Origin of the sequence: Lysinibacillus cavernae (assembly GCF_009724685.1) — a bacterium.
GTDB lineage: Bacteria > Bacillota > Bacilli > Bacillales_A > Planococcaceae > Lysinibacillus > Lysinibacillus cavernae.
In genome coordinates this window covers 173,015-230,685 of record NZ_WMEF01000005.1, presented here as the reverse complement: position 1 = coordinate 230,685, position 57,671 = coordinate 173,015, and the positions used below count along the sequence as shown (strand labels likewise).

The 57,671-nt window shown below is 37.2% G+C and carries 58 protein-coding genes (1 of these 58 cut by a window edge); 44 read left to right on the top strand and 14 right to left on the bottom strand.

The window, feature by feature from the left end:
• The first annotated feature begins 210 nt into the window (after nucleotides 1-210).
• Both GJU32_RS13120 and GJU32_RS13115 read left to right on the top strand, forming a co-directional pair.
• A complete protein-coding gene (locus GJU32_RS13120; RefSeq protein WP_155592402.1) occupies nucleotides 211-705 on the top strand; it encodes an RNA polymerase sigma factor in 495 nt (164 codons plus the stop codon).
• Entirely contained in the window at nucleotides 692-1,357 is a 666-nt protein-coding gene (locus GJU32_RS13115; RefSeq protein WP_155592401.1) for a zf-HC2 domain-containing protein, read from the top strand. Before GJU32_RS13120 ends, GJU32_RS13115 begins: the two co-directional genes overlap by 14 nt.
• Before the next feature lie 170 nt (nucleotides 1,358-1,527).
• Here the strand turns inward: GJU32_RS13115 and GJU32_RS13110 are convergent, their stop codons facing one another.
• The gene (locus tag GJU32_RS13110) at nucleotides 1,528-2,676 is read right to left on the bottom strand and encodes a copper amine oxidase N-terminal domain-containing protein (protein ID WP_155592400.1); all 1,149 of its coding nucleotides are present in this window, start codon (nucleotides 2,674-2,676) and stop codon (nucleotides 1,528-1,530) included.
• A 413-nt stretch (nucleotides 2,677-3,089) separates the two neighbouring features.
• On the opposite strand from GJU32_RS13110, the gene GJU32_RS13105 reads away from it, so the two are divergent.
• Entirely contained in the window at nucleotides 3,090-3,629 is a 540-nt protein-coding gene (locus GJU32_RS13105) for a flavodoxin family protein (RefSeq protein WP_155592399.1), read from the top strand.
• A 282-nt stretch (nucleotides 3,630-3,911) separates the two neighbouring features.
• On the opposite strand, the gene GJU32_RS13100 is transcribed toward GJU32_RS13105, so the two are convergent.
• Entirely contained in the window at nucleotides 3,912-4,106 is a 195-nt protein-coding gene (locus tag GJU32_RS13100; protein ID WP_155592398.1) for a hypothetical protein, read from the bottom strand.
• Between the two features lie 116 nt (nucleotides 4,107-4,222).
• Between GJU32_RS13100 and GJU32_RS13095 the strand changes: the two genes are divergently transcribed.
• Nucleotides 4,223-5,110 carry a LysR family transcriptional regulator gene (locus GJU32_RS13095; RefSeq protein WP_155592397.1) on the top strand — a complete coding sequence of 296 codons (888 nt, stop codon included), beginning with the start codon at nucleotides 4,223-4,225 and terminating at the stop codon, nucleotides 5,108-5,110.
• A 34-nt stretch (nucleotides 5,111-5,144) separates the two neighbouring features.
• Here GJU32_RS13095 and GJU32_RS13090 read toward each other — a convergent pair whose 3' ends face one another.
• Both GJU32_RS13090 and GJU32_RS13085 read right to left on the bottom strand, forming a co-directional pair.
• A complete protein-coding gene (locus GJU32_RS13090; protein WP_155592396.1) occupies nucleotides 5,145-6,173 on the bottom strand; it encodes an S-layer homology domain-containing protein in 1,029 nt (342 codons plus the stop codon).
• Between the two features lie 144 nt (nucleotides 6,174-6,317).
• Nucleotides 6,318-7,055, bottom strand: a complete 738-nt coding sequence (locus GJU32_RS13085) for an SDR family NAD(P)-dependent oxidoreductase (protein WP_155592395.1) — start codon at nucleotides 7,053-7,055, stop codon at nucleotides 6,318-6,320.
• Nucleotides 7,056-7,215: 160 nt separating this feature from the next.
• On the opposite strand from GJU32_RS13085, the gene GJU32_RS13080 reads away from it, so the two are divergent.
• The 9 genes from GJU32_RS13080 (at nucleotide 7,216) to GJU32_RS13040 (ending at nucleotide 16,097) form a co-directional block, all read left to right on the top strand.
• Entirely contained in the window at nucleotides 7,216-7,824 is a 609-nt protein-coding gene (locus tag GJU32_RS13080; protein ID WP_155592394.1) for a TetR/AcrR family transcriptional regulator, read from the top strand.
• Nucleotides 7,825-8,352: 528 nt separating this feature from the next.
• Nucleotides 8,353-9,267: a metal ABC transporter solute-binding protein, Zn/Mn family gene (locus GJU32_RS13075; protein WP_155592393.1), complete on the top strand. Its 915-nt coding sequence runs from the start codon at nucleotides 8,353-8,355 to the stop codon at nucleotides 9,265-9,267.
• Between the two features lie 10 nt (nucleotides 9,268-9,277).
• Complete coding sequence (locus GJU32_RS13070) at nucleotides 9,278-10,006, top strand: metal ABC transporter ATP-binding protein (RefSeq protein ID WP_155592392.1); 729 nt, start codon at nucleotides 9,278-9,280, stop codon at nucleotides 10,004-10,006.
• A gap of 11 nt (nucleotides 10,007-10,017) precedes the next feature.
• Nucleotides 10,018-10,890, top strand: coding sequence for a metal ABC transporter permease (locus GJU32_RS13065; protein ID WP_155592391.1), 873 nt, complete (start codon nucleotides 10,018-10,020; stop codon nucleotides 10,888-10,890).
• Nucleotides 10,887-11,756, top strand: a complete 870-nt coding sequence (locus GJU32_RS13060) for a metal ABC transporter permease (protein WP_155592390.1) — start codon at nucleotides 10,887-10,889, stop codon at nucleotides 11,754-11,756. Before GJU32_RS13065 ends, GJU32_RS13060 begins: the two co-directional genes overlap by 4 nt.
• Before the next feature lie 212 nt (nucleotides 11,757-11,968).
• On the top strand, nucleotides 11,969-13,156 hold the full coding sequence (locus tag GJU32_RS13055) for an MFS transporter (protein WP_155592389.1): 1,188 nt from the start codon (nucleotides 11,969-11,971) through the stop codon (nucleotides 13,154-13,156).
• 229 nt (nucleotides 13,157-13,385) lie between these two features.
• Complete coding sequence (locus tag GJU32_RS13050; protein WP_155592388.1) at nucleotides 13,386-14,654, top strand: MFS transporter; 1,269 nt, start codon at nucleotides 13,386-13,388, stop codon at nucleotides 14,652-14,654.
• A 17-nt stretch (nucleotides 14,655-14,671) separates the two neighbouring features.
• Complete coding sequence (locus GJU32_RS13045) at nucleotides 14,672-15,169, top strand: kinase (RefSeq protein WP_155592387.1); 498 nt, start codon at nucleotides 14,672-14,674, stop codon at nucleotides 15,167-15,169.
• Nucleotides 15,170-15,308: 139 nt separating this feature from the next.
• Nucleotides 15,309-16,097 (top strand): lipid II flippase Amj family protein, encoded by a 789-nt coding sequence (locus GJU32_RS13040; RefSeq protein WP_155592421.1) that lies wholly within the window; start codon nucleotides 15,309-15,311, stop codon nucleotides 16,095-16,097.
• A gap of 116 nt (nucleotides 16,098-16,213) precedes the next feature.
• Here the strand turns inward: GJU32_RS13040 and GJU32_RS13035 are convergent, their stop codons facing one another.
• Nucleotides 16,214-17,098, bottom strand: coding sequence for a gluzincin family metallopeptidase (locus GJU32_RS13035; protein WP_155592386.1), 885 nt, complete (start codon nucleotides 17,096-17,098; stop codon nucleotides 16,214-16,216).
• Nucleotides 17,099-17,306: 208 nt separating this feature from the next.
• On the opposite strand from GJU32_RS13035, the gene GJU32_RS13030 reads away from it, so the two are divergent.
• From GJU32_RS13030 to GJU32_RS13015, 4 genes are all read left to right on the top strand, one after another.
• Entirely contained in the window at nucleotides 17,307-17,981 is a 675-nt protein-coding gene (locus tag GJU32_RS13030; protein WP_155592385.1) for a response regulator transcription factor, read from the top strand.
• On the top strand, nucleotides 17,978-19,339 hold the full coding sequence (locus GJU32_RS13025; RefSeq protein ID WP_155592384.1) for a sensor histidine kinase: 1,362 nt from the start codon (nucleotides 17,978-17,980) through the stop codon (nucleotides 19,337-19,339). Before GJU32_RS13030 ends, GJU32_RS13025 begins: the two co-directional genes overlap by 4 nt.
• Before the next feature lie 167 nt (nucleotides 19,340-19,506).
• A complete protein-coding gene (locus GJU32_RS13020) occupies nucleotides 19,507-20,442 on the top strand; it encodes an alpha/beta hydrolase (protein ID WP_155592383.1) in 936 nt (311 codons plus the stop codon).
• Nucleotides 20,443-20,627: 185 nt separating this feature from the next.
• On the top strand, nucleotides 20,628-21,494 hold the full coding sequence (locus GJU32_RS13015) for a DMT family transporter (protein WP_155592382.1): 867 nt from the start codon (nucleotides 20,628-20,630) through the stop codon (nucleotides 21,492-21,494).
• 25 nt (nucleotides 21,495-21,519) lie between these two features.
• On the opposite strand, the gene GJU32_RS13010 is transcribed toward GJU32_RS13015, so the two are convergent.
• A complete protein-coding gene (locus GJU32_RS13010) occupies nucleotides 21,520-22,206 on the bottom strand; it encodes an ArsR/SmtB family transcription factor (protein ID WP_155592381.1) in 687 nt (228 codons plus the stop codon).
• A gap of 87 nt (nucleotides 22,207-22,293) precedes the next feature.
• Here GJU32_RS13010 and GJU32_RS13005 point away from each other — a divergent pair, with 87 nt between their 5' ends.
• From GJU32_RS13005 to GJU32_RS12955, 11 genes are all read left to right on the top strand, one after another.
• On the top strand, nucleotides 22,294-22,602 hold the full coding sequence (locus GJU32_RS13005; protein WP_155592380.1) for an antibiotic biosynthesis monooxygenase family protein: 309 nt from the start codon (nucleotides 22,294-22,296) through the stop codon (nucleotides 22,600-22,602).
• Between the two features lie 216 nt (nucleotides 22,603-22,818).
• Nucleotides 22,819-23,109 (top strand): hypothetical protein, encoded by a 291-nt coding sequence (locus GJU32_RS13000; protein WP_155592379.1) that lies wholly within the window; start codon nucleotides 22,819-22,821, stop codon nucleotides 23,107-23,109.
• Between the two features lie 438 nt (nucleotides 23,110-23,547).
• Entirely contained in the window at nucleotides 23,548-24,939 is a 1,392-nt protein-coding gene (locus GJU32_RS12995; protein WP_155592378.1) for a sigma-54 interaction domain-containing protein, read from the top strand.
• Between the two features lie 343 nt (nucleotides 24,940-25,282).
• Nucleotides 25,283-26,053: an SDR family NAD(P)-dependent oxidoreductase gene (locus GJU32_RS12990; protein WP_155592377.1), complete on the top strand. Its 771-nt coding sequence runs from the start codon at nucleotides 25,283-25,285 to the stop codon at nucleotides 26,051-26,053.
• A gap of 23 nt (nucleotides 26,054-26,076) precedes the next feature.
• The gene (gcvPA, locus tag GJU32_RS12985) at nucleotides 26,077-27,465 is read left to right on the top strand and encodes an aminomethyl-transferring glycine dehydrogenase subunit GcvPA (RefSeq protein ID WP_155592376.1); all 1,389 of its coding nucleotides are present in this window, start codon (nucleotides 26,077-26,079) and stop codon (nucleotides 27,463-27,465) included.
• A gap of 22 nt (nucleotides 27,466-27,487) precedes the next feature.
• A complete protein-coding gene (gene gcvPB / locus GJU32_RS12980) occupies nucleotides 27,488-29,074 on the top strand; it encodes an aminomethyl-transferring glycine dehydrogenase subunit GcvPB (protein ID WP_155592375.1) in 1,587 nt (528 codons plus the stop codon).
• An 11-nt stretch (nucleotides 29,075-29,085) separates the two neighbouring features.
• The gene (locus GJU32_RS12975) at nucleotides 29,086-29,832 is read left to right on the top strand and encodes an SDR family NAD(P)-dependent oxidoreductase (RefSeq protein ID WP_155592374.1); all 747 of its coding nucleotides are present in this window, start codon (nucleotides 29,086-29,088) and stop codon (nucleotides 29,830-29,832) included.
• 21 nt (nucleotides 29,833-29,853) lie between these two features.
• Complete coding sequence (locus tag GJU32_RS12970; RefSeq protein ID WP_155592373.1) at nucleotides 29,854-30,681, top strand: ABC transporter substrate-binding protein; 828 nt, start codon at nucleotides 29,854-29,856, stop codon at nucleotides 30,679-30,681.
• A gap of 194 nt (nucleotides 30,682-30,875) precedes the next feature.
• The gene (locus GJU32_RS12965; RefSeq protein ID WP_155592372.1) at nucleotides 30,876-31,571 is read left to right on the top strand and encodes an amino acid ABC transporter permease; all 696 of its coding nucleotides are present in this window, start codon (nucleotides 30,876-30,878) and stop codon (nucleotides 31,569-31,571) included.
• Nucleotides 31,546-32,268: an amino acid ABC transporter ATP-binding protein gene (locus GJU32_RS12960; protein WP_155592371.1), complete on the top strand. Its 723-nt coding sequence runs from the start codon at nucleotides 31,546-31,548 to the stop codon at nucleotides 32,266-32,268. Before GJU32_RS12965 ends, GJU32_RS12960 begins: the two co-directional genes overlap by 26 nt.
• 31 nt (nucleotides 32,269-32,299) lie before the next feature.
• Entirely contained in the window at nucleotides 32,300-33,952 is a 1,653-nt protein-coding gene (locus GJU32_RS12955; protein WP_155592370.1) for a M20/M25/M40 family metallo-hydrolase, read from the top strand.
• 321 nt (nucleotides 33,953-34,273) lie between these two features.
• Here the strand turns inward: GJU32_RS12955 and GJU32_RS12950 are convergent, their stop codons facing one another.
• From GJU32_RS12950 to fdhF, 3 genes are read right to left on the bottom strand one after another with little or no spacing between them, the layout of a single operon-like run.
• On the bottom strand, nucleotides 34,274-35,320 hold the full coding sequence (locus GJU32_RS12950) for an Mrp/NBP35 family ATP-binding protein (RefSeq protein WP_155592369.1): 1,047 nt from the start codon (nucleotides 35,318-35,320) through the stop codon (nucleotides 34,274-34,276).
• A gap of 14 nt (nucleotides 35,321-35,334) precedes the next feature.
• Nucleotides 35,335-35,814 (bottom strand): helical membrane plugin domain-containing protein, encoded by a 480-nt coding sequence (locus GJU32_RS12945; RefSeq protein WP_155592368.1) that lies wholly within the window; start codon nucleotides 35,812-35,814, stop codon nucleotides 35,335-35,337.
• Between the two features lie 4 nt (nucleotides 35,815-35,818).
• Complete coding sequence (gene fdhF / locus GJU32_RS12940; RefSeq protein ID WP_155592367.1) at nucleotides 35,819-38,755, bottom strand: formate dehydrogenase subunit alpha; 2,937 nt, start codon at nucleotides 38,753-38,755, stop codon at nucleotides 35,819-35,821.
• Nucleotides 38,756-39,332: 577 nt separating this feature from the next.
• On the opposite strand from fdhF, the gene GJU32_RS12935 reads away from it, so the two are divergent.
• From GJU32_RS12935 to moaA, 3 genes are read left to right on the top strand one after another with little or no spacing between them, the layout of a single operon-like run.
• Nucleotides 39,333-39,680 (top strand): Na-translocating system protein MpsC family protein, encoded by a 348-nt coding sequence (locus GJU32_RS12935; protein ID WP_155592366.1) that lies wholly within the window; start codon nucleotides 39,333-39,335, stop codon nucleotides 39,678-39,680.
• Nucleotides 39,681-39,692: 12 nt separating this feature from the next.
• Nucleotides 39,693-40,508, top strand: coding sequence for a formate dehydrogenase accessory sulfurtransferase FdhD (gene fdhD, locus GJU32_RS12930; protein WP_155592365.1), 816 nt, complete (start codon nucleotides 39,693-39,695; stop codon nucleotides 40,506-40,508).
• Nucleotides 40,509-41,525, top strand: coding sequence for a GTP 3',8-cyclase MoaA (gene moaA, locus GJU32_RS12925; RefSeq protein ID WP_155592364.1), 1,017 nt, complete (start codon nucleotides 40,509-40,511; stop codon nucleotides 41,523-41,525).
• A 48-nt stretch (nucleotides 41,526-41,573) separates the two neighbouring features.
• Here moaA and moaC read toward each other — a convergent pair whose 3' ends face one another.
• The 3 genes from moaC to GJU32_RS12910 are packed head-to-tail and all read right to left on the bottom strand — an operon-like array spanning nucleotide 41,574 to nucleotide 43,130.
• Nucleotides 41,574-42,056, bottom strand: coding sequence for a cyclic pyranopterin monophosphate synthase MoaC (moaC, locus tag GJU32_RS12920; protein ID WP_155592363.1), 483 nt, complete (start codon nucleotides 42,054-42,056; stop codon nucleotides 41,574-41,576).
• Complete coding sequence (locus tag GJU32_RS12915; protein WP_155592362.1) at nucleotides 42,049-42,639, bottom strand: molybdenum cofactor guanylyltransferase; 591 nt, start codon at nucleotides 42,637-42,639, stop codon at nucleotides 42,049-42,051. The genes moaC and GJU32_RS12915 overlap by 8 nt, the downstream gene beginning before the upstream one ends.
• Nucleotides 42,636-43,130 carry a MogA/MoaB family molybdenum cofactor biosynthesis protein gene (locus GJU32_RS12910; RefSeq protein WP_155592361.1) on the bottom strand — a complete coding sequence of 165 codons (495 nt, stop codon included), beginning with the start codon at nucleotides 43,128-43,130 and terminating at the stop codon, nucleotides 42,636-42,638. The genes GJU32_RS12915 and GJU32_RS12910 overlap by 4 nt, the downstream gene beginning before the upstream one ends.
• Nucleotides 43,131-43,237: 107 nt before the next feature.
• Here GJU32_RS12910 and GJU32_RS12905 point away from each other — a divergent pair, with 107 nt between their 5' ends.
• From GJU32_RS12905 to moaD, 5 genes are read left to right on the top strand one after another with little or no spacing between them, the layout of a single operon-like run.
• Nucleotides 43,238-44,254, top strand: a complete 1,017-nt coding sequence (locus tag GJU32_RS12905; RefSeq protein ID WP_155592360.1) for a thiazole biosynthesis adenylyltransferase ThiF — start codon at nucleotides 43,238-43,240, stop codon at nucleotides 44,252-44,254.
• Nucleotides 44,255-44,267: 13 nt separating this feature from the next.
• Nucleotides 44,268-45,557: a molybdopterin molybdotransferase MoeA gene (locus GJU32_RS12900; RefSeq protein WP_155592359.1), complete on the top strand. Its 1,290-nt coding sequence runs from the start codon at nucleotides 44,268-44,270 to the stop codon at nucleotides 45,555-45,557.
• Complete coding sequence (gene mobB, locus GJU32_RS12895) at nucleotides 45,521-46,045, top strand: molybdopterin-guanine dinucleotide biosynthesis protein B (protein WP_155592358.1); 525 nt, start codon at nucleotides 45,521-45,523, stop codon at nucleotides 46,043-46,045. Before GJU32_RS12900 ends, mobB begins: the two co-directional genes overlap by 37 nt.
• A complete protein-coding gene (locus GJU32_RS12890) occupies nucleotides 46,042-46,521 on the top strand; it encodes a molybdenum cofactor biosynthesis protein MoaE (RefSeq protein WP_155592357.1) in 480 nt (159 codons plus the stop codon). The genes mobB and GJU32_RS12890 overlap by 4 nt, the downstream gene beginning before the upstream one ends.
• Nucleotides 46,514-46,747, top strand: a complete 234-nt coding sequence (gene moaD, locus GJU32_RS12885; RefSeq protein ID WP_155592420.1) for a molybdopterin converting factor subunit 1 — start codon at nucleotides 46,514-46,516, stop codon at nucleotides 46,745-46,747. The genes GJU32_RS12890 and moaD overlap by 8 nt, the downstream gene beginning before the upstream one ends.
• Nucleotides 46,748-46,781: 34 nt before the next feature.
• Here the strand turns inward: moaD and modB are convergent, their stop codons facing one another.
• Nucleotides 46,782-47,438 (bottom strand): molybdate ABC transporter permease subunit, encoded by a 657-nt coding sequence (modB, locus tag GJU32_RS12880; RefSeq protein ID WP_155592356.1) that lies wholly within the window; start codon nucleotides 47,436-47,438, stop codon nucleotides 46,782-46,784.
• Nucleotides 47,439-47,441: 3 nt separating this feature from the next.
• Nucleotides 47,442-48,227, bottom strand: coding sequence for a molybdate ABC transporter substrate-binding protein (gene modA, locus GJU32_RS12875; RefSeq protein ID WP_155592355.1), 786 nt, complete (start codon nucleotides 48,225-48,227; stop codon nucleotides 47,442-47,444).
• A 161-nt stretch (nucleotides 48,228-48,388) separates the two neighbouring features.
• On the opposite strand from modA, the gene GJU32_RS12870 reads away from it, so the two are divergent.
• From GJU32_RS12870 to GJU32_RS12835, 8 genes are all read left to right on the top strand, one after another.
• Entirely contained in the window at nucleotides 48,389-49,315 is a 927-nt protein-coding gene (locus GJU32_RS12870; RefSeq protein ID WP_155592354.1) for a helix-turn-helix transcriptional regulator, read from the top strand.
• A 253-nt stretch (nucleotides 49,316-49,568) separates the two neighbouring features.
• Nucleotides 49,569-50,162 carry a trimeric intracellular cation channel family protein gene (locus tag GJU32_RS12865; RefSeq protein ID WP_155592353.1) on the top strand — a complete coding sequence of 198 codons (594 nt, stop codon included), beginning with the start codon at nucleotides 49,569-49,571 and terminating at the stop codon, nucleotides 50,160-50,162.
• Nucleotides 50,163-51,008: 846 nt separating this feature from the next.
• Nucleotides 51,009-52,499 (top strand): M81 family metallopeptidase, encoded by a 1,491-nt coding sequence (locus GJU32_RS12860; protein WP_155592352.1) that lies wholly within the window; start codon nucleotides 51,009-51,011, stop codon nucleotides 52,497-52,499.
• Between the two features lie 14 nt (nucleotides 52,500-52,513).
• Nucleotides 52,514-54,100, top strand: coding sequence for an ABC transporter substrate-binding protein (locus GJU32_RS12855; RefSeq protein ID WP_230875040.1), 1,587 nt, complete (start codon nucleotides 52,514-52,516; stop codon nucleotides 54,098-54,100).
• A 66-nt stretch (nucleotides 54,101-54,166) separates the two neighbouring features.
• The gene (locus GJU32_RS12850) at nucleotides 54,167-55,084 is read left to right on the top strand and encodes an ABC transporter permease (protein WP_155592351.1); all 918 of its coding nucleotides are present in this window, start codon (nucleotides 54,167-54,169) and stop codon (nucleotides 55,082-55,084) included.
• Between the two features lie 17 nt (nucleotides 55,085-55,101).
• Nucleotides 55,102-56,019, top strand: coding sequence for an ABC transporter permease (locus GJU32_RS12845; RefSeq protein WP_196426686.1), 918 nt, complete (start codon nucleotides 55,102-55,104; stop codon nucleotides 56,017-56,019).
• 19 nt (nucleotides 56,020-56,038) lie between these two features.
• On the top strand, nucleotides 56,039-57,043 hold the full coding sequence (locus GJU32_RS12840) for an ABC transporter ATP-binding protein (RefSeq protein WP_155592350.1): 1,005 nt from the start codon (nucleotides 56,039-56,041) through the stop codon (nucleotides 57,041-57,043).
• A protein-coding gene (locus GJU32_RS12835) for an ABC transporter ATP-binding protein (RefSeq protein WP_155592349.1) crosses the window boundary here: on the top strand, nucleotides 57,040-57,671 show its 5' portion. The gene runs 382 nt beyond the window's last position; only the first 632 of its 1,014 coding nucleotides appear in the window; its start codon is at nucleotides 57,040-57,042; its stop codon lies beyond the right edge, outside the window. The genes GJU32_RS12840 and GJU32_RS12835 overlap by 4 nt, the downstream gene beginning before the upstream one ends.

Genomic DNA, 57,671 nt, shown 5'->3' with positions numbered 1-57,671 from the left:
CTCTTTTTTTCTTTATTGTTAATAAATGATACAGGTATATTCCGTCGAATATGCTTATTTTTTGATGAGAATTATCTACATTATGGTGAACCTAAATTAGTTAGAGATTAATGCTTTAGAAAATATATTTGGCTCTGAGTGTAAATAAGTTCTAAATTTTTGTAACGTAATTAAATTCTGGGAGTTATATAAGTGAGGGAGGTGAAAAGAATGGACTTTGAGGAGATCTATCGCGATTACTTTCAAGAAGTTTATTTATTTATCAAATCTTTAAGCAATGATGAAAGTATAGCTGAAGAAATTACGCAAGAAGCTTTTTTTAAAGCGATAAAGGCCATTGAAAATTTCGATGGTTCTAAAGATATTCGAGCTTGGCTTTTTACAATTGCAAAAAATACATACTTCTCGCACTACAAGAAAAAGAAGAAGCAAATCGATTTAGAAGAAAAAGAAACAGTAATGACAGGAGTTCAAATTGTAAAGCACCTGATGAATGAGGAAGATGCCTTCACAGTTCATCAGTTTCTTCACTCGATGAATGAACCATATAAGGAAGTCTTTTCACTCCGTACCTTTGGTGAATTGCCTTTTGAGAAAATAGGGCGTCTCTTTGGGAAAAGCGCTGGATGGGCAAGGGTGACTTTTTATAGAGCGAGGAAACAAATTATCGATTATATGGAGGAGATGGAATATGAGAGAAACTAAATGTACAATTATACAGGATGTTTTACCTCTCTATATAGATGAGGTAGTTAGCCAAGATACAAAAGAAATGATAGAGGAGCATTTATTGCATTGTGAAAAATGTCAAAAAGAATTTGAAGCAATGAGACGTGAACTGTTTATTCCAGCAGAAAATAAGGCCTCTATTTTTAAAAAGATTAATAAAAAATGGCGTAATAAAAAATTGAAAATTTCTATCATTTCTGTTTTAGCAACGGCTTTTATTTTATATGGAGTGTTTGCTTCTGTTTTTTATTATGAAACGGTTATCCCGTATTCAAAGAATCTAATCAAAATTGAAAAGCAAAATGATAATAAACTGATTTCTCATTATTATGGTAAAGGTTATTCAGGGGTTCACGCAACATATCCTAGGGGTTTTGAAATTGATGGAGAAAAAAAGATTGTGAGTTTTATTTATTACACAAAAACAATTGCCGATTCGCCTTCAAGAAACCTTTCAAGAAACCTTATTAATAATGAAAATAATGAACGAGAATATATCTTTAACCTTCCTGAAAGTGGAAAAATAGATGCGGTGTACTATGTAGAATTCGATAGTGAAAAAATTACTGCTGGAAAAGATTCTTGGGAATCAATTTTAGAACGAGCGGAATTGATTTGGGAGAAATAAAACAAATTATGAGAATTTAGCATTGTTCGTTGTGAAAGAATGTACTAAAGCTAAACCAGCTAATAGATTGTCAAAAAATCATTGTTTTTTGGGAAAAGAACCTTCAATTTTTAAAAAAACAATGGCTAGTAGAAGTTCTAAACAATAAGAACTTCTACTAGCCAATTACTTTATGGCGTTACAAGCTCATGGTGCTTCCCCTTCAGCTCGATTCTATAATGTCCAAACGTTTTTTTTCTTTCATCAGAGCTTAAATCGCCAGAGCGTTGATAGCCAAATGTAGAGATCCCGTTAACATTAATTTGCCAATCATAGATATTACCTAATGTGTCAAAGCCATAATAAAACCCAGGCTTACCTAAATAATCGGAAAACCATTGTCCATTGTTAAACGTTGCATATTTTAAATTGCTTGTTTCATCAGCATTGAGAATACCTCGCTCATATCTTGTCAAGTAATAGACATTGTTTAGATATGTTTTTACCGCCTTTATCGGTGCTTTTTCAATCGCTACCCTTGTAATCGCTTCTCCATCCACATGGTATAAAATAAATTCCTGCGTTGTGTTATAGGCATAATTCAAATAAAAATAGCCCATATCTGTATTAAACCATATATCCCCTAATCGAACCGAGTTTTTATCTTCAATCAATTCATGATAAACAAAAGGCTCGAAATCATTGAAAGTATTGCTAAATAATAAGTGACCGTTTTCTTTAATGACTGCCATAAAACGGTCACTATAGACAATGGATTTTCCTTGGTATAGTAATTCAGAAACGCGGATAAGATTAAGGTTTTCGATTGCTGTGCCGTTAACGTCCCTAATTATAATCAAACTATATGGTTGAATCTCTGCATTTTTTAAATAGACTACTTTTTTATAAAATGCCTCGCCAATATACCTTAAAGGAATATACGTTGAATTGTTGTAAATGCTTGCGGCCACATCCATTTCGCTCGATTTTCCATTTATTGAAATATTATTATTTCCTATTTTCAGGAAAATGGTTTTGTTAGCGTATTTAATGGTAACGGACTGATTTTTTGTATTAAAATCTATCTTTGCACCAAATCCTTCAGAAATAAAACGAAGGGGTACTAATGTTCTTCCATCTTTAACAATCGGCTGAACGGCAGCTACCTTCTGCCCATTAATAAATGCCATGGAGCTTTCAGGAGAAAGAATCATGCTATTTTTCAAGTCATATTCTGTTACATCTTCATAATAGTCATGAAGATTTTCCGCGTGTGCCGTGTAACCAAAAGCTAGGAACAATGTAACAGTGAATAATGTAAGGATAACTTTCACGTTCATTACTACACCTCTCAATAATGAATTTTTATGTTAAAGATGCATACATGGAAATTTTGCCAATATATGTATTATTTACAGTGTACACTTTTCCGTCATGTGTTGCTACCCCTAATGGCCATTCTTCATCTTTGCTTTCAAAGTTGCTCTCTTTTAATAGTTATTTATGAAATAATAAATAATGCAATATTTTATTATACTGAGATATCAATATAACTTACTTGGTTGCTTACATTTTATCTTTGTATCATGCAAGAAGGTGTGCAATAGTTAATTCCAAATATTAGACCCTCTTTTAATCAATTTTTTCGATCTATTTTATCGAAATAATCATCTTTATCGATTTATAAAATCATAATAAGATTAAAGCATTCGGGAACAATAGTAGAAAATTTAAAGAAGAGGGGATAATTAAAATGTCTATAGCAGTTATTTATGGTGGAAATCGTCCGAATGGAAATGTAGAGACATTAACAAAATTAGCCACACAAGGCCTAATCGTTGAAGAAATTTATCTAAAGGATACTATAATTCAACCAATAATAGATATGCGCCATGCAGAGGAGGGTTTCTCTGAAGTCAACGATGATTATAACGCCATCATTGAACGCATACTTCCGCATGATATTCTTATTTTTGCTACCCCTATTTATTGGTATAGCATGACAGGGATGATGAAGAACTTTATTGATCGATGGTCACAAACTTTAAGAGATCCAAATTATCCAGATTTTAAGGCAATGATGTCTTCTAAAAAGTCGTATGTAATTGCAGTTGGTGGAGATCAGCCGTATATGAAAGGTTTACCAATGATCCAGCAATTCCAACATATCTTCGACTTTATGGGGATAACTTTTGAAGGATATATTCTAGGAGAAGGAAACAAACCAGGAGATATAGTGCAAGATTCAAAAGCGTTATCTGCGGCTGAATGTCTTAGAAGAGAATTACAATAGGTTTTGGTTTAGATGAAGTAAAAGGAGGGGAGGAATACATGAGGCAACCGTCAATGGAGAATAGGATGTTACGAGTCATAAATGTTTTTTGGGGTTTATCTTATAATTTTATGAAGGCAGGGCTCAGTTCACGCCAAAGCTCCGACCTTGAAGTTAGAAAGTGGTAAAAAAGTTTATATCACGGAGTTAAAAGATTCATTCAAATAGTTTTTTATCATGAGATAAAGTGCTGTTCAAAATTGGTTAGGATGGAATGAAAAATACATTATAAATTAGTTTGATTTAAGAAAATGGATTTGGACGATTTCCAAATCCGTTTCTTTTTATTTGGTAAAAGGTTCTTTTGTTGTCGCTCAGTTTGGCTGAATCGACCCACCTCATAAAGCCAGATATGCTATAGCCATAAATCGGTGTAGCGACAATGACAAGATCACGCTTTAATTCGCTTGAACTACCAATAAATGAGGTAATCGTCATTTGGCATCCGCCTCTTTCTTGCAGCTACTAACTAGTGTAAACTGGATTATACTATCGATAAAGATGAATGTTTTGATAAAATGTATCGGAAAAGACGAATTAAGGGGGGCGAGTAAATGGATATGAAGCAGCTCCAAACATTTTTAACCGCAGCTGAAACATTAAGTTTTACACAGACAGCACAGCGACTAGACTATGCGCAATCGAGTATAACAGCACAGATTAAAACACTTGAACAAGAGTTGGGGGTTATTCTTTTTGAGAGGTTGGGGAAACGTATCGTCCTGACAGAAGAGGGCAACCGTCTCCAACAGTATGCACAAAAAATGCTAGAGCTAGATCGTGCAATGAAAAAAGCCATGTCCAACGAACAGGAGCAAGTAGTATTAAAGGTGGGGGCACAGGAAAGTCAGTGTGTCTATCGATTGCCAAGCATTTTACAGCAATTTCAACAAGCGCACCCGCAAGTGAAAATTATTTTTAAGCCTGTGCATACAACTGAAATTGCTAGGGAATTATTACAAGCAGGCAAATTAGATGTGGCTTTTATTACAGACACGTATCAAGAAACATCTATGCTACAGCGTGAGCGATTGATTCAAGAACAACTTGTTTTTGTTAGTGCACCTAAAGATATAAGGCAACCACTATCGGCTCAACAACTATCAACTGAAACGATGTTGTTAACGGAAACAGGCTGCTCCTATCGTAATCATTTAGAAGCTCAGCTACAGCAAGGGGGTGTCTTGCCCTTACAAATGATTGAGTTTGCCAGTATCGAAGCCATTAAGCAATGTGTGATTGCAGGCTTAGGTATTACGTTTTTACCTAAAATGGTCGTAGAACAGGAATTGAAAAGTGGGCGTTTAGTGGAGATACCGTCCTCGTTATCCCTCGCGCCCATTTATACAGATATAGCTTGGCATAAAGATAAGCATATGCAGCCTTGCCTGCAAGATTTTATTGCTATGGCCAAGCATAGCTATCAAACTTTTGGCGATTAAAAAAGAGCCTGAACGAATCAGACTCTGCTAGAAGCTATTGTTTCTTTAATGTGCCAGAAAAATTAGTACCTTCATCTCGCTCTGCATGACAATCGATCTCTGTAACTTTTAGGGCATTATTAGATAAGCGCTCCAACTCTACGACACAGCGATTTCCGTTAGAGGATTTATTCATTAAGGCTGTAGTACTGCTCGTTAGCGTAGCGGTGCCATCCACACTGCCAGTAGCAGTTCCGTCATTCGCCGTTAAAGAAATAGAGAAGCTGTTACTTGTTGCGTTGGAAATGATGGCATCACGACGATTAAAATCAGTTGTGCCTTTACCCCATTTATAATAATACGTATAAACACCTTCCCAGGCACTCTTACTAGGGGACGTTTGTTGCAATGATTTGTCGAGCTGGTTTTGAGCATTTTTTGCTCGTGTTGTTAATGAAACATTGTTGGCATTGTCATGAATGGCTTGTGCATCCGCTGAAATTTCATAAAAATTACGTTCATCCATGCGATATAGCATTGTGACAACTTGAGCACGAGTCATATTGTTCGTCACACCATAAAACTTCTGTAAGTTACGATTTTCATACTGTGGATTTTGGCCTGAGGAAATATAATAATCGAGTAAAAACTGAATAGATTGATCTAATCCTTTTTTGCCACTAGCTAGATGGGCAATTGCTTGTGCCACGACACCACGTTTGACCGTGGCAGCTCGAATGCGGTTATCAAAATAGCCATTTAAAGGTACACCATAACTAGCGAGCTGGTCATAAAATTCATCCGACCAATTTGCGGAAGGTGTTTGTTTTTTTAACTCATCGATGGGCGATTCAAGCTCATAAAAATTAGCTAACAGTTTTGCTAATTGTTGTTCAGTAATAGTTGCATTCGGTTTAAATGTCCCATCAGTAAAACCATTAACAATATCATATTCTTCTGCCCATAAGATCGCTTCATATGCATAGTGATCCTTTGAAACATCTTTAAAACCAGCAGCTTGTACATTACCAGCACTGGCCACGATAAGAATGGAAACTAATAATGTGCATATTAATTTTTTCATTCGTCATCTTCATCCTTTCTTGCTCGTTATGTTAATAGTTTGCAGGAAATGGATAAAAACTGCAAATTTTTCTATAAATTAATAGATTGCTATAAAAAAATAATCGCTATCCTCTGATGAGGAAGCGATTATTTTTGTCATGAATTATTGTGCAGTGTAGCCACCATCTACTGTTAATGTGTTACCTGTCATAAATGTTGAATCGTCACAAGCCATGAATAAAACAGCTTTTGCCATTTCTTCTGGTTGACCTAAACGTTGCATAGGCGTCACTTGACGTAAAGGTTCCTTGCTTTCTTCTGGGATAATCGGTGTATCAATAAAGCCAGGGCATAGGGCATTAACACGAATACCGCGAGTTGCAAACTCAAGTGCTAATGAACGAGTTAAGTTAATCACGCCACCTTTTGCTGCATTGTAAGCTGCTGAACCTGGTGAGCCAACCCAGCCGTACATAGAAGCGGTATTGACAATCGTACCACCATTCGCTTTAAGCATTTCTTTAATAGCTGCCTGTGCCATTAAAAATACGCCATCTAAATCCACATTCACTGTTTGACGCCATTCAGTATAAGGGAGCTCCTCTGTTGGTGTTACACGACCAATTCCCGCATTATTAAAAAGAACATCGACTTTGCCAAATGTCTCTATCGTTGTTTGGTAAATAGCAGCTACCTCATTTTCATCTGTTACATTTGCTTTCATAAAGATTGCTTCTGCTCCAGTTGCTTGTAGTTGGGCAGCGAATGCTTGGCCTTTTTCTTCGTTTAAGTCAACAAGTACTACCTTTGCACCCTCAGCTACAAAAACTTGGGCCGTTGCGGCACCAATACCAGAAGCACCACCTGTAATAATCGCAACTTTATCTTGTAATTTCCCCATACATGACACTCCCTTAAAAATATTATTTCTTGCACCTTGTGTAATTCACGGTGTACTTTAATTGTAAATCGCTAGAAAACGGAAACAATCATTAAAGGAGTAGTAAGTGTCTAGCTAGTAGACATATTCACCTGAAATGTCTAAAAAGGAGGAAGAAATATTGCCGAAATGGACACAAAGACAAGAAAGAACGCGTCGTCATTTTTATGAAGCATTTGCAGAATTAATTAAAATACATGGGTTTCAAACGATTACTGTCAAAGATATTGTAGAACGAGCTGGCTATAATCGGAGTACCTTCTATGTGCATTTTCAAGATAAATTTGAGCTGGGGGAAAATCTGTTAGAGCTGATGTTGAATGGTCTTGAAGCAGCAGTGGGTGAGCCGTATCTTTATGGGGAGAAAGTTTATACGACGAAATTGAAAGCACCTTCCTTTAATATTATTCATTACATTTATAAGAATCGACTATATTTTGAGTTGTTAAATGAGGAAGATACGATTCCTGGATTGCATACACGCATGCCGCTAACAATTACAAAAATTTATCAAGAGCAATTTAAGTTTGAAACAATTAATCATCAGCCTGTGAATATGGACATGTTCAAGCATTATACTTCTTACGGTTTTTATGGATTAATGATGCAGTGGATTGCCAGTGACTATGAAAAATCAGAGGAAGCATTAATTGAGGATATAATTGAACTGACCAAAACACATATTTATGCATTTGAATTTATAGGAAAACCGAAGGGAATGGAAAAATAAAAGTCTATAATATTCAGTTTTTGTATTTTTATTAAAAAATCTCTAATAATCTATTAGGGATTTTTTGTTTGGGCGAAATTAAATTTCCTTGTATAAAAAAAATTTTTTTATGAAATTTTCATAAAGTAGTTGAATTATTTTCATATTAAGCATATATTTTTCCTAAGGGAAACAAAATATCTCTAAAGAAAGAAGAGTGCGTGAATGAAAGAGTTAGGTGATTTCAAGCTGACAATTCTTCCGATGGTTGTTTTATTAATCCTGGCAATTCTATGGAAACTCACAGAATCTGTAGGAGCTGGAATAATATTAATCCTTTTCTGGATGAGCTGGCGCCAGCTTATTCGGAAAATCATATAAATAAAGCGGTTGTATGAGAAAGAGCTATCGCATGTACGATGGAAGCTATTGAATGGCGGACATAAAAGAAATAAGAATGAACTATATGCTTGTCCGCCAATTGTTTTCTTAGTGCATAGTGCCAGCAATTTTTCAGCCAATAGAAAAAAAGAAAGATGAGGTAAAAAAATGAAACAATGGTTTGGTGTATTGGTATTATCGCTCTCGCTTCTATTATTTGGTTGTACAAGTGATACAGAGGGTGAAAAAGAAGGGATTGTTGTCGCAACAACAGGACAAATTGCAGATGCCATTAAAGAAATTAGTGGCGATCATTTACAAGTATCAGCATTAATGGGACCAGGTGTAGATCCTCACTTATACAAAGCGACTCAAAGTGACTTATCAAAATTGGATAAAGCCGAAGTCATTTTTTACAATGGCTTACATTTAGAAGGGCAAATGCTCGATATTTTTGAACAAATGTCAAAGGATAAAACTGTTTTGGCAGTGGGAGAGACATTAGATGAAAAGCAGCTCCTTGCAAGTGACAATGATGCCATGGTGCATGATCCGCATATTTGGTTTGATATTGAGCTGTGGAAAGGCGTTGTTAAGTCAATAAGTACACAACTTCAAAAAGAATACCCTGAATTTAAAGAGGATTTTCAAAATAATGAAGCAGCTTATTTAAAAAAACTAGATGATTTACAAAGCTATGCAAAAAAACGTGTCAATGAAATACCACAAACACAACGGATTTTGGTAACCGCTCATGATGCGTTCAACTACTTTGGTAGAAGCCAAGGGTTTGAAGTACGTGGCTTACAAGGGCTTAGTACGGATTCAGAGTACGGTGTTAAAGATGTACAGGAGATGGTTGATTTTTTAGTAGAAAATAAGATTAAAGCTCTCTTTATAGAATCCAGTGTGTCTGATAAAGCCATGAAGGCTGTGATTGAAGGGGCTAAAGAAAAAGGGCACGACATTATCATCGGTGGGGAATTATTTTCGGATGCAATGGGTGCTGAAGGTACGACGGAAGGTACTTATATTGGTATGTATCAACATAACATCGACACAATCGTCGATGCATTAAAGTAGGTGAATGAATATGTATGCATTAACAGTGGAAAATCTTTCAGTAGCGTATGATAAGAAAACAGTATTAGAAAATGCCTGTTTGACGGTGCCTCAAGGCCATCTAGCTGCCATTATTGGTCCGAACGGTGCGGGAAAATCAACCTTTTTAAAGGCTATCTTAAATCAGTTACCAAATAAAGTAGGGAAAGTTGAAATTTTAGGGAAAGTATTTGAGCCAAAAAGTTTAGTCGTTGGCTATGTCCCTCAGCGTAATGCCGTTGATTGGGATTTCCCTACAAACGCACTTGATGTGGTGTTAATGGGACGTTATGGTCATACGGGTTTATTTAAAAGACCATCGAAGCAAGATAAAATTGTCGCTCGACAAGCGTTAGCAAGTGTAGGAATGCAGGACTTTGCAGAGCGTTCCATCGGGCAGCTTTCAGGAGGACAGCAGCAGCGTGTATTCCTGGCTAGAGCACTTGCACAAAATGCAGATATTTACTTCCTAGATGAACCATTTGCAGGGGTAGATGCTGCAACAGAAAAAACAATTATTGATATTTTAAAAGATTTAAAAGCACAAGGAAAAAGTATTTTTGTCGTGCATCACGATCTTCAAACCGTCAAAGAATACTTTGATTATACGATTTTATTAAACAAAACGATTTTAGCATCAGGCGCAACAGAAGATGTTTTTACACCAGAACAATTACAGAAGACGTATGGTGGTAAACTTTTCATGATGCAGCATGTGTAAGGAGGGTCTATATGTTAAGTGGTAACTTATTGTGGGTACTCAGTGGAACCATGTTACTTGGCATTGCAGCTGGCATAACAGGCACTTTCTCCTTCCTACAAAAACAAAGTTTAGTTGGTGATGCTGCGGCACATGCAGCATTACCAGGCATCGCGCTCGCGTTCTTAATAACAGGGCAAAAGGAATTACCGTTTTTAATGCTCGGAGCGGGTATTACATCTGCATTATCTGTGTATTGTATACAATGGATTGTGTCGTTTTCAAAAATGAAGGCAGATGCAGCCATTGGATTAGTGCTCACCGTATTTTTTGGTGTTGGCGTTGTATTTTTGACAGTTGTTAATCGTAGCCCACTTGGCAACCAAAGCGGTCTTAATAATTTTATTTTTGGCAAAGCAGCGACGATGACCAAAGCAGATTTAATGTGGCTGTTTATAAGTGCAACGATCATTATTTTAGTCAGTCTTTTTCTCTATAAGGAATGGAAGCTACTGATCTTTGATCCTGTCTATGCAAAGGGCATTGGCTTACCCATTGAGGCTTTAAAGGCCACGTTAACGATTTTAATTGTGATGACGATTGTGACAGGCATCCAAGCTGTAGGTGTGATTTTAATGTCAGCTTTATTAATTATCCCAGCAGCTAGTGCCAAGCTATGGACGAAAAAATTGAGTACGATGCTTATTTTGAGTGCCGCGATTGGAGGTATCGCTGGCATAACAGGTACCTTTATTAGTGCGATTCGAACAGGGTTATCGACTGGTCCAATTATCGTCTTGGTTGCAGCAGCTATATTCTTTATTTCTTATTTTATTAGTCCAGCTGGTCAAATTAGTAAATATCGTAGAAAAATCCAATTTCGAAAGCAAGGTGATGTAGGATGATCGAATTTTGGGTTGTATTCACTGGACTACTAGTTGGTGTGACATGTGGGATTGCAGGCGTCTTTCTCATCTTGCGTAGAATGTCCATGATAGCAGATGCCATCAGTCATACTGTGCTCTTTGGCATCGTTATGGCTTATATCATTACCCAATCATTAAATGGCTTTTGGATGCTGGTAGGTGCAGCGTTTGCAGGGATTTTAACAGCGTATCTCGTGCAACTACTACACTCTTCTGGCATTCAGGAGGACGCAGCGATAGGGGTTGTCTTTACGTCCTTGTTTGCAGCTGGTGTCCTGCTTATTACATTATTTGCTGGAAATGTCCATTTAGATGTAGAACATGTCTTAATGGGGGAAATTGCTTTTGTGCCGTGGGATAAATGGACATTGCTTGGGTTAGCGATGCCTAAGGCTGTGTGGATGTTACTGCTTGTGCTAGTGATCAATATTACGTTCCTACTTCTATTCTTTAAAGAAATGAAGCTCGCAACATTTGATCCTGTCTACGCAGCGTCAATCGGTATTCCCGTTGTATTTCTTCATTATGGATTTATGACCTCTATTTCGTTCACAACCGTTGCTGCCTTTGATAGTGTAGGGGCTATACTAGTTGTTGCCATGTTGATTGGGCCAGCTGCCACTTCTTATTTAATCAGTAAGACGATTAAGCAAATGTTTGTGTATAGCATGCTCTTCGGTGCCGCAGCCTCTGTCATCGGCTATTATTTAGCAAAGCTATGGGATACATCGATTGCAGGTATGATGGCCACAACTGTTGGCTTTTTATTTATCATTACGTTAATCAGTCAAAAAATAATCGAACGCAGAAGAAAAGCGCTTGTTCATAAATTAGAAATGCCATAACGAAAAACATCGTTTGATGAGTTAATCAAACGGTGTTTTTTCAATTTCAACCTTTTGGATGAGTATTCCTCTTAGGAAAAATAGTATACTCGTTAAGATAAGCTAGAAAGGGAAAGAATGGCACGTAATATAACAATTTTTTCTATATTTCTATGTACGAATATTTAAAATTTTGTTACGATGAATTTTATTGAAACAACAAGGAGAACAGCATGTGGCGAAATCGAAACGTATGGATTATTTTATTAGGTGAATTTGTTGTCGGTCTTGGCTTATGGGCTGGTATTATTGGGAATCTAGCCTTTATGCAAGAGGTAGTACCTTCTGACTTTCACAAATCATTAATTATTTCTTGTGGTATTTTAGCAGGATTGGTCGTCGGTCCGATGGCAGGAAGAATCATTGACCAAACCAAGAAAAAAACGGTTGTACAGATGGCGAGTATTGGACGAATCGTCAGTGTTTTATTTATGTTTATCGCACTTTATACAAATTCAGTCATTTGGATGATTCTATTTTTAATTACTTTGCAAATAGCGGCAGCGTTTTATATGCCTGCTTTACAATCTATTATCCCAATGATAGCGAGGGATCAAGACTTAATTACATTGAATGCTTGGCAAATGAATGCCAGAACGATTTCAAGGATCATTGGGACAGCCGCAGCAGGATTTATGTTAAGTTTCTTTGAATTAAAATGGTTATATATCATTTCATTTATCGTTTATGTAGCGATGTATATCATTACAAGCTTACTACAATTAAATGAAACAGCTGATGCAACACTGACAAACAAAGAAAAAGGGAATTTTAAAGAAGTATTACCTATGGTGAAAGAGCATCCAATCGTACTCATGACACTTGTATTAATGTTAATTCCAACATTATTTTTAGGCTCTTTCAATTTAGTTATCATGAAAATTTCGGAAATGCATCAATCTACGACAATCTCAGGGTTGTTATATACAGTGGAAGGTATCGGCTTTATGCTAGGTGCTGCGTGTTTAAAAATAATTGCTGAACGCGTACAAATGGGCACACTTCTCTTCACATTGGCCTTTATTATCGGCTCTATGGAGTTAGTGCTATTACTAGCAGATATTCCATTTTTCGCTTTAGTGGCCTTTGGGGTTTTTGGCTTTTCAGTCGGTTGTTTTTTCCCGACAACGATGGTCATTTTCCAGAAACAAGTACCGAAACAGTTCCATGGACGCTTTTTCTCATTCCGCAATATGATTGATTCAGTCGTCTTTCAAATCGTGCTATTGTCCACTGGGATGATGCTAGATTTAATTGGTTTAAGTGGAATGGGTCTAGTTTTTGGGATTATTAGCTTAAGTTTAACTTGTACTTTTTTATTCTACTCTAAGAAAAAGAAAGTGGTCATGCACGCACATTAATTAGAGAGATATTCTGCCTTCTTGAATATATACCCATGATGGTATAATGGCGATGGCAGATAAAAGGAACTGTCTAGGAAATGGAGACAGTTCCTTCTTCATTTTACACATTAAATTAAGCTTGATAAGCATAGAGTACCTTGAATGGGCTTTATATGATGATGTCGACTTCAAAATTTTAATATAGACAATAGATTGTGTGGAAATCAAGTGAAAGAAGGTAGGAAAAATGAATGAAAAAACACAAGTTTCGATAGAGTCATATATAGATTCGCCAGAAAAGCTAAAGACCTTATATAGGCGAGTGTTAATGGTTGTCAGTCTATCCCAAATTTTTGGTGGAGCAGGGCTTGCAGCAGGTATTACAGTAGGTGCTCTGTTGGCCCAACAAATGCTAGGAACGGATGCCTATGCAGGCGTACCATCTGCATTATTTACGCTAGGATCAGCAGGAGCTGCTTTCATTGTAGGGAAGCTTTCACAACGCTATGGTCGTCGTATAGGTTTATCAACAGGCTTTATAGTGGGTGGACTCGGTGCAATGGGTGTCGTCCTGGCCGCTTTATTGAATAGTGTGATCGTATTGTTTGTTTCACTATTAATCTATGGTGCTGGCACTGCGACTAATTTACAAGCACGCTATGCTGGCACTGATTTAGCCAATAACAAACAACGAGCAACAGCTATCAGTACAACTATGCTCATGACAACTTTCGGCGCGGTATTAGGTCCGAATTTAGTAGAGTTGATGGGGAAAGTGGCACAATCCATTGGTATTCCAGCTCTTGCAGGTCCTTTTATACTATCTGCTGTCGCTTTTATTGTAGCAGGGCTTGTTCTTTTTATCATGTTGCGTCCTGATCCATTAGAGATTGCCAAGGCTATTGCAGCGCACAAGTTAAAAGTAGACCAGGAAAATAAAGCACAGTCCCCACATGCATCTGGCAATAAGAGGGGTCTAGCGGTAGGGGCGACGGTGATGGTCTTGACGCAAATTGTGATGGTAGCGATCATGACCATGACGCCAGTACATATGAAACATCATGGTCATGGTTTAGCGGAAGTTGGCATTGTTATAGGGTTTCATGTAGGTTCCATGTATCTTCCTTCGCTTGTAACAGGTATCCTCGTCGATAAAGTTGGACGTACTGCGATGAGTATTGCGGCAGGTATTACGTTGTTACTAGCGGGTTTAGTGGCCGCTTTTGCTCCGAGTGATTCAATGCTTCTACTCATAGTGGCACTTTCCCTACTGGGATTAGGTTGGAACTTTGGTTTAATAAGTGGTACGGCACAAATCGTTGATGCGACAGAACCAGCCACACGTGCAAAAACACAGGGGAAAATGGATGTATTTGTAGCACTGGCGGGTGCGTCTGGTGGTATGCTGTCAGGCATGGTGGTAGCGAATTCAAGCTATGCAGCACTGTCTTTAGCGGGAGGGCTACTGTCGTTAGTATTGATTCCTGTTGTCATTTGGTCTAGAAGAGCAGTTTAAAAGGAGAGAAGGGGAAAATGGCATCAAAGCTGATTATCATACGAGGAAATTCTGGCAGTGGAAAAACGACGATTGCAAAAAGTCTTCAAAATCATCTTGGCCATGGGACGCTCTTGGTTCCACAAGATGTCGTTCGTCGTGATATGCTAAAGGTTCATGATCGAGAAGGAAATCTGTCCATTGAGTTGATTCGTCAAATCGCTGAGTACGGGAAAGGTCGATGTGAGTTTGTGATTGTAGAGGGAATATTGGATAACAGTCGTTACGGAGACATGCTGAAACATTTAATCCAGTTCTATGATCAGAAGGCTTATACGTATTATTTTAATTTATCCTTTGAAGAAACCGTCAGTCGTCATTACACTAGATGTAAAAAGCTGGATTTCGGAGAAAATTCTTTACGTGCCTGGTGGAACCCAAACGATGATCTTGGCGTGGATGGAGAAACGCTGTTGACGAACGATATGACACAGGACGATGTATTAAAATTAATTTTAAATCAGCTACAGAAGTAATATGAATTCTTACCCTTATTAATAGAGGGGTAAGATTTTTTAAATCGGAACTATTTTGTGGGATAGGCGTCACAATGTTAAATCGTAAGAAAGCAAAGAGTAGGTACAAAATGTGGACTTAATAACAGAAAAATTAATGATGATTGCATTATTTATTTTAATCATACATGCAATTGAAACACTTGCTTATGCAGTACGCTTATCTGGAGCACGTGTCAGGTTACTAGCCTCAGCATTATCGCTTTTTAATGTGATGGTGATGGTTTCCAGACTAGCGAATATGATGCAACAACCGTTTACGGGAAGTCTTGTCGATAAAGCGCCTGTTGATAATGCCTTAGTACATGTAGAAAATCAATTTCGAATCATTATTGGCGCGGCTTCGCTTGGAACAATACTAGGCATCTTATTAATCCCAACCTTTATAGCCATTTTTTCAAGGGCCATCGTCCATTTGGCTGAGGAAAGGGGCTCGATTCCAGCATTATTGAAAAAAGGCTTTACTTTTGAATATGTAAGACGAGGTTTGAAACACTTTCATAAACCTAGTTTTACCTATCTAAAAGGCATTAGCTTACGAGATATACCACTTAAATTATTTATCATCAATATCGTCATTACGGCCATCTATACCATCGGCGTTTTATCGGCTTTGTATGCCACTTTATTAGTACCGGAACTAAAAACAACTGCCGTTATGGCATCTGGATTAATCAATGGCATAGCGACCATTCTGTTGATTCTATTCATTGACCCGAAAATTTCCATTCTAGCCGATGATGTCATCAATAAAAGGGGGAGTTATCTAGATTTAAAAAGAGCCTCCGTTATGATGATGTTTTCAAGATTTTTAGGAACCATAGTGGCACAGTTATTATTCATACCTGGAGCTCATTATGTGGCATGGTTTGCGAAGCTGATTGCTTAATTGAAGTATGATGGAACGCTAGAATACAAGCGTACTTGTAAGCAAACAGGAAAGATCTAAGTCCGGTATGTTCCGAGCTTAGATCTTTTGTGATGATCGTTGGGTTCTTGCTATTTCTAGGAAGGTTCCTTTGCAAAATAAATAGGATCTAGTCGGAGAATAGTTGTATTTTTATCATAGAAATCAGGCAAATTAAATTTTTCTTGATGCGTAAACCCTTTTTGATTATTAATAAAGGCTAACCAATCCATTTCTATTTCACTAACGCTTTTTCCGTATACTTCTTCTATTTTGTTTGCCAGGTCTCTCTTGTCATATATTTGTTCAAACTTATCTAGTCCGTAAATATCAACTAAATATTTAACAAATGAAGCAGCATGTGCATAGCTCATCTCCCAAAGGACACTTTGTTCTTCTTTGTTTGGAAGGTCTGCGCGAAAATAGCCATCGTCTTGATTCGGATCTATCAATTTGCTAATGGGAATTAATTTGTCTGAATCCAGAAAATGCTTCATATACTTTTCAAGATATAATTCATTTTTACCGTATTGATCTTCCATATAAACCGCGAAACCTTCTTGTGTAAAATAGCCATTATCGGTATCAAAATTGCCCCCATAACCAAGTAAGGAATGTGTCAATTCATGGACAAGTGGGTAATTTTCTTGACTGAGATCTAACTCGATTTTCGATGCTAATCCCCATGATGGAGTGCCTTCATTTAGAAATACTGTTATATGCTCAGATGGAACATAGGATGTATGTATGGATTGCATAATATCATCATAAGCCTTACGGAGTTCATCTTTTATCGTATCCACAGTTTTTTTGGGAGCCTCCATGTTATTAATAATCTCAAAAGTTGTTTTACCATCTGCTGTTACCACGATATTTTCATCATTTTTTTCTTCTTGTATTTGCTCTTTAGGAATTACGGTATCCTGAGAGCAGGCTGTTAATAAGCATATAAAGATAAGGGAAAAGCCTCTAATTTTAAACATATTACCTCCAGAAAAATCAGTATTTTCTAATTAATACGGACTTAAAAACCAAAAGTTTCATTTTATGTAAAAATAGAAGAAATGAGGAAAACGTTCTCAAGCAAGCTTTTCTTAATTGGAGAGTTTCGAGAGTCACGTAAGCGAGAAGTGAAGTATATTTATAGTATAATAGGGTAGAATTTTACATTGGAAAAGAGGGAACGGATGTATGCCGACTATACTTGTTGCTGATGACGATACGAACATTCGTGAACTTGTTTGCTTATTTCTGCGCAAGGATGGGTTCACAACAATAGAGGCTGGGGATGGCAAGGAAGCGCTGTCCATCTATCATTCAACGCCTATTGATCTTGTGGTGCTAGATATTATGATGCCGACCATGGATGGGTGGGCTTTATGTAAGGAGCTACGTAAAGTAAATGCTGATCTTCCGTTACTTATGTTGACGGCAAGAGGGGAAACATGGGAAAAAGTGAAGGGCTTTGAGCTCGGAACAGATGATTATTTGACGAAGCCATTTGATCCGTTAGAGCTGACGGTCCGTGTAAAGGCATTATTAAAACGCTATAAGATTGGCTATTCGCAGACAATAAAGCTTGGAGATATCACGCTTAACCGACAGACTTATAAAATTATGAAAGGAACGGAGTCCATTACGCTGCCGCTCAAGGAGTTCGAATTATTATATAAACTCGCTGAAACACCTGGACAAGTCTATACTAGGGAGCAGCTGATCGAACAAATTTGGGGGATTGATTATGCTGGAGACAATCGAACAATCGATGTACATATTAAACGCCTACGGGAGCGCTTTACCACGATAACGGATTTTCATATTGAGACGATACGAGGTTTAGGTTACAGGCTAGAGGTTGACGAATGATTAAATCATTGTATACACGCGTCGTGTTGACTTTTCTTGTTGCGGTCATTGGAGGTACGGTTGTTTCCTTTTTCGTGGCAACATGGGTATTTAAAGATAAATTGAATGAAAATTTACAAATTCCTTTACTGAATTTTGGACAGGATATTGTATTGCTATTTGATACATTACCGTTTAATGAGGCAGACGCCTTTGTTCGTGGCATGCATCAGCTTGAATCCTATTATATCCGCATTTATGAAGGGACAGGGCAGTTTAAATCTTATGGAGAACTTCATGAAAATAAAATGGCCAACGTGACGATGGAACAAGTGAAAAAAGTACTGGATGGAGAAATCGTTCAAATTAATTCAAGTGGTACTTCCTCCATTCTAGTAGGAATGCCATTATCAACGGAAATGGGAACAAAAGCGATGTTTATCGAGCCAATTTCCTTACCTTCTACTGCGTTTGCGATAAAATTAATAGTGAATTTTTCCACCTATGCTCTCGTCATAGGAAGTATTGTGTTTTTAGTAGCAGCTATGTTTCTAGTCAAACCGATTAAAAAATTAACAAAAGCTACAAAACATATTGCAGGTGGAGATTTCAATGTCGAGCTAAATATAAAGCAATCCGGAGAGCTAGGTACTTTGGCAAAAAGCTTCGAGGATATGGTGTATGATTTACAGCAGCTTGAGCAAATGCGAAGAGATTTCGTATCGAACGTATCCCATGAAGTACAGTCGCCACTTACTTCCATATCTGGCTATGCTTTAGCGTTGAAGCAAGTAGACGTAACAGAGGATGAGAAAAGTCGTTATCTTGATATTATCATTTCCGAAGCTAATCGAATGTCTAAAATGAGTGATAGTCTGCTAAAGTTAAGTTTACTTGAATCGAAGGCACAACCGATGCAGCTCATGTCGTTTAGTCTTGATGAACAGATTAGACGGGTGATTGTCGCAATCGAGCCGCAGTGGTCTGCTCGTAACATCCATTTTAATCTCCATTTACAGGCTATTCAGCTGATGGCTGATTACGATCAATTACAGCAGGTATGGACAAATCTTCTTACGAATAGTATCAAATTTTCAACTGATGGTGACAAGGTTGATGTCAGCATGAAACAAGAGGCTGATCATGTGACAGTCAAAATAACTGATAGGGGTATTGGCATCTCTTTAGAGGATCAAAAACATATATTCGAGCGATTTTTTAAGGCGGATCGCTCCCACAGTCGTAAATATGACGGTAGTGGGATGGGGCTTGCTATCGTCAAACAAATCATATCGCTCCATCAAGGGTGCATCCAGGTAGAGAGTGAGTTAGGGCGAGGAACGACCATTATTGTCAATTTACCTCTCATAGCGCATTAATTGCATGTGAGATCCAATTATTTTTTGTTGTTCATACTGCGTTCATATTACTGTCATTCTGAATACATCTCGGTCCTTTACACTGTCATTAACAGCTTATAAGGTAGCTGGAATAACCGTTGTAAAGGAGGGATGCACGAGTATAGGTGAATCGCTCGTGCATAAATATGAAAAAATTTTATAAGATTCTACTAAAGTCAATAATTATACTAGCTTTAATTATTGTGCTGCTACTTGCGCTTGTTTTTATAGGTAACATTGTCTTCAACAAAATAGAGCAAGGAAAAATAGAACCCTATGGTCAGCTCGTATCCGTTAAAGGAAAAAATATGAATGTCACGATTCAGGGAGAGGGTGCAGAAACAATTGTCCTACTACCAGGCTTCGGAACAGCAGCACCAACGCTTGATTTTAAGCCACTTATAGAAGAATTGGTTCCTCATTATAGGGTCGTCTCAGTAGAGCCTTTTGGCTATGGCTTAAGTGATGATACCGATAAAGAACGAAGCACAGCCAATATAGTTAGTGAGATTCATGAAGCTTTACAGGATTTAAAGATTGACCGCTATATGTTAATGGGACACTCTATAGCAGGCATCTATGGACTCGATTATGTCAATAAATATCCGGATGAGGTGACTGCATTTGTTGGGATTGATAGCAGTGTGCCTACGCAAGATGGTATGGATACGGAATTCCCAATTAAGAAGTTACAACTTCTCAAAAAATCCGGAATCGCTAGAGTATTATTAAAATTTTCAGGTGATCCATATGCCGGACTGCCCTATGATGATGACACAAAAGAACAAATAAGGATGATTACAAACAAAAACTTTTATAATACGAGCACTTCCAATGAATTGACAAATATAGAAAGCATTTTTACAGCAACCAAAAACTTAACTTTCCCTAAAGATTTACCTCTTTTGCTATTTGTTCAGGAAAAAAACGAAGGCATTGAAAAAAATTGGATAAAGTTGCATGAAGAGCAAGTCAAAAATTCAGATCATGGCGAAGTGATTTTATTAGATGGAGGGCATTATTTACACCATACAAGATCACAAGAAATCGTGGAAAACTTGAAAATGTTTATGGAAAATTAATCATTATTACAATCTTACCTCTTTAGTTTTATAAGAGGTAAGATTTTTTAATTCAATACCAATTGCTAAACATAGGTGTATTTAACTTTTCGAAATATATGTAATCCATACTTCGATAAGCATTGAACTACTACCTGTTTATAATCAACATAGTGTGATTATTAAAATAGGTTAGGAGCTTTTGTATGAAGAACTATCAATTTATTGCTTTATTAGTCGTAACGACCTTTTTAATGGGTTCGTCTTTTGCCATCGTAAAACTAGGATTACCTTATTCATCACCTTTATTATTGGCTGCGCTTCGTTTTATAGTCGCAGGAATAATAATGGCTATCATTGTCAAAATTTTTAAAAGACCACATCCAACGACAAAGGAAGAATGGCTCAAGTTATGTGTCATTGGGGCATTTCAAACTGCTGGTGTTATGGGCTGTATATTTTTAAGTCTACGTACCATTACAGCAAGTGAGTCTTCTATATTAACGTTTACAAACCCATTACTGGTTGTGATATTTGCTACGATCTTTACCAAAGCACGCTACCGTTTCTATCAATGGATAGGGGTATTGCTTGGTTTAATAGGGGTTATTATCACAATGGGTGCCCAAGTGGAGTTGAAAATAGGCCTTATATTTGGATTGTTATCAGCAGTATTTTGGGCTAGCGCAACACTATTAGTGAAAAAATGGGGCGTATTATTTGATACTTGGGTGTTATCAGCTTATCAAATGTTGTTTGGAGGCTTAGTTCTTTTACTAGCGAGTGCCTTGTTAGAACAACCATTTTTTATTGTGAGTCAGCAGTCAATATTGATTTTATTATGGCTGAGCATCTTTTCTTCTATCATTCAATTTGCAGGCTGGTATTATCTTTTGCACAACAGTGATCCTGGGAAAACAAGTGCTTATTTATTTTTAGCTCCTTTTTTTGGCGTGTTAACAGGTTGGGTGTTATTAGACGAACCTCTAAAATCAACATTAGTAGTTGGAGGGGTATTTATTTTATTTGGGATTTATTTGGTAAACCGTACGTTTAGTAGAGGAAAGGTCTAGGAGTATCCCCCTAGCCTTAAACTATTTATAAATCTAAATGGAAAACCTCTTTCAAACCAATTTTCCCTTGCTCCGTTACTTTAATTGCACGAATAGATGGTACTCGTGAAAGCCAGCCAAGGTTGAATAATTGGTTTAATAGCTCACTGCCTAGTGCGCCAGCTAAATGGTATCGCCGTTCACTCCAATCTAAACATGCATGAGAAAAGGATCGTCGTTTTCTTTTTAAAGCCGCTAAATCAAGGCCAAATGTGGTGAAAAACAAAGTGCCTTCATCGGTCAGCACAAACTGTTTTTCTTCTAATTTTATATAGCCTGCAGTCATAAGTGATTCGGTTAATTGGACGCCTAATTTACCAGCTAAATGATCATAGCAAGTTCTAGCATCTTGCAATAATTTTATTTGGCTTGATTGTTTTAAAGAGCGTACTTCAGGTGGCGGTGAGATGGCTAGGAAAGATTCAAGAAATTGAGCAATGTCCTCACTTGCTAATTGAAAATAGCGATGTCGACCCTGTTTTTCAACTTTTATTAGCTTACCCTCTACTAGTTTAGCAAGATGAAAGCTAGCAGTTTGCGGTTTGATGGCAGCCATATACGCCAGTTCACTAGCAGTATGGAAGCGACCGTCCATCATACTAGCTAGTATGGTTGCTCTTGACGTTTCGCCAAGGAGTGATGCTACTTCAGCCATATTTGGATTAATTCCCATGCGTCACGATCCTTTCAATGTTTTATATTTTAATTTTAGTCAAAGAACATATCGTTTACAATAAAAGTTATAGAGGGGGAGAAATAAATGGAAACATATTATGCAGTGATTTTTACATCACAAAGAACTGAGCAAGATGGGGAAGACTATGGCAAGATGGCCGAAATAATAGACGCCTTAGCACAGCAACAGCCTGGCTTCCTTCGTGTCGAAAGTGTTAGAAACGATGAAGGTAAGGGCATTACAGTGTCCTATTGGGAATCTTTAGAGGCAATTAAAGCATGGAAAGACAATGCCAAGCATTTAACTGCACAACAATTGGGCAAAGACAAATGGTACACCGAATATAAGGTGGAAATTTGCCAAATGATTAAAAATTATTCTTTTGTAAAATAGAATTGGAGAGTGAGAAAGCGGCACATCAATTTTCAACGTTGTATACTGGCAGCGTATTGCAGGAGCCTAGTATGTCATTAATTTTATATGGAGTGTAGATAGCGCCAGCACTACCTCAGATATAATTTATTAGAATAATTGTTCTTTTTTCTATCCAATAAAAACAGCGTATAATTTAATAGGAAGAAACTCTAAATAAAAGGGTGGCGTACGATAATGAACGAGCAATTAATAGATTGGATTATACGCTTTCAAAAGGATAAAGATATTGAAGCTCTCGCCAATTTAAAAGACTATTGTTACGAGATGATTGAGCCTTTAATTGAGGAATTTACAGCAAAACATGGTGAAGAGGCAGGGGAGTTATTACGTTTAAAATGGGATAAACGATTTTATTTTATATTTACTAAATATCAGGTGAATGTTGGTCTGCCATTAGATACATTTGTCAAAAACACGTACCGTTTTTATTTCTTGCAAGTGTTACAAAAGGCAGGTTATAAGTGATAGAAAAAATCCTTTCATTTTGGGACTAACTGTCGTTTTCGAGACAGTCAGTCCCATTTGTCTTATTCCCTTGCTAAAGTAATAATTGGACAGCAGTTTTATAGTTATTTCTTGCTCGGTTATAAGCCCGTAATTAGAATATGAGTTTTTGAATATTAGCCACCCATCCATTCTGGGTGGCTTTTCTATTGTGGATTATACTCAACAAATTTGTGTTTTTGGAAACATCCTATATTAACCTTATTTGAATAGAATAATAAAGGTGAGACGTAACTTTTGGCGAATTATATATGAAAAGATAAGAGGAAGGTTCCATATAAGGTGGAGTTCATGAAACGTAATCTATTAACTCCTTACTTATAATGGGCTATTGGGTGCTGTTTTCACTTTAAATGAATTGACTTTATTACATTTTTTGATGTATACAGGGGGAATATCATGTTGAATGCAGAAAAATTAATGCAATCACTGATTGATGCATTTGGTGAACTACTACAATTAGAAATTGCCTATTTCACTTCGAAGGGTGAAATTTTTATTGCAACAGAAGAATATAGAAAGCAAAAAGGGATACAGGTACACCTTCCCTTCTTCCAAAAGTATAATTCTAAGCCTGTTCAATATTTACAAAAGCCTGGTCAAATGAAAACATGTTCTGGTTGTAGGTTCCAAAATAACTGCCCATCTAAAGTGGAAATGCTTATGAATTTAGTAAAAGGAGAGCGTCACTTCGGATATCTGACGTTTGTTAGTTTTACAGATGAGGGAGAGAAAAAACTTTCATCTGAGCAGAAGAAATATCAATATTGGTTAGCTCGTTTAGGAGATATGATTATTAATGCATTGAACAACGAAGGATCCTATTTATTACTTGAAAATAAAAGAGGGTTTGATACGAAATATGTATTAGGTGATGCGCCTCACTTAAAACTTATTAAAAGTAAGTTAAGTAGTATTGCAAATAGCCCATCTTCAATTGTCATAACAGGGGAGACGGGAACGGGGAAAAGTTTATTAGCCAAATATATCCATGCAAATAGCATTACACACAAAGGCAAATTTGTAGAGCTGAATTGTGCAAGCATTCCTGAAAGTTTGTTTGAAAGCGAGTTATTTGGCTATGACGAAGGGGCGTTTACAGGCGCTAGAAGAAAAGGGAAAATGGGTTATTTTGAAGTTGCAGATAAAGGTACTCTATTCCTCGATGAAATTACAGAATTACCATTACATTTACAAGCAAAGCTATTAACAGTATTGCAGGATGGGCTTATTTATAGAGTTGGAGCTATTGAGCCTAGAAAAGTAAACGTAAGAATTATTGCTGCTACTAATAGATCTTTAGAGGATATGGTGAGAAAGGGTGAGTTCCGTTCTGATTTATATTATCGGCTAAATGTTATCCCTTTATCTTTGCCACCATTAAAAGAAAGAACGGATGAAATTGAATATTTAATTGTAAAGTTGCTTGAGAAGATTCAGCATAAAACAGGGAAGTTTATTAAAGATTTTACAAAGGAATTTTTGGCGGAGTTAAAATTATACGCTTGGCCAGGGAACATTAGAGAGTTAGAAAATGTATTAGAGTACAGTATGGTAATGGAGAATTCCCTACAATTAACTAGGGATAGCTTACCGGAGTATATTATCGAGAATAATAAAGCGCAAAATGTTTTTAGCAATTCTAATGTATTGAAAGATACAGAAATGGAGGTCATCTATCAAATGCTCTCTAGATATGGGAATGACACTGCTGGAAAAGAACGCGTTGCAGAAGAATTAGGAATAAGTACAAGAACACTTTATAGAAAACTAAAAAGTGAAAAAGTATAAATTTTATAGTATAGATAAATTTAACACAAGTACCTTAGCTTGTAGAGTTTTAAATTCCTTTTTATACAAAGAAGAATTTAAAACGTACTACCTAGGTAATTGTGTTTTTTTATGGTTAGTTTTAATGACAAAACTGACATCAGAATTGACAAGTATGGCAAATATGTAGGTGTTATATTTATGAATCTCATATTTCTCGCATTTAAAAGAAATTATTAAACGTCTAAAATTTCTGATTTTTCTATTAATTAAACTTATAAAGGCTTTGTGGAATCACAATTCTCTGAACTTGGCACGGATTTTGCAAGTTATGTATTAAGAAAAGGGAAGGAGGAAGATTTATTTGATAGATTACTTTGAGTTAGAAGGTAAAGTTGCTGTAATTACAGGAGGGGCTTCGGGAATTGGCCTTGCTACAGCTAAATTATTTAGTGAGTTGGGAACGAAAACAGTGATTTTAGATATCGATCAACAAAAAGGTGAGGATACAGAAAAAAACTTTAAAGAAGCTGGTTTAGATGTTGATTTTTTAAAATGTGATGTGACGAATACACAAGACTGCCAAAGTGTGGCTAATTCTATACATGAAAGATATGGAAAAGTAGACGTGCTGTTTAATAATGCTGGCATTATTCGCAGAAAAACAGTAGTGGATTTAGAGGAAGCTGATTGGGATGCGGTTATTAATGTTTCTCTAAAAGGGGTGTATTTACTTTCAAAATACTTAATCCCACTTATGAGAGAAAATGGAGGCAGTATCATTAATACTGGTTCTGGGTGGGGAATCAAAGGTGGAGACAAAGCCGCTTCCTACTGTGCTGCAAAAGCGGGGGTTGTAAATTTAACAAAGGCTATGGCTATTGACCACGGCCCAGAAAATATTCGCGTAAATTGTATTTGTCCCGGAGATACAGATACGCCATTACTTCGTGGAGAAGCAAAACAATTAAATATAGACGAATCAAGCTTTTTACGTAGTTCGGCTGTTGATAGACCGTTGGCAAGATTAGGAACACCAGAAGATATTGCTAAAGGAGTATTATTCCTTGCAAGTAATTTATCAGCTTGGGTTACAGGAACTACATTAACAGTTGATGGCGGCGGCTTAGCCTAAAAATTTAGAGGGAGGTATTTTAAATGAGTAAAAAGGTTCATCCATATATCCCTAATATGGTATGTGAGGTAAAACAAGAAATGTTAGATGAAATCGGTGTTCAGTCAGTTGAAGAGCTTTATTCGTGTATTCCAGAGGCTTTACAATTTAAAGGTACGATGAAAATCCCAAAAGCTTTGAATGAATTAGAGTTACGACGTCATATTGATGGTCTTTTAAATAAAAATGTAAGCACCAATGAATATATTAATTTTCTAGGAGCTGGTTGCTGGCAACACTTCATACCAGCCGTATGTGATGAAGTAAATCAACGTGCGGAGTTTTTAACAGCTTATGCAGGAGAGCCTTATGAGGATCATGGTCGCTTTCAAGCATTATTTGAATATCAAAGCTTAATGGCAGAGCTTGTGGATATGGATGTAGTGAATGTTCCAACATTTGATTGGGCTCAAGCTGCATCTACATCCATACGTATGGCTAGTCGGATTACAAAGCGAACGAAGATATTACTTGCTAATACACTTTCTCCTGAACGTAGAAAAGTTATTACAAACTATGGTACACCACAGTTAACATTTGAAGGGGTAAAATTCAATATTAATACAGGATTAATGGATTTAGCCGATTTAGAAGCAAAGTTGTCAAATGAAGTTGCAGCTATTTACTTTGAAAATCCATCATACTTGGGTTTCATCGAGTCGCAAGGGCAGGAAATTTCGCAACTGGCTAAAAAATATGGCGTACTTATGGTTGTTGGAGTAGATCCAAGTTCACTAGGGGTATTAGCACCACCAAGTCAATATGGGGCTGATATTGTATGTGGGGATTTACAGCCATTAGGGATGCACATGAATTATAGTGGAGGGCAAGCTGGATTTATTGCAACATATAATGACCCAAAATTTGTTAATGAATATCCATCTCGATTGTTCGGTATTATTCCAACCGTAAAGAAAGGTGAATATGGTTTCGGGGACATTGCGTATGAGCGTACGTCCTTTGCAGATCGAGAAAACGGTAAGGAATCTGTAGGTACACAAACAGCTCTTTGGGGAATTACGGCAGGTGTGTATTTGTCGTTAATGGGACCAAATGGCATGTACGAGTTAGGCCAAGCCATTATGCAAAACAGTCAGTATGCGGTAATGCAATTAAATAAAATTAAAAGTATTCGGGGTTCAAGAATTACCTCTCCGTTTTTCAAAGAGTTCATTATTGATTTTAGCAATACAGGATTAACAGTAGAAGAAATTAATTCACGATTACTAGAGCAAAAAATCTTCGGTGGTAAAGATTTATCGTTGGAGTTTCCCGAATTCGGTCAAGCAGCGCTTTATTGTGTAACTGAAGTTCACACTAAAGAGGATATTGATAAACTAGTGAATGCTTTATCTACAATCGTCGGAAATTAAATGGGGAGAAAGGAGTTTTAATGTGGAAAAAATTCTAAGAGAAAATGTAAATATAAATTTTCATCAAGCTAAGTGGAATGAACCTATCATTTTTGAGCTACATCAACCAGGTGAAGTCGGAGTGGAAGTACCACAACCTTCAAATGAGGTTGTAAATGCAATCGGTGATGGTGTTTCAGCCTTACCTCACAATATGAAAAGAGCAAATAAACCGACCTTACCAGAAATCGGTCAAGCACGTGTGTTACGACATTATGTAAGACTTTCGCAAGAAACATTAGGTTCTGATTTTAATGTTGAAATTGGGCAAGGGACTTGTACGATGAAATATATTCCAAAAATTAATGAATTACTTATTCGTAATCCTAAAATAATGGGGCTACATCCTTTACAAGATGTCGGTACTGTCCAAGGAATGCTAGAAATCATTCACAATATGGACTTAGCAATGCGTGAGGTCTCGGGGATGGACGGATTCTCCTTCCAACCAAGTGGCGGTACACAGGCATTGTTTGCAATGGCATCGATTGTACGCAAATATTTTGAAGTTAAAGGTGAGGCAGATCAACGTAATGAAATAATTACCACAATCTTCTCACATCCATCTCAAGCAGCAACCGCGGTAGTAAAAGGCTATAAAATTATAACTATACATCCAGATGAAAATGGTTTCCCAGATATTAATAAATTGAAAGAAGTTGTATCTGAAAGAACTGCTGGTTTTGTTGTAGCTAACCCTGAAGATACAGGGATTTATAATTCTAAAATTAAAGAATTTACGAAAATAGTGCATGATGTCGGAGGAATTTGTTACTACGACCAAGCAAATGCCAATGGACTGTTAGGAATTACACGTGCAAGAGAAGCAGGCTTCGACATGTGTTTCTTCAATCTACACAAAACATTTGCAGCACCACACATGTGTGGAGGACCAGCAACAGGGGCACTAGGAGTGACAGAAGCATTAAAGCCTTATCTACCAGGACCAATTGTTGATAAAGTTGGAGACCAATATGTATTAAATGATAATTTAGAGCATTCGATTGGAAAAGTACGGTCATTCCATGGAGTAGCTCAAACCATTTTACGTTCGTATGCTTGGGTTAGGGCATTAGGTGCAGATGGACTTAAAGCTGTGGCAGAAACAGCTGTATTAAATAACAACTATCTGTATAGTAAAGTATCAAAAATTCGTGGTGTGAGTGTGCCGTATGTACAAGGGCAACGATTAGAGCAAGTTCGTTATAGTTGGGAGCAACTAGAGAAAGAAACAGGTGTTACAACAGAGGATGTACAACGCCGTATGACTGATTTCGGTTTACATTACTGGACTAGCCATCATCCCTATATTGTGCCGCAACCATTTACACTTGAACCAACAGAATCTTATTCTAAGGCAGATTTAGATGAATATATTCAAGCACTCGAGCAGATTTCTAAAGAAGCGTATGAAACGCCAGAAATTGTTAAAGCAGCCCCGCAAAATAGTACAATTCATCAATTAATTGAAGCAGACTATTTAGATGACCCTTCTAAATGGTGTATATCATGGAGAGTGTATCAACAAAAAATGAGAAATAAAAAAGAAGTAGTAATTAATAACCGTTAGGGGTTGTTTTAATGAGAACGAAGCATAGAAGTTTAAAAAATAAAAGAGTTGTCATTACAGGAGGAGCTAGTGGTATAGGATTAGCCACAGCACAACGATTTATAGAAGAAGAATCTATAGTGGCTATTTTAGATATTAATAAAGAGGGTATTGAACAGTCGATACATGAAAATCCTGGAATTGCTAAAGGATACGCAGTGGATGTTAGCAACCCTGAAAATGTAAATGCTGTTTTTGAGAATATAAAAAGAGATTTAGGTGGTGTAGATATTTTTATTGCGAATGCAGGTATTAGCATTCGCAATAAGTTTCTTGATATTAGTCCAGAACAATGGAATAGAGTATTAAACATTAATCTAAATGGTGTTTTCTATACTTCACAAGCTGCAGCAAAAATGATGGTGGAGCAGGGTAAGGGTGTCATACTTATGACAGCGTCTACAAATGGAGTGACAGGACATCCTTTCTATGCGGACTACAATGCTTCAAAAGCAGGGGTTAATCTTTTAGCAAGAACAATGGCATTAGAGCTCGCTCCAAACATCCGAGTGAATACGATATGTCCTGGATATGTACTAACCCCAATGCAAATGGCTGAGTATACACCAGATATGTTGGAAGTTGTAAATGAAGGTATTCCCTTGAAACGACATGCAGACCCAAAGGAAGTCGGCGCATTGTACGCTTTCCTTGCTTCGGATGAGTCGGCATATATTACCGGACAAACAATTGCTATTGATGGTGGAGAATTAGCTTAATTAAATGGAAGGGGTTATTTGATGAAGAAAAAGTCATTCTATTTATTATTGGTGTTGGTGATTTTGTTGATGGTGGCATGTTCGGAAAACAAAACAAATACACAAGTTCCAGCTACTGCTGATGCAGAAAGTGATGATAAAGACAGTAGTGTAACAACAAATATGAAATTGGTTAAGGATGGAAAGTTAACATTTGCAATGAGTGGTTTACTAAAACCATTAAATTATAAGGAAAATCAAGAATTAGTTGGTTTTGATGTTGAGATAGGGAAAGAAATTTCAAAGAGGATTGGCCTTGAAGCAAATCCTGTAACAAATCCATGGGAAACAATTATTCAAGGGTTACGAGGAAATAAATATGATGCAATTATTGGTAGCATGACTGCTACTGAAGAAAGGTCTAAACAGGTTGATTTTTCAAATCCTTATTATGTTTCAGGTGCTACAGTATTTATTTCTAGTGAAAATAAGGATATCAAAACAGTAGAAGATTTAAAGGGAAAAACGATAGGCGTTATGCAAGCTAGTACTTATGTTGAAGATGCAAAGAAATATACTAATAAAATCAAAGAATTCCCAAGTGAAATCTATGCATTACAGGATCTTCCCCCAGGTCGTTTAGATGCAGTAATTACAGATAGAATTGTAGGTATTTCAGCAATGCAAGAATCTGGATTGAAGATTCAAGCCCTAGGCGATGTCATAAAAAGAGAAGAGATTGCAGTTGCTATTAATAAAGATAACGAAGTTTTATTAGAAGCGATTAATAAAGCAATTGAAGAGATGGTTGAGGATGGAACGTATAAAGAAATAAGTATGAAATGGTTTGGGAAAGACTTGTTAGAATAAATGTTAAAGATGGAATGCCTAGTTTGCTAAACATGTACTAGGCAAAGAAAATAATTGTAAAGCAATTAAAATAAATTGAAAATTCTTTCTATTTTGATCACTAGCAAAATCTAGTTTTATTAATTAATTTTAGCTATTTAAATGGGGTGTTTGTCTTTTACACCCACATACTTAAAAGAGGTTAGGTGATTAATATGGATTTTCTAACAAATGTAACATCTATATTTCAAAAGCATGGTATTGAGTTTTTAAAAGCGACAGTGTTAACCATTGAATTAACAATTGTTTCTTTATTTATTGCTTGTGTGATTGGATTAGTGTTTGCCTTCTTCAAAGTATCCAATATAAAAATATTAGAAAGTATTGCTAACGCTTACATTTTTGTTGTTCGTGGTATGCCATTAATAGTACAACTTATGTTCTTGTACTATGGTATTTCTAGTATCTTCACCTTAACAGACTTTGCAGCTGGATCCATTGCGCTTGGAATCCATTCAGGAGCATATATTGCAGAAATTTTCCGTGGATCCATTCAATCTATAGATAAAGGGCAAATGGAGGCTGGTCGATCTTTAGGAATGACATATTTTAAAACAATGAGACGAATTATTTTGCCGCAGAGTTTTAAAAGAGCAATTCCTGCATTAGCTAATCAATTCATCATTGGCTTAAAAGACTCGTCTTTAGTAGCCTACATTGCAGTGTCAGAATTATTTAACCATGCACTGTCGACCCAAGCTTACAACTATATGCCTCTTGAAACATACTTTGTCGTGGGAATCTATTATTTAATTTTAGTTTTATTATTCACGTTGTTGTTTAATAAACTTGAAAGTCGACTGGATGTTGGAAGGAGGAAAAAACGTGATAAAGTTGAAATCGCTTTCTAAATCATTTGGTGATTTGAAGGTTTTAAAAGATATAAACCTAGAAATTAATAAATCAGAAGTGGTTGTTCTAATCGGAGCTAGTGGATCAGGGAAGAGTACTTTATTACGATGTATGAATTTTTTAGAGATATTAGATTCAGGTACGATAAGCATCGATGATGAGATTATTGATGTAAAAAGAACTAATTTAAATCATGTAAGAGAAAATATGGGTATGGTATTTCAACATTTCAATTTATTTCCCCACTTAAGTGTTTTACAAAATGTAATAGAAGCGCCAATTCAGGTGAAAAGGCAAAGTAAAGAAGAAGCCATTCAATTTGCTATGAGTTTGTTAACAAGAGTTGGTCTTGCTGATAAAGCTAATTACTTTCCTGAACAACTATCGGGTGGTCAAAAACAACGCGTTGCTATTGCTAGGGCACTTGCAATGAATCCGAGAGTTATGCTATTTGATGAACCAACATCAGCATTGGATCCTGAGTTGGTAGGTGAAGTCCTAGAAACAATGAAAAGCCTTGCTAAAGACGGAATGACGATGGTCGTCGTAACCCATGAAATGGGCTTTGCTAAGGAAGTTGCGGACAGGGTAATTATGTTAGCTGACGGAAAAATTATTGAAGAAGGCACGCCTGTAGAAATTTTTAAAGCTCCAAAACAAGAAAGAACCATTAAGTTTTTGCAACAAGTTTTATAATTGTTATCTTTAATTAGGGGGATGATGATAGATGTTAAAAACGTATGAAGAAGTATTAAAGGTTACAAACGAGCTTGTAAACATTGAAAGCATTGTTAATACCGAAGGGGAAATTGACATATCAAAGTCACTGGCTAAAACAATTTCTAGCTTACCCTATTTCCTGAAAAATCCCAAGTATGTGTTTATTTCACGAACGATAGATGATGAAGTTGAAAGGTACAATGTGTTTGCATTTGTAAGAGGAACCAAGGGGGATAGTAATAAAACGGTTGTGCTAATGGGACATACAGATACGGTGGGTATCGATGATTATAATAGTTTGAAAGAGAAGGCTTGTTCACCTAATGAACTCCATGAAGCGTTAAAAAGTGAAAAAGTTCCGCCATTGGTACGAGAGCATTTAGAATCAAATGAATGGTTATTTGGAAGAGGAACACTTGATATGAAAAGTGGTGTTGCAAGCCATTATTATCTATTAAAATATTATTCAGAACACCCAGAGGAGCTGAATGGAAATATCGTATTTTTTGCTGAGTGTGATGAAGAAGATAGCTCACATGGAGTACTATCCGGTTTAAATGATTTAAAAAGGCTAAAAGAAGAATATGGATTTGATTATGCGGCATTAATAAACTCCGATTTTGTTGCTCCTAAGTATGAGGGGGATGAAAGTAGATATATATATAAAGGTAGCGTTGGTAAACTACTCCCTTCTTTTTATATTACTGGGGTGGAAAGCCATGTAGGTTCTAGTTTTGAAGGAATCGACCCTAACTATATTGCTGCGGAGTTAACTAGACAAATTTCATATAACCCAGAATTATGTGATAAGGCGTTAGGAGAAACACCGATGCCACCTGTAAGTTTGAAGCAAACTGATTTCAAAGAGACGTATACAGTTCAGACAGCTCTTGCTTCATATGTATATTATAACTTCTTTGTGCAATCATGGTCACCTAAAGATGTCTTAGAAAAGTTGAAAGACCATGCTGAAAGTGCATTTAATAATGCAATAACCAATTTAAACAATCATTATAAGAGATATTGCGAAATTAGTGGGCAGGAATATACAAAATTGCCATGGAAGACTAGGGTATTGTTCTATGAAGAATTAGAACAATCAATTATTGCAGAATCTGGGGAAACTTACAAAGAACATATAAAAAATTTTAAACATGAACTATTAAAAAATAAACAATTAGATGTACGTATGTATTCAGCAAGGGTTGTAGAAGAAGTTTGGAAGTGGGCGAGGGATAAGAGTCCTGCAATCATTATTTTTTATTCCTCATTGTACTCACCGTGTGTAGAAGTAACTGGGAAAAATGAAAAGGAAAAAAATTTACTAATGGCTTTAGATTATGCTGTTGAGAAAGTTCAACCACATTATGATAAACCTATTGTACAGAAAAACTATTTCCCCCATATTTGTGATATGAGTTGTGTGGCTATAAATGTCGATGAAGACAGTGTGAATTCAGTTGTCAACAATAATCCTAGTTGGGGAACCAAACATTATGTAAATTATGATGCAATTAGAGAACTAAATATCCCTGCAATCAATATCGGGCCATATGGATATGATGCACATAATAGATTTGAAAGAACCGAATTGAAATACACTATGGAAATAATGCCTAATTTAACAAAACTAGTAGTAGATAAATTACTTGATAATTAATGAAAATTAGGGGTATTCGTTTGTTTGAAATTTGATAATTTTTTTAAAAATAGTAGCATGAACATACACCAAAGATAAATGCTGTGGTGAAATACTAGAACGTTAAATTCTTCTAATACCTGTTTGAATGGAACTCCTGCCAATCTTATATCGATTGCCTTCATTTTTACTTCTATTGAATAACTTACTGTTGTTCCATAGAAAAAACACCTCCACGTTGATTGTTTGGTATGTTTATACCCATTCTCAACGAAAGGTGTTTTTATTTGTCTCACTTTTTCAGGTCAGTTCATTGTGTAATAGCAAATCAAGGGATTTATTTTATTTACATAGTAAATCTTCTGCTAGGTGAGTAAATACTTCACCGATTATGGATTCTTCATCATATACCGAAGAACCTGTATTTTCTTCAGGTTGAGCGAAAGGAATGTGAGCTATCACATTTGTCTGCAATAAATCTGCTAGCTGTTCTGCTCCGCCTTGTCCGAATAAATAGTTTTTTTGACCATCTGGCCCTTCAAAATAGGCCATGTTTTCGACAACACCAAGAATGCTGTGTTTTGTATGCTGAGCCATCAAGCCTGCACGGGAAGCGACATGAGAAGCGGCTAGATGCGGTGTTGTCACAATGATTTCCTGTGCTTGTGGAATCATCGCTGCCATATCGATCGCGACATCTCCTGTACCAGGTGGTAAATCTATGAGGAGATAGTCTAACTCTCCCCACAGTGTGTTGACAAGGAAATTACGAATCCATTTGTTGAGCATAGGTCCACGCCACATAACTGGTTGGTTGTCATTTGTAAAAAAGCCCATCGACATCATTTTAACTCCATGACTTTCAACTGGAATAGCGGTTTGGTCAAGCATGGTAGGTTTTTGATCAATCTTCATCATGGCAGGGATGCTGAAACCATAGATATCGGCATCTAAAATACCTACACGTTTGCCAAGACGGGCAAGAGCCACAGCTAAATTAATCGTCACGGTTGATTTACCAACACCACCTTTACCACTTGTTACGGCAATGAATTGAACGCCAGAATTAAGCAGCAACATGTTTGGCATCCCTTGTTCTGTCACATTTTTCGCTTGAAGGGAGGTAGTTAATGCACGCCGTTCTTGATCTGTCATAGCTCCAAAGTTAATGGCAACTTTGGAGGCACCAATAGCTTGTAATGCCTCCTCCACATCCTGCTGAATTTTTGCTTTTAAAGGGCATCCTGGAATAGTCAAAATAATATCAAGTGATATATGTGTGCCATTGACTTGAATATTACGTACCATATTCAAATCCACGATACTTTGGTGAAGTTCAGGATCTTCCACTTGTTTTAATGCGTTTACAATATCTTCTTTTACTAACATTTTAGGTAACCACCTTACTCTTTTAAGCCTTTGCCCAGTCCTTTTAAGAAATGGACGCCAAAATTGAGCGCTCGATTGACATCTGGATCATTTAACATTTTTACGAGCTTAAACGCACTGACCTTTTCATCGGATTCAAGTGCTTTGTTGGCTTCATCGACACCTGCGTTTAAGCCTTCAATAAGTTTTGTCGTTGTCTCTGGATTCAGTTCCGTCAATGCTCCCGCAACACCCATTAAATTGTTGATGATATTCGTCACAGGCTTACGCGTTAATTGTCCAAGTGCAACATGGGCAACTTCCTCTTTGGCTTCTAGTAGTTTGGTAGCTGCCTCTAGTGCACCAATATCATTTAATTCAGCCATAATGGTAAACACTTGATTGACCGCTTCTTCATGATCAGAAAGCAGTTGTTTTAGATTGTCTAATTTTTGTTCCTTTAGTTGTTCTTCCGTTAATTGTTGTTTTTTAATGCTTGTAATGGGTACAGCCATGCTCTCACTCTCTTTCGTTAATGGTTGTTAAGTGAACGTAGCCAGGACGATTCCATTTCCGTTGTACCTCAACACCATTTTGAGGATGACGCTTTTTATAGCGTGGGTTTGTGCGAGGAAGTGGTGTTTTACCTTTTGGTTTTAGCACTTCTACTCGCACTTTTGTTTGTTTATAGGCTGGTGTTGATGTATTAACATCTGCTGCAGGCCCAGTTAAGAAGTTGATGGCTGAATCTTTGCTAACCGAGTTCATTGGTAAGAATAATTCGTTCCCTTGCACGCGATCTGTGACAAGAGCATTTAGCTTTAATGCACCATAAGGAGACACTAAACGTAGTAGTGCTCCATCTTCAATGCCTCGTTCTTTAGCCAACTCTGGTGATACTTCAACGAAAATTTCAGGTACTTTCGATTGAATACCTTTCGATTTATTTGTTAGATTGCCTTCATGGAAGTGTTCAAGCATACGGCCATTATTAATATGGCAATCGTACTGTGCCTCAAATTCAACAGGTTGTACCCAATCATTTAAAGCAAAACGAGCCTTCTTATCAGGGAAGTTAAAACCATCTTCATATAATAAAGGCGTATCCTTTCCATCATGACTACCCCAGCAGAAGCTTCCCCAGCCCTCTAAAACATCATAGTTAGCTTGTGAGAAAAGGGGAGAAAGGCTCGCCATTTCATTAAAAATGTCACTTGGATGATCATAATGCCAATCTGCACCTAATCGACGAGCAACGGCTTGAAGGATCTCCCAATCTGCTTTTGACTCACCAAGCGTTGGTAATACTTGATACAGGCGCTGAACGCGACGTTCTGTATTGGTGAATGTACCTTCTTTTTCAAGGGAAGGAGCAGCAGGTAAAATCACATCCGCATATTGTGCTGTACGAGATAGGAAACAATCTTGGACAACGAAAAAGTCTAGTTGTGAAAGAACCTCATCTACATGATTGGCGTTACAGTCAACAAGTGCCATATCCTCGCCCACTAAATACATAGCTTTCATTTTGCCTTCCATAATGGCATCTAACATTTGCATGTTAGTACGACCAGGTTGTGGCTGAATGTTGACACCGTATGCTTTTTCGAATTTTATACGTGCCTCATCATCTGTCACTTTTTGATAGCCTGGTAATAGATTTGGCAGTGTCCCCATGTCGCATGCACCTTGAACATTGTTATGACCACGAAGAGGGTAAGCACCAGCCCCAGGACGACGATAGTTCCCCGTTGCTAAAAGTAAATTTGAAATCGCCGCGGATGTATAAGAGCCTCCTGTATTTTGAGTTACGCCCATACCCCAAAGAACACATGTCCCATCTGCATCACGAATCATTTCAGCAACTTCTATTAATGTTTCTTTGGCAATACCAGTCATTTCTTGCGCATAATCAAGTGTATATGTTTCAAGTACATGTTTAAAATCATCAAAATGAAGGACATTTTCTCCAATGAAGGCTTCATCATGCCAACCTTGATCGATAATATATTTTGTTACGGCCATTAACCAAACTTGGTCAGTACCTTGTTTTGGACGCATGAAGATGTCTGAACGCTCTGCCATTTCATGTTTACGAATATCGGCAACAATTAATTTTTGACCATGTAATTTATGTGCACGTTTGACACGAGTCGCTAAAACAGGGTGACCTTCAGCCGGGTTAGCGCCAACAATAATAACAAGTCCAGCCTTAGCAATATCTTTAATTGTACCAGCGTCACCACCCAAACCAACTGTACGTAATAAACCGTCAGTAGCTGGCGATTGACAATAACGTGAACAATTATCTACATCATTTGTTTCAAACAATTGACGTGCCATTTTTTGAATCAAGTAATTTTCTTCGTTCGTAATTTTAGAAGAGGAGATAAAGCCTACAGAACCAGGGCCATATTGTTGTTGAATACCCCCAAGCTTTGTCGCAATTAAATCGAGTGCTTCATCCCATGATGATTCAACAAATTCATCATTTTTACGAATTAACGGTTTTGTAATACGTTCCTCGGAATTGATGAAATCCCAGCCGAATTTCCCTTTGACACAAGTAGAAATCGCATTGACTGGACCATCGGAAGGCTGTACTTTTAAAATTTTACGACCTTTTGTCCAAACTTCGAATGAACAACCTACACCACAGAACGTACATACTGTTTTTGTTTTTTTAGTGCGCTTACTACGCATGGCTGCTTCTACTTCTGATACGGCAAAAATACCACTATATCCAGGTTCAACTTCCTTAATCAAACTGATCATTGGATCTAGCATATCCTGTTTCAAGCCAGTCATAAATCCAGCCTCTCCAAGCATGGATTTTTCCATTAAGGCATTACATGGACAAACGGTTACACATTGACCACAACTTACACAGGAAGAATCATTGATCGCAACGCCTGTATCCCAAACTACACGTGGTCTCTCTGTTTCCCAATCAAGAGATAATGTTTCGTTCACCTGTAAATTTTGACAAACTTCAACACATTGACCACATGCAATACATTGGTTAGGGTCATATCGGTAAAATGGGTGTGACATGTCCACTTCATGTGGTTCAACTTTTGGTTTGTATGGATATTTTTGATGCTCGATTTCCATCAATTCTGCTGTGTTGTGTAATGTACAATTCCCATTGTTATTATCACAAACTGTACAGTACAGTAAATGATTTTCGAGTAGACGGTCCATCGCTTCTGTTTGTGCCGCTTTTGCTTTGTCAGAAGTTAATAAAACATTCATGCCGTCTACTGCCTTTGTGGAGCAGGAACGAACTAATTGGCCATTTACCTCCACGATACATGTATCACATGTTTCGATAGGGTCAACAGTTGGCACATGACAGATCTGCGGATGCTGTATGTCATGTTGATTAATGGTATCAAGGATTGTAGCTCCTTCTTTTACATCGTACGGTACGCCATTAATATTAATTTGAGTCAAGGTAACTTCCTCCTTTTGCACTTTGAGACTCATCGGACAACATGATACGGCTTAAGACAAATAGGGAATAATAAATCGAGTTGGTTATTTTTGAAAAAATTGTCTTGTTATCATTGTAATTCCCAATTGTTCTTGAAGCTACCTCAAAATAGGTAATCTGCTAGATCATAACAAGTTATCCATGTCTCGGTTTTCGTAAAAATAAAAAAATCCACCATGAAATGACATGTACAAGACATGCTAATGTTTCATGGTGGATAAAATTCTTAGCAGGCCTTGCTAAAAACTCAATCAACTTTTATTTTTTAATAACAATAGAATTCAACTATTAAAAACACTATGCAACATCGTGACATAGGGATCAAAATAGATCAATTCCATTTGTGATATGTATTATTATAGCCTTTTCCTTCAAAATGGACAATATTTATCATAAAATTTATTAAATGAGAATTATTATCAAGAAGTATTTTCTCTTTTATTTTTTTTCAAGTTGCTATATCATTAACAAACTGTAAGGGTGACCCTCATAACCATTTGCCTAAAAAAGTTTAATTACGATAGGAGAATCGTTGCTATGTCTAAAAAAATACATGAATTTAATGACATGATTCGAAAGTTAAGAAAAGAAGTATTTGGTAAAGGTCCAGAGCGTATTCATACGGTTTTTGTCGAGAATATGGCTGTATCCACTTTATACGGAAATATCACACCGACGGAGAAATTCATTGCAAGCACTCCGGAAGGTCTAAAAATGGTGCATGCTGCAAGAACGAGTATGATCCAAGAATTATATACGCAATCTCCACCAGAGGGTATGGAAGAACTGATGGGTAGTAAATTACTCCACCTATTTTCAGATATAAAAATTGAAGAGGATTTTGCAATTTCCGTCTTTGTTTTTGACAAGAATATCAGCGAATAAAGGGGATGCCTTATGGATAGAGCGATAACGAGGAAAATTATGCGCGTAGAAGGGCAGCAAGTGAAAGAAATAGATGACTTGGTTGTCTCAGAATACGCTGTTACTGTGAAAATAAATCAGCAAGAATTTGTGACGATGGTTTGTACACCAGAGTACGTGGAGGATATGGTTATCGGATATTTAGCTTCTGAGCGAGTGATCCGTAGCTATGAGGATATTGAGGAAATTTGGCACCAAGAAAAAGAAGGCTTTGTGCATATCAAAACAAAACATGTCAATCCATATTATCAACAAACACAAAACAAGCGTTATATTACGTCTTGTTGTGGAATGAGTCGACAAGGTTTTGTGTTTACGAATGATGCATTAGTGGCGAAAAAGATGGAAGATGTTCATGTGCAAATGACGACGGAGGATTGCTTCCGTTTAATGCATGCGATGCAGGATGGTGCTGACATATTTAAAAAAACAGGCGGTGTGCATAATGCAGCACTATGTGATGTCAATGGCATTGTGTTAAGTCGCATGGATATTGGACGTCATAACGCTTTAGATAAAATTTACGGCTATTGCTTACGCAACAACATCAGTATGCAAGACAAAATTATTGTATTTAGCGGACGAATATCATCGGAAATTTTACTAAAGGTCTCTAAAATAGGCTGTGCAATTGTGCTATCTAAATCAGCACCAACCGAATTAGCCTTACAATTGGCTGAGCAACTTGGGATTACAACGGTTGGCTTTATTAGGCAAAGCTCATTGAATATTTATACACATCCACAGCGCATCCTATTACCAGCTAATAAACTGAAAGAAGGAGATTAAATGACGAATCTACAAGACCAATTACACAGACCGCTAAGAGATTTAAGAATATCCGTGACAGATCGCTGTAATTTTCGCTGTCGCTATTGCATGCCAGCAGAAATATTTGGTCCAGATTACGCATTTTTACCATCTGATAAAATATTAAATTTTGATGAGATTGAACGATTAGTAAAAATTTTTGTTACATTAGGCGTGAAAAAAGTTCGGATTACGGGCGGGGAGCCATTACTACGTCGTGATTTGCCCGAATTAATTGCACGTATTCACCGCATAGAGGGTGTAGAAGATATTGCTTTAACAACGAATGGCTCTTTATTAAAAAAATATGCACAGCCATTGGCACAAGCTGGCTTATCCCGAGTCTCCGTTAGTCTAGACTCACTTGATGATGAGCGTTTTTTCGAGATGAATGGTCATCGAGGCAAGGTATTGACGGTGTTAGAGGGAATTGAAAAGGCAGCAGAAGCAGGTTTACAAGTAAAAATTAATATGGTTGTTCAAAAAGGAAAGAATGATCAAGATATCGTTACAATGGCACAATTTTTTAAAGAAAAACACCATATTCTACGTTTTATTGAGTATATGGATGTAGGGAATTCGAACGGTTGGCGTTTAGATGATGTGGTGTCCAAAAAAGACATTATCGATCACATCCATCAGTTTTCTCCATTACAGCCAGTGGCTCCAAATTACAAGGGGGAAGTGGCAACGCGTTATCAATATCAAGACGCACAAGGTGAGATTGGTGTGATCTCGTCTGTGACTGATTCCTTCTGCTCCAATTGCTCACGTGCGCGTCTCTCTGCGGAAGGGTCACTATATACTTGTTTATTTGCAACAGCAGGAACGGATTTAAGAGAGTTGTTACGATCTGGGCAAGACGATGCAGCCATCATCAAGTGTATTATGAACGTTTGGGAGACAAGGAATGATCGTTATTCAGATGAACGCAATGAACAAACAATAGCAAAAAGGAAAAATTCAAAAATTGAAATGTCTCATATTGGGGGATAGAGTGAAAAAAACAGAAAAAATCGGCAAAATAATGCCGAATTTTTCTGTTTATTTATGCACAAAAGTGCCACTTTTCCCACCTGTTTTTTCCACAAGATAGGTTTCTTTAATGACCATTGTTTTATCAACGGCTTTACACATATCATAAAAAGTTAGAGCAGCGATGGACACAGCAGTGAGGGCTTCCATTTCAACACCGGTTTTCCCACTACATTTGACAGTGGCTTGAATATGGAGCTCATAACCATCTTCTGTTTTTTGATAGTCGAATTGGAAATCGGTTCCTTGTAGCATGATGGGATGGCACATGGGTATGATATCGGCGGTTTTTTTAGCCCCCATGATCCCTGCAATTTGAGCAACTTGCGTCGGATCACCTTTTTTAATACCACCTTGTTGGATAGCTTGATAGACTTCATTGGATAAAGTAATCGTACTACGAGCGATGGCTGTACGTGTAGTGATTTCTTTTTCTGAGATGTCGACCATTTTGGGGCGACCTTCATCGTTCCAGTGTGTAAAATTATTCATTGTTAGACTCCTTTTTAGTTGTTTGTGACCAGTCGTGTTGTGCATTGATATTGATAAATGTTGAGCTATCGTCATCAAAAGGGACATAACAAACACGAAGTTGCTCTAACAGCACTTTCATACTCCGTTTGTTTTGTTCTGTTAATTGTTTTGCCTTTGGTAAAGCTGTGCGACGATATAGTGCAGCTAATGGTTGATCGCGTAGCGCTTGCGTAGGAACAATGGCATCATATGCATCATCAATAAGTACTAACATTTTTTTGATAAAATCGGTATTCATATATGGCATATCGCTCGCTACAACAAAAAACCACTCCACATCAGGATAGGCTGTCATAATATGATGCAAGGCAAAAAGAGGTCCTTGATGTGGCTGCTTTTCAATGAGCCATTGGACTTTTTCCTCTCCAAATTGTGGTTGTAAATGAGCGTTCGTAGCAATGACTATTGGATTTAGCTCATTTTTTTGCAAGGCAATAAGACTATGCTTATATAAAGGCTGACCGGCAAATATTTCAAACATTTTAGGTTGACCATATCGAGAAGATTGACCACCAGCTAACACAATACCAGCAATTTTCATAGGCGATTCAACTCACCTACAAAATGCTGTACAGTAGGGAGAATAAGCTTTGTCATCGCCAATGTTACGGCGTTGGTAGAACCTGGTAAAATATAAATGGCTGTTTGCTGAAGACTTCCAGCTGTGGCACGACTAAACATCGCTTTTGGACCAATTTCTTCGTAGCTGAGTGTTCGAAATAATTCACCAAATCCCATCATTTCTTTTTCAAAAAGAGGCAAGATGGTGTCGTAGGTTTGGTCTCTTGGTGTAAATCCTGTTCCACCTGTGATAATAATGGTATTGATTGTTTTACTACTGCACCAATTCTTGACATGATTAGCGATATCTAGTGGTTCGTCCTTTGTAAGTTGGTAGTCCACTACTTCAAATGTAGCTTCTTGCAATAAGGATTGTATACGCTGACCAGCATGATCATCTGCTTGTGTGCGTGTGTCACTGACCGTTAAAACTGCAACTTGGATTGGTTGCTGGTGATGTGTGGGATGCACAGTAATGACCTCCTTCGATAGTGTTTTGCGGAAAAACATTGCTTTTATTATAATGCTATTAATGAAAAGGTCAAACGAAAATTCAAAGAAAGAAAGGCCTCATACTTATGCAAAATAGATATTCTAGACAACAATTATTTCACCCAATTGGACAAACAGGGCAACAATCCATCCAACAAAAACACGTCCTAATCATTGGTGTGGGTGCTTTAGGAAGTGCTAGTGCAGAAGCACTTGTGCGCGCTGGTATTGGCAAGCTTACCATCATTGATCGGGATTACGTAGAGTGGAGTAATTTACAAAGACAGCAATTATATACAGAGCAAGATGCACAAGAAAAAATACCGAAAGTTATTGCAGCCAAAGCAAGACTTCACAGCATCAACACGGACGTAGAAATTAATACGGCTATTATGGACGCTTGTACAGAGTCTTTGCTGCCATTGTTAGAAAGTGTCGATGTGATGGTCGATGCAACAGATAATTTTGATGTCCGTTTTCTGATGAATGACCTTGCGCAAAAGTACTGTATTCCTTGGGTTTACGGCTCTTGCGTTGGAAGTTATGGTGCAACCTATACGATTGTACCAGGTAAAACACCTTGTTTACATTGCTTGTTAAACGTCATGCCTCATACAGGGATGACTTGTGATACGGTAGGAATTATTAGTCCAACGGTCCAAATCGTTGCAGCTTATCAAGTGGCAGAGGTTTTAAAACTGCTCATTGGAGATGAGAAAGCCTTACGAAAAAGCTATTTAACGTTTGATGTTTGGCAAAATCAGCACTATGAAATTAATGTCGAAAAAGTATGGCAGGCTGATTGTCCATCTTGTGGCAATCAACCGACATATCCTTATTTATCTTATGAAAATCAAACTAAATTACAGATACTTTGTGGACGAGACGCAGTACAAATCCGACCGCCAAAGCCAATTCACTATCAGTTCGACCAGCTGACAAAACAGCTTCGTCCATACGGTGAAATTCAAATGAATCCTTATTTGCTATCTTGCCAAGCAGACGATTACCGAATAGTCATTTTCCAAGATGGGCGAGTTGTGATTCATGGTATACAAGATATAGAAAAGGCGAAAAGCATTTACTATCGATTATTAGGTTAAAGGAGTGTACTAAATGTTAGAAAAAAGACAACCAATTCCTGTCGCAGAAGCTGTTCATCGTGTAATGGACTTTGCCTTCCCAGCAAAAAAGGAGCTTGTGCCTTTAACACAAGCCCATGGACGCTTTATAGCAGAAGCTGTAAGAGCTGATCATGATGTACCAGCCTTTGATCGTTCCCCTTATGATGGCTATGCTATACGCTCGATTGATAGCCAAGAAGCCTCCTCACAACACCCAATCCGTTTTCAAGTCGTTGGGGAAATTGGTGCAGGCTATGTTTATGACGAAGTCGTTGGAGATCGACAAGCTGTCCGTATTATGACAGGTGCACCGATCCCACCAGGGTGTGATGCAGTGGTCATGCTAGAATTAACCCATACATTCGAAGAAAATCATCAAACATATATGTCGATTAAACGGACTTTTGAAGCGGGGTCCAACATTTCGTACAAAGGGGAAGATGTGCAGCAAGGTGCTATCCTCATTGAAAAAGGACAATATATTAATCCCGGCGTGATGGCCTTACTTGCTACTTTTGGTTATGAACAAGTACCTGTTTATCGTAAAACGGTCATTGGTGTGATAGCCACTGGTAGCGAATTACTAGAGCCAGGTGAATCTTTACAGCCAGGCAAAATTCGCAATAGTAATGCGTATATGATGATGGGGCAAATAGAGCGTGCTGGAGCAGAAGTCAAATATTTTGGCAAGTTAAGCGATGATCTCGAATTATGTATTGAGAATGTTGAAAAAGCCTTACAGGAAGTGGATATGTTAATTACAACGGGGGGTGTTTCCGTAGGAGATTATGATTACTTACCAGCCATTTATGAAGCGATAAATGCAAAGGTTTTGTTTAACAAAGTGGCGATGCGCCCAGGTAGTGTGACAACTGTAGCCGCTCGAGAGGGGCAATTACTATTTGGACTTTCTGGTAATCCTTCAGCCTGCTATGTTGGCTTTGAGCTATTTGTACGCCCGATTATTCGCACGGCCTATAGTAATTCACAACCCCATTTACGAAGAGAACAAGCTATTTTAGGTGCGGATTTCACAAAGGCTAATCCATTTACACGCTTTGTAAGGGCGCATGTCTATTATGACAAAGGTCAATTAGTTGTTGAGCCCTCTGGTTTTGATAAATCGAGTGCAGTTTCTTCTTTAGCAACAGCGAACGCGTTCATTGTCTTACCAGGTGGCTCACGTGGCTATGAAAAGGGTATGCAAGTAGATGTTCTATTGTTAGAAGATTTGCAAGGAAGTGAGTGGCCTTGGGACAATATCGAAAAATCTTACAGATAGTTGGCTATCAAAATAGTGGTAAGACGACATTGATGGAGCAATTAATTAAGAGAGCTACAACGGAAGGGCTTCGAGTAGGAACCATTAAGCATCATGGACATGGTGGTGTACCTATAGTAGACGCTTCAAAGGATAGTAGTCGTCATGAGCTTGCAGGTGCGGGTGTCACAGCAGTTGAGGGAGCAGGAACTTTACGTTTGAGTATTCATCAACATAACTGGGAACTTGCTGATATAATAGAGATTTATGCATCCTTTCCAATGGATATTATCTTGATTGAAGGGTATAAAAACGAACATTATCCGAAGGTTGTGCTTTTACGAACAGCACAAGATCAAGCTTTATTACAGCAAGTATCCCAGATTATTTGTGTGCTCTATTGGCCAAGCTATCCACTCGATTCGTCAATCGCTATCCCTGCCTTTTCGATTCATGAAGAAGCACAGTATATGGAGTTTTTATGGAAGGAAATGAGGAAAAAATCATGACTACAGCGTTGTTTGAAATTATCGATAAACCCATTGATGTAGAGGAAGTAAGACAAAAGGTACTTAGTCGAAATGCTGGGGCTATTACACTATTTATTGGCACAGTGCGTGAAATCACAAATGGTAAAAAAACATTGCACTTGGAATATCAAGCCTATCCTGCCATGGCCATTAAAATGTTTGAGCAAATTGCGAAGGAAATACAAGAACAGTGGCCAGAAGCGCAAGTGGCAATTACCCATCGTGTAGGTCATTTAGATATTTCTGATATTGCTGTTGTCATTGCTGTATCATCGCCACATCGTAAAATAGCCTATATGGCGAATGAGTATGCGATTGATCGCATTAAGCAAATTGTGCCTATTTGGAAAAAAGAGCATTGGGAGGACGGTACGGAGTGGATTGGTGATCAATTAGAAAATGTTCCATATCCGCAAGGAAAACCGTCCATTCTTGAGGAGGAAAACCGTGATTAACATCTTATTATTTGCGCACTTACAAGAAGCCGTTGGTGAGTCACAGCTTACTGTAGACCTGTCGGATGTGACCGTTGCTCAGATTAAGGAGTGGCTGGAAAAGCACTATCCACAGCTGTCATTACAACAGATGATGACGGCGATTAATGAGGAATTTGCAACGGATGCAACGATGGTCAAGTCGGGCGACACAATCGCCTTTATCCCACCAATTAGTGGGGGATGACAAAAAGGGTAGTTGGTTTAACCAACTACCCTTTTTAAACTTTCAGTATATGAATGCTAAGCAGCATAAGGAAAGAAATAGCAATCATGCACAGAGCCCATGTCCAGGCAAGGGCCATGTTTCCCGCATCAAGGGCTATATAAATAGCGAGTGGCATTGTTTGTGTTTTTCCTGGAATGTTACCCGCAAACATTAAGGTAGCGCCAAATTCACCTAAAGCTCGTGTGAAGCTTAATATACCACCAGACACGAGTGCCTTTAATGCAAGGGGGATGGAAATATAGAGTAAGACTTGCCACTCATTTGCCCCACCAACACGTGCAGCATTTTCAATATCTCGATCAACAGAGGCAAAACCAGTTTTAGCCGATTGATACATTAATGGAAAGGCAACAATTGTAGAAGCGATGACCGCCGCCCACCATGTAAACATGACGGGCTGATCGAAAAGCCACATAATCAAATTTCCTAGAACGCTATTTTTTCCAAAAATAACGATAAGCAGGAAACCTACAACTGTAGGAGGAAGTACTAGAGGTAACAGCAACACAGTTTCAAGCAATAATTTGCCTTTGAAATGGTGTGTGGTCATCCATTTGCCCATGATAATACCTGCTACGATAGCGATGATTCCTGCGACAAAGGCAATCTCAATCGAAAGCCAAAGTGGAGACCAAAAATCGGTACCCATTTATTATTGAGTTCCTTTAAATCCATACTTTTTAAATATGGTCATTGCCTCATCACTTTGTAAAAAATGATAAAAATCTTCCGCCTCTTGAGCATGTTTACCATTTTTTATCACTCCGACAGGATAAATAATCGGTTTGTGTGTATCATCAGTTGCTGTCGCAACAACATCGACTTTATCTGATACAAGGGCATCCGTTTTATAAACGAGTCCAGCATCAACATTTTCCGTTTCGGTGTAAGTAAGAACTTGTCGAACGTCTTTTGTATAAACCATTTTGGATTCTAGTGAATCCCAAAGTTGCATACTTTTCAACGTGTCCACACCATATTGCCCAGCAGGAACCGTTTCTGGTGTACCGAGCGCAATTTTTCCTGCTTGTTGTAAATCTTCAAAGGATTGAATTTGCTTTTCATTATTTTTTGGAACGATTAATACTAATTCGTTTGCTAAAAGATCAGTTCCTTGCTTTTGATCGATAAGGTCTTTTTCTACAAGGGCATCGAATTTATCTTCTGCTGCTGAAAAGAAAATATCTGCAGGAGCACCCTGTAAAATTTGCTGTTGTAATGCACCTGAACCACCAAAGTTATAGAGGATTTTAATCGTACTGTGTTCTTTTTCATAAGTTGTTTTTAGTTCTTCTAAGGCATCCTGTAAACTAGCCGCTGCAGAAATTGTTAACTCAACGGGTTCGTTTGCTTTCAACTCTTTTTCTTGGTTACCACAAGCTGCTAATAGGCCAACTAGTAGTATCAGTGTCACAAAGAAACTATAAAATTTTTTCATTATGATTTTACTCCTTTTATAACTCGTTATAACAAGACATAACTTATTATAATTAGTTATAAGTGAAAAAGAAAGATTTATTGGTAGAAAATTTCTAGATGTTCATAAGGATATAAATGAGATACCATATAAACAGAGGTTTATAGGAGGGGAATGTTTACATGTCACAAGAACAATCCTATACGATTGAAGAGGTAGCACAATTATTAAAGGTTTCGAAATTAACGATTTATGATTTGGTGAAAAAGGAAGATTTGCCAGTTTTCCGTGTTGGTCGGCAAATGCGTGTAGATCGAGCTGACTTGCAAGCCTATATACAAAAACGTAAAACAGGTACTGCTCCATCAGTGCCGTTGACAACTGCAGCCACTCCAACAAAAAATAATCAAAGAATGATTATTAGTGGGCAAGATTTAGTGCTAGATTTACTGGCAAAATATATCGAGAGAAGACAATCTAATAAAGTATTGCGTTCACATGAAGGTAGTTTTAATGGTGTTATGGCGATGTATAACGGAGAATGTGATATGGCGAGTTTACATATGTTTGATGGTGATACAGGGGACTACAATACCCCTTATTTGAAAAAGATTTTTGTAAGTCACGCTTTTATACTCATCAATGTCGTATCACGTAGAGCGGGTTTCTATGTTCAACAAGGGAACCCTTTAGAAATTAAATCCTTTGAAGACTTTAAGACTAAATCATTTACATTGATTAACCGTGAGAAAGGCTCAGGTGCTCGTACTTTATTAGACGAACAATTGCGCATTCATCACATAGCGCCTTCCACAATTAAAGGGTACCACAATGAAGAAATGAGCCATCTCGATGTCGCCTCTGCTGTCGCAAATGGGTACGCAGATGTTGGCATAGGTATTGAAAAAACTGCTAAACTCATTCATGTTGATTTTATACCTGTTGTCAAAGAGCGTTATGATATTGTGTTGTTTAAAACACCTGAAAATCAACAACTGATTGAAACAGTGAAGGAGATTTTGAACGCACCAGATTTTCAATCAGAAGTGGCTGCATTAGGTGATTACGACCTATCTCAAATGGGTCAAGTCATGTATGAAACGTTGTGATCAAAAATTTTATATTGAGTTTAAAAACTAAATAGATTACAATTTTACTGGGAAATTTGATGGTCGTTGTGTAATGTAAGAATTGCTTAACTTCTATGAAATTTTTAAATCGTACAATGGTGAGATGGATATATTAGTAGGTATAACTGCTTAGATATTAGCCCGCCATAAAATAGCTTGCGTAATTAATGCGCAACTATTTTATGGTGGGCTTTTTTATGTAGGCACATTAAAAAAAGAGGAGTTGAATCGTGTGACTTGGTCCGTATTACACATCATTGGCATTATTGCTTACGCTATTAGCGGAGCATTTGTTGCGTTACAAGCCAAATATTCTTTTATCGGTATATTTGTGCTCGGTCTCACAACGTCCTATGGCGGTTCTATTATTCGAAACGTTGTGCTTGATATACCTGTTGCAGATATATGGGAGCGTCAATCTTTACTAGTCGTATTAATCACACTAACGACAATCTTGTTCGTCAAAAGGAACTGGATTCATCATTGGAATCGATGGGGGTATTTCTTTGATTCTATCGGCCTTGCTTCTTTCGCTATACAAGGAGGACTACTAGCGAAAAGCCTCCATCACGATCTCGGTATCATTATTATTGCTTCCATGTTTACTGGTGTTGGCGGAGGGATGATTCGTGATTTATTAGCTGGTAGAACGCCACTTGCATTAAGAGAAGAAATTCATGCTGTGTTGACATTTTTGTGCGCGCTATGCATTTGGGCAGGGTGGAGCAGCCCTATTGAACTGTCAGCTATCGTTATTTTCATTGTGGTGATTCGAATGTTATCTGTGAATAATAAATTAAAGCTGCCTATGAAACAATCTCACTAATGGTTAATAAAACAGTGATAAATTCGATAACCGTTCACAAGAGAACAGACGTATGGTCGAAGTAGGTGTAGCTAGCTTTTTAGATACAGCACTGAATAAATAGTTGAAAAACTATATTGGTAAAGGAGATATTGATGTATTGCACAAGTTACAGTGAATAACATAATAAAATTGAGAACCAAAAATGGTGATAATATTGGGACTTTTACAGGGTCATAAAATGATTTTAAGATTTCAAGCCATGCGTCCAAAGGTAAAAACAACTTACCTGAAAGTAAAATTAATGGTGATAAGACATTAGACGTCAGCACTAATAAATAATCAAGACATAAGCGTTGAAATTGTTCAAAATCACAATGTATTTAACCAAAATAATAAGACTGGACATGGCTATTGCCATGTCCAGTTGCCGTTTTTAAAGGTGATGGTAGTGAGAGTAAGTAATTAAATGTTTCATTTATATCGCAATTATAATCAGTTCAATTACCTATTAGTAGTAACACAAAATTAATCATGGTTTAAAAAATAAAATGAAACGATCACATCTTAAAAGTACACAGCTCAACAAGATCATGCACACAGTGTATTATCAGTTTTGTTTTTTACTGAATATTCTAGATGTTTACACTGCTGGCTTTCAACAAATTCTTACTCAGAAATATTGCAGTAGTTGAAACTTTTACGAGAATAATCATTGAGAGAAACGTATAAAATTCTGAAATTTTCAAAAAATCAAATATTTGTATTGACATCTTTACCCAAAATCAATATGATTAAAAAAATAAAACGTTCACTTTATTTTTGTTTTATTTTAAAGTAAATACTTCAAAAAAGGTGGGTAAAACAATGAAGATCTTGATAGGTGAAATTGCACATGAGACAAACACATTTTCTAATGAGAAAACAACTGTTGAATCGTTTAAGGAATGGGAATGGATTCATGGCGATGAAATCATAAACAAACATCGTAATGTAAGAGATTACTTAGGTGGAATGATTGAACGCGCTGAAGAAACAGGAGTGGAAATAATTCCACTATTTTCAGCATTTGCGATGCCTTCCGGGGTTATAACTAAAGAAACCTACAATAGGCTTATTAGTGAATTAACTGATTCGATTAAAGCGGTAGTAGAGTATGATGCCATTTGTCTTGCACTTCATGGTGCTGGTGTTGCTGAAGACGTTGATGATCTAGAAGGTGGTATATTAGCTGCTATTCGAGAAGTTGTAGGGTATAAAATTCCAGTTGTAGTCACGTTAGATCTTCACGGAAATATTACTGATCAAATGGTTAGTGAAGCAGACGTCCTATTGGGAGTTAATTTTTACCCACATGTTGATTGCTATGACAGAGGAATCGAGGCGATAGATATTACTCGAAAAATTCTTTCAGGTGAGATTCAACCAAAGATGAGCCTAAAAAAACTCCCGCTTATGATTCCTACATCTACTACAAATTTATCACCCGCAAAAAATATCAATGAACTGTGCTGGGCACGTGAAGTAAATGAAAACATTATTGATTGTACATTCTTTCATGGCTTTCCCTACACGAATATACCTGAAGTCGGAGTTTCGGTTGTTACTGTCACTAATAATGACCAGGAGCTTGCAGATCAAACCAATGAAGAAATTGCCATAGAGATATGGAATGCAAAAGAGATGTTTTTCCCAGACATTATTAACCCAGAAGAAGGAATTAAAAGGGCATTAAAACTAGAGGGAAAACCAATTGTAATTAACGAAACCTCAGATAATCCTGGAGGAGGTACACCAGGTGATGGTACTCATTTGCTTTCAGCCATGATAAAGGCAAATCTTGAAAATGCTTGTTTCAGTTTTATCTATGACCCAGAAGTAGTGAACATTGCTCATGACAGAGGGGTAGGATCTTCAATCGATGTATTACTTGGTGGCAAAACAGATGACATACATGGAAAGCCCGTTAAGGTAACAGCATACGTTAAAACACTAGCTGATGGCCAATTTATCCAGTCTTCCCCAATGGGAAAAGGTGCAAAAATAGATTATGGTAAGTCTGCGAGGTTAGTAGTTGGTGGCATCGATATTATTGTTTGTTCCAAAAGGTCCCAAACACTGGATGAACAAATCTTTTTATTACATGGAATTGATATTAAGACATACAAAATTGTCGCTTTAAAATCAAGCCAGCATTTCCGTGCCGGATTTGAACCATTAGCCCATAAAATAATCACAGTTGACTCTCCTGGGTTATCAAGCTTTAATCTTTTTTCTTTTAAACACACAAGACTTACAAAACAAGTTTATCCTTTTAATAAAGAAGCAAAATTTTTACAGGAAGATAAGGTTAAGTAAAAGGAGGGGTGAAAGTGAAAACCAGGGGATGTAAATTAATCGTTATGTTAATTATCATGGTGATTTTAGCAGGCTGTAACCCAAATTCGAATGAACAAAGTTCTGGAAATGGCGATAGCAAATCACGGAACACATTAGTAATCTCTTCTGTTCGTGAGCCGGATACCATTGACGTCCATAAAACAACTTGGGTTGATAATTCAACTGCCAATATTTATGACACATTGTTAAAAAGGGATCTTGAAGGAAATATAATACCAGGTCTTGCCGAAAAATATGACATTTCAAATGATGGTAAAATTTGGACCTTTTATTTAGATGAAAATGTCAAGTTCCATTCTGGGGAACCGCTTACTGCTGAAGCAGTTAAAAAGTCGTTTGAAAGGTTCCTTCAATATTCTGCTGTCAAGTTTTTAGCTGGACCAGTGGACAAAATTGAAGCTGATGGACAGAAATTAATGGTTTATTTCACAGAGCCCTTTGCACCTTTTGCCAGTGGATTAACTACTTCATATTTAGCACCGATGGATCCTAAATCACTTGATGAGTACGGAGAGGATTTTGGAAAACATCCTGGGGCTTCAGGAATATTTAAATTTGGGGAAAGAATACGTGGATCTTCTATTACTTACATGAAAAATGACGATTATAATTGGGGTCCTCCTTTTGTAGACAATAAGGGTGCACCAGGTTTTGATAAATATGAGTTCCGTTTTATCACGGATGACGATACTAGAGTACTAGAATTTAAAAAAGGTACCACACAGATTATGACCAATGTGCCACCAAATTATATTAAAGATCTTGAAACAACAGAAGGTGTGAAAATTGATAGTATGTTGGAACAAGGCATAACTTACTTAGGCTTCAATAATAAAAAGCCAATGTTCCAAGACAAACGTGTTAGACAAGCTATCGCACTTGGTATCGATCGTGATCCACTCGTAGAATTTGCTTTGGAAGGCTATGCAAAACCACTCTTTGGTCCTCTTCCTCAAAGTATACCAGGATATAGTGAAAAGGTGGAAGGAGAGGCAAAACAAAAATACTCTCTAAATGTGGAAAAAGCTAAATCGTTGCTAGAAGAAGCTGGGTGGAAGGACACAAATGGAGATGGGATTATAGAGAAGGACGGAAAGCCTTTCTCATTTGAATTATGGTTATCTGATGAACCAGTAATGCAAAGAATTGCCCAAATTCTTCAAGGCCAATTAAAAGAGATTGGTATTTTAGTTAATATTTCTGTTCAAGAGCCAGCGTCAATTTCTGCAAACACACCAAAGGGGTTACATGATGCACTTCTAAATATGTACGGATGGTCAGATCCAGATATCTTGTATATGCTTTTTGGAAAAGGAAGTTCATTAAGAATGCATTATGAAAATGAGGAATTACACAATTTACTCACTAAAGCACGTCAAACGATGAATAAGGAGGAGCGTATGGAAATTTATGAACAAGCACAGCAATTTCTTGTGGAAGAATCTCCTTGGGTTCCGTTATTTGTACGTGAGAATGTAACCGCTTACCGTGACATTAATGGATTTAAACAAAATCCTTACTCACAATCTATTATCTTCAATGATATCACTTCGAAATAAAAATTAACCTGAAAAGTTAGGGATGTTCATCCCTAACTACCTTATTAAAAAAGGGGGGATGTAAACTTGTCTAAATATATTTTGAATCGTACTTTTTCAATGGTTGTTACTCTAATTGGTGTATCGATTTTAGTCTTTTTGATGATGCACCTCATACCTGGTGATCCAGTAACTTATATTCTAGGAGACTTTGCTTCTGAAGAGGCCATAGTTGAAATGAAAAGCACTTTAGGTTTAGACCAGCCGCTTTTTATTCAATACATTGATTATATTAAAAATGTGTTGCAAGGGGACTTAGGAACATCCTATATTACAGGTTTGACAGTGATTGAAGAGATTACGGCTCGCTTTCCTATTACAGTACAACTAGCGCTTTATAGTTTAATCATTGGATCAGTAGTTGGGATTTTAATGGGTATTTTAGCAGCAGTGAAACAAAATACAATCTTCGACCAACTAGCTATGGTTATTTCCTTAATAGGTATATCTGCACCAGGGTTTTGGATTGCTCTATTCTTAATTTGGATTTTTTCATACCAATTCAGTGTTTTCCCTATTTCAGGATATCAAGGGTTTTATTCATTAATTCTGCCATCTATTACACTTGGTTTAGGATCAGCTGGTAATATAGCAAGAATGACAAGGTCAAGTATGCTTGAAGTAATTAAACAAGATTTCATGAGAACAGCTCAAGCTAAAGGACTTGCTATGATTCCTATGATTTTTAAGCATGCTCTTCAAAATGCCATGATACCTGTTATTACTTTAATTGGTCTACAGTTTGGTTTTCTATTAGCAGGTGCTGTAGTCATTGAAACTGTATTTGCACTACCAGGATTAGGAAGTTTTTCTATTGAAGCAATTACTAAAAGGGATTTGCCAACAGTACAAGGGTTAGTTCTATTTATGGCATTTCTTTTTATTATAACTAACATGATAGTGGATCTTGTATACAGTTTAGTAGATCCTCGTATTAAGTATTAGAAAGGGAGGCAAGTATTTTGAGTAGTTCAGCTCCTAAGCTTACAGATTCAGAAACTAAATTCAATCCTCCTCAAAATAATAGGGATTCTGAGGTAAAGTCTAAAACATACTGGTCGTTAGTGGGGAAAAGAATAATAACTAACAAAAGTGCTGTTAGTGGGGCCTGTATTTTATTGTTCTTCGTGTCTATTTCCTTACTTGCTCCTTGGATTGCCCCACATTCAGTTGACGTAATGAATTTCGAACAAAGGTTTTTACCTCCAGGAGGACAACATTTATTAGGGACAGATGATTTTGGGAGAGATATATTTTCTAGAATATTATATGGAGGTCGGGTTTCCTTAATGATGGGGCTTGTTGCGGTGCTAATCGCAGGCGTTATCGGGGTCATTTTAGGAATGATATCAGGCTATTACCGTAGATTTGATATTTATATTATGCAGGTTATGGATATTTTACTGGCTTTTCCCTCACTCCTTCTTGCAATTGCTATTATTGCTGTACTTGGGGTCGGATTAACTAACGCGATGATTGCGGTTGCAATCTCGGCTATACCTTCATATGTAAGGGTGGTTCGAGGATCGGTCTTATCAATAAGGGAAAAAGAATATATAGAGGCAGTAAAGGCACTTGGTGTTTCGGATTTTAAAATAATTTTAAAGCATGTATTTCCTAACGTATTATCACCAATAATTGTTTTATCCAGTTTACAATTTGGAACTAGTATTCTTGTAGCAGCAGCGTTAAGTTTCTTGGGGCTCGGTGCTCAGCCGCCTACTCCTGAATGGGGATCTATGGCTTACGTTGGAAAAGCTTTTTTAGGGCAGGCTTGGTGGATGTCCCTTTTCCCAGGTTTGGCAATTATGTTAGTCGTACTTGGTTTTAACCTGCTAGGTGATGGATTGCGGGATGCACTAGATCCAAGGCAAAAATAACTGCTTGGGAGTGAAAAAGATGGGAACTAACCTTGTAAAAAAAGAAGCGCTTCTGAAAGTGGAGGACCTTTCTATTAGATTTAAAACAGGGAAGAACAATTTTGTTAATGCAGTGAGTCAGGTGAACTTTACGATTAATAAAGGCGAAACACTCGCTTTGGTAGGAGAATCTGGGTGTGGTAAAAGCGTTACGTCCCTTTCCATAATGAGATTAATATCAAATAGTGTTGGGAATATTGATGGAAAAATTATTTTTAATGATATCGACTTCAATCAATTATCTGAAAAAAAAATGCGGTCAATTCGTGGGAAAGATGTTTCAATGATATTCCAAGAGCCTATGACATCCTTAAATCCTGTTCATAGAATTGGAAGACAAATTAGTGAGGTTCTTAAGCTACATACAGATGCCTCAGGAGATGAGTTAAAAAAGCAAACGGTTGATATATTAAAAAAGGTTGGAATTCCACGCCCAGAAAAGATTATAAGCGAATATCCACATCAACTTTCTGGAGGAATGAGACAAAGGATAATGATCGCGATGGCTATGGCTTGTAATCCTAGCCTATTAATTGCTGATGAGCCAACAACAGCATTAGATGTAACGATACAAGCGCAGATTTTAGACTTAATGAATGATCTCAAAACTAACTATGAAACAGCAATACTATTAATAACTCATGATTTAGGTGTTGTAGCAGAAATGGCTGATCGGGTTATGGTCATGTATTATGGGCAAATTGTTGAAGAAGCACATGTAAAAACTATCTATAAAAATCCACAACATCCTTATACCATTGGTCTATTAAATTCTATTCCTAGTCTTGAAGATGAACAGGATAATCTACAACCAATTGAAGGCAATGTACCAAATATCGGAGAGATAACGAAAGGATGTCCTTTCTTTTCTCGATGCACCCAAGCTCATTCAAAATGTTTTGAAAGAAACCCACCTCTAATAAAAACGAATAACGAACACTCAGTTAGATGTTGGCTATATATTCATGAGGAGGCATTAGCATGAGTGAAATACTGCTGGAGGTTCATAACCTAAAAACATATTTTCCTATAAATAAGAGTTTTATTTCTAAAAAGAAAGACTTTGTTAAAGCTGTTGATGGCGTTACTTTTAAGCTATTAAAAGGAGAAACATTGGGAATTGTTGGAGAAAGCGGCTGTGGCAAGTCTACAACTGGAAGAAGTATCTTAAAATTAATTGAACCAACAAGTGGCGAAATTATATTTGAAGGCAGAGATGTCCTAAGCTTGAGTAAGCAAGAATTGAGAAAGCTCAGAAAACAAATGCAGATTGTTTTCCAGGACCCGTTTGCTTCTTTAAATCCTCGTCTTCGAATCTCTTCTATTTTAGAAGAAGCACTATTAACACATGGAATAGGAAAGAGTAAGAAAGAAAGAAGGCAGAAAATTTTAGAAATTTTGCAAATGGTAGGATTAAGTGCTTTTCATGCAGATCGCTATCCTCATGAATTTAGTGGGGGGCAAAGACAAAGAATAGGAATTGCCCGAGCAATCGCGGTAGGTCCATCACTTATAATAGCTGATGAGCCCGTTTCTGCTTTGGATGTATCTGTTCAAGCACAAATACTTAACCTGTTTCAGCGTCTTCAGAAAGAATTAGGACTAACATACAT

Coding starts and splice junctions, on each gene's coding strand:
- GJU32_RS13120 (WP_155592402.1), top strand. CDS start 211: ATGGACTTTGAGGAGATCTATCGCGATTACTTTCAAGAAGTTTATTTA.
- GJU32_RS13115 (WP_155592401.1), top strand. CDS start 692: ATGAGAGAAACTAAATGTACAATTATACAGGATGTTTTACCTCTCTAT.
- GJU32_RS13110 (WP_155592400.1), bottom strand. CDS start 2,676: ATGAACGTGAAAGTTATCCTTACATTATTCACTGTTACATTGTTCCTA.
- GJU32_RS13105 (WP_155592399.1), top strand. CDS start 3,090: ATGTCTATAGCAGTTATTTATGGTGGAAATCGTCCGAATGGAAATGTA.
- GJU32_RS13100 (WP_155592398.1), bottom strand. CDS start 4,106: ATGACGATTACCTCATTTATTGGTAGTTCAAGCGAATTAAAGCGTGAT.
- GJU32_RS13095 (WP_155592397.1), top strand. CDS start 4,223: ATGGATATGAAGCAGCTCCAAACATTTTTAACCGCAGCTGAAACATTA.
- GJU32_RS13090 (WP_155592396.1), bottom strand. CDS start 6,173: ATGAAAAAATTAATATGCACATTATTAGTTTCCATTCTTATCGTGGCC.
- GJU32_RS13085 (WP_155592395.1), bottom strand. CDS start 7,055: ATGGGGAAATTACAAGATAAAGTTGCGATTATTACAGGTGGTGCTTCT.
- GJU32_RS13075 (WP_155592393.1), top strand. CDS start 8,353: ATGAAACAATGGTTTGGTGTATTGGTATTATCGCTCTCGCTTCTATTA.
- GJU32_RS13070 (WP_155592392.1), top strand. CDS start 9,278: ATGTATGCATTAACAGTGGAAAATCTTTCAGTAGCGTATGATAAGAAA.
- GJU32_RS13065 (WP_155592391.1), top strand. CDS start 10,018: ATGTTAAGTGGTAACTTATTGTGGGTACTCAGTGGAACCATGTTACTT.
- GJU32_RS13060 (WP_155592390.1), top strand. CDS start 10,887: ATGATCGAATTTTGGGTTGTATTCACTGGACTACTAGTTGGTGTGACA.
- GJU32_RS13055 (WP_155592389.1), top strand. CDS start 11,969: ATGTGGCGAAATCGAAACGTATGGATTATTTTATTAGGTGAATTTGTT.
- GJU32_RS13050 (WP_155592388.1), top strand. CDS start 13,386: ATGAATGAAAAAACACAAGTTTCGATAGAGTCATATATAGATTCGCCA.
- GJU32_RS13045 (WP_155592387.1), top strand. CDS start 14,672: ATGGCATCAAAGCTGATTATCATACGAGGAAATTCTGGCAGTGGAAAA.
- GJU32_RS13040 (WP_155592421.1), top strand. CDS start 15,309: ATGATTGCATTATTTATTTTAATCATACATGCAATTGAAACACTTGCT.
- GJU32_RS13035 (WP_155592386.1), bottom strand. CDS start 17,098: ATGTTTAAAATTAGAGGCTTTTCCCTTATCTTTATATGCTTATTAACA.
- GJU32_RS13030 (WP_155592385.1), top strand. CDS start 17,307: ATGCCGACTATACTTGTTGCTGATGACGATACGAACATTCGTGAACTT.
- GJU32_RS13025 (WP_155592384.1), top strand. CDS start 17,978: ATGATTAAATCATTGTATACACGCGTCGTGTTGACTTTTCTTGTTGCG.
- GJU32_RS13020 (WP_155592383.1), top strand. CDS start 19,507: ATGAAAAAATTTTATAAGATTCTACTAAAGTCAATAATTATACTAGCT.
- GJU32_RS13015 (WP_155592382.1), top strand. CDS start 20,628: ATGAAGAACTATCAATTTATTGCTTTATTAGTCGTAACGACCTTTTTA.
- GJU32_RS13010 (WP_155592381.1), bottom strand. CDS start 22,206: ATGGGAATTAATCCAAATATGGCTGAAGTAGCATCACTCCTTGGCGAA.
- GJU32_RS13005 (WP_155592380.1), top strand. CDS start 22,294: ATGGAAACATATTATGCAGTGATTTTTACATCACAAAGAACTGAGCAA.
- GJU32_RS13000 (WP_155592379.1), top strand. CDS start 22,819: ATGAACGAGCAATTAATAGATTGGATTATACGCTTTCAAAAGGATAAA.
- GJU32_RS12995 (WP_155592378.1), top strand. CDS start 23,548: ATGTTGAATGCAGAAAAATTAATGCAATCACTGATTGATGCATTTGGT.
- gcvPA (WP_155592376.1), top strand. CDS start 26,077: ATGAGTAAAAAGGTTCATCCATATATCCCTAATATGGTATGTGAGGTA.
- GJU32_RS12975 (WP_155592374.1), top strand. CDS start 29,086: ATGAGAACGAAGCATAGAAGTTTAAAAAATAAAAGAGTTGTCATTACA.
- GJU32_RS12970 (WP_155592373.1), top strand. CDS start 29,854: ATGAAGAAAAAGTCATTCTATTTATTATTGGTGTTGGTGATTTTGTTG.
- GJU32_RS12965 (WP_155592372.1), top strand. CDS start 30,876: ATGGATTTTCTAACAAATGTAACATCTATATTTCAAAAGCATGGTATT.
- GJU32_RS12955 (WP_155592370.1), top strand. CDS start 32,300: ATGTTAAAAACGTATGAAGAAGTATTAAAGGTTACAAACGAGCTTGTA.
- GJU32_RS12950 (WP_155592369.1), bottom strand. CDS start 35,320: ATGTTAGTAAAAGAAGATATTGTAAACGCATTAAAACAAGTGGAAGAT.
- GJU32_RS12945 (WP_155592368.1), bottom strand. CDS start 35,814: ATGGCTGTACCCATTACAAGCATTAAAAAACAACAATTAACGGAAGAA.
- GJU32_RS12935 (WP_155592366.1), top strand. CDS start 39,333: ATGTCTAAAAAAATACATGAATTTAATGACATGATTCGAAAGTTAAGA.
- fdhD (WP_155592365.1), top strand. CDS start 39,693: ATGGATAGAGCGATAACGAGGAAAATTATGCGCGTAGAAGGGCAGCAA.
- moaA (WP_155592364.1), top strand. CDS start 40,509: ATGACGAATCTACAAGACCAATTACACAGACCGCTAAGAGATTTAAGA.
- moaC (WP_155592363.1), bottom strand. CDS start 42,056: ATGAATAATTTTACACACTGGAACGATGAAGGTCGCCCCAAAATGGTC.
- GJU32_RS12915 (WP_155592362.1), bottom strand. CDS start 42,639: ATGAAAATTGCTGGTATTGTGTTAGCTGGTGGTCAATCTTCTCGATAT.
- GJU32_RS12905 (WP_155592360.1), top strand. CDS start 43,238: ATGCAAAATAGATATTCTAGACAACAATTATTTCACCCAATTGGACAA.
- GJU32_RS12900 (WP_155592359.1), top strand. CDS start 44,268: ATGTTAGAAAAAAGACAACCAATTCCTGTCGCAGAAGCTGTTCATCGT.
- GJU32_RS12890 (WP_155592357.1), top strand. CDS start 46,042: ATGACTACAGCGTTGTTTGAAATTATCGATAAACCCATTGATGTAGAG.
- modB (WP_155592356.1), bottom strand. CDS start 47,438: ATGGGTACCGATTTTTGGTCTCCACTTTGGCTTTCGATTGAGATTGCC.
- modA (WP_155592355.1), bottom strand. CDS start 48,227: ATGAAAAAATTTTATAGTTTCTTTGTGACACTGATACTACTAGTTGGC.
- GJU32_RS12870 (WP_155592354.1), top strand. CDS start 48,389: ATGTCACAAGAACAATCCTATACGATTGAAGAGGTAGCACAATTATTA.
- GJU32_RS12860 (WP_155592352.1), top strand. CDS start 51,009: ATGAAGATCTTGATAGGTGAAATTGCACATGAGACAAACACATTTTCT.
- GJU32_RS12840 (WP_155592350.1), top strand. CDS start 56,039: ATGGGAACTAACCTTGTAAAAAAAGAAGCGCTTCTGAAAGTGGAGGAC.